50 protein-coding genes and 1 other RNA gene (1 of these 51 cut by a window edge) are annotated in these 42,206 nt (G+C 59.4%); 22 read left to right on the top strand and 29 right to left on the bottom strand.

Annotated features, from left to right (window positions below; genetic code table 11):
- Nucleotides 1-170 precede the first annotated feature (170 nt).
- Nucleotides 171-557, bottom strand: an RNA gene (gene rnpB / locus OKC40_RS04505) — RNase P RNA component class A.
- A 156-nt stretch (nt 558-713) separates the two neighbouring features.
- Nucleotides 714-1,547: a 16S rRNA (cytidine(1402)-2'-O)-methyltransferase gene (rsmI, locus tag OKC40_RS04500; RefSeq protein ID WP_042655669.1), complete on the bottom strand. Its 834-nt coding sequence runs from the start codon at nt 1,545-1,547 to the stop codon at nt 714-716.
- A 199-nt stretch (nt 1,548-1,746) separates the two neighbouring features.
- Between rsmI and OKC40_RS04495 the strand changes: the two genes are divergently transcribed.
- The 4 genes from OKC40_RS04495 to dolP are packed head-to-tail and all read left to right on the top strand — an operon-like array spanning nt 1,747 to nt 5,030.
- Complete coding sequence (locus OKC40_RS04495) at nt 1,747-3,534, top strand: penicillin-binding protein activator (RefSeq protein WP_270794249.1); 1,788 nt, start codon at nt 1,747-1,749, stop codon at nt 3,532-3,534.
- Entirely contained in the window at nt 3,476-3,847 is a 372-nt protein-coding gene (locus tag OKC40_RS04490) for a YraN family protein (RefSeq protein WP_042061509.1), read from the top strand. Before OKC40_RS04495 ends, OKC40_RS04490 begins: the two co-directional genes overlap by 59 nt.
- Nucleotides 3,848-3,856: 9 nt before the next feature.
- Entirely contained in the window at nt 3,857-4,447 is a 591-nt protein-coding gene (locus OKC40_RS04485) for a D-sedoheptulose-7-phosphate isomerase (protein WP_005336275.1), read from the top strand.
- Between the two features lie 4 nt (nt 4,448-4,451).
- Complete coding sequence (gene dolP, locus OKC40_RS04480) at nt 4,452-5,030, top strand: division/outer membrane stress-associated lipid-binding lipoprotein (RefSeq protein ID WP_042655666.1); 579 nt, start codon at nt 4,452-4,454, stop codon at nt 5,028-5,030.
- Nucleotides 5,031-5,072: 42 nt separating this feature from the next.
- On the opposite strand, the gene OKC40_RS04475 is transcribed toward dolP, so the two are convergent.
- From OKC40_RS04475 to zapE, 8 genes are all read right to left on the bottom strand, one after another.
- Nucleotides 5,073-5,498 carry a ClpXP protease specificity-enhancing factor gene (locus OKC40_RS04475; protein WP_005336278.1) on the bottom strand — a complete coding sequence of 142 codons (426 nt, stop codon included), beginning with the start codon at nt 5,496-5,498 and terminating at the stop codon, nt 5,073-5,075.
- Nucleotides 5,495-6,124: a stringent starvation protein SspA gene (gene sspA / locus OKC40_RS04470; RefSeq protein ID WP_042012397.1), complete on the bottom strand. Its 630-nt coding sequence runs from the start codon at nt 6,122-6,124 to the stop codon at nt 5,495-5,497. Before sspA ends, OKC40_RS04475 begins: the two co-directional genes overlap by 4 nt.
- 87 nt (nt 6,125-6,211) lie before the next feature.
- Nucleotides 6,212-6,946 (bottom strand): cytochrome c1, encoded by a 735-nt coding sequence (locus OKC40_RS04465; RefSeq protein ID WP_111806449.1) that lies wholly within the window; start codon nt 6,944-6,946, stop codon nt 6,212-6,214.
- A complete protein-coding gene (locus OKC40_RS04460) occupies nt 6,943-8,160 on the bottom strand; it encodes a cytochrome b (protein ID WP_019444835.1) in 1,218 nt (405 codons plus the stop codon). Before OKC40_RS04460 ends, OKC40_RS04465 begins: the two co-directional genes overlap by 4 nt.
- 2 nt (nt 8,161-8,162) lie before the next feature.
- Nucleotides 8,163-8,753 (bottom strand): ubiquinol-cytochrome c reductase iron-sulfur subunit, encoded by a 591-nt coding sequence (petA, locus tag OKC40_RS04455; protein WP_005336284.1) that lies wholly within the window; start codon nt 8,751-8,753, stop codon nt 8,163-8,165.
- A 295-nt stretch (nt 8,754-9,048) separates the two neighbouring features.
- A complete protein-coding gene (rpsI, locus tag OKC40_RS04450) occupies nt 9,049-9,441 on the bottom strand; it encodes a 30S ribosomal protein S9 (RefSeq protein ID WP_005336286.1) in 393 nt (130 codons plus the stop codon).
- A 15-nt stretch (nt 9,442-9,456) separates the two neighbouring features.
- A complete protein-coding gene (gene rplM, locus OKC40_RS04445) occupies nt 9,457-9,885 on the bottom strand; it encodes a 50S ribosomal protein L13 (RefSeq protein ID WP_005336289.1) in 429 nt (142 codons plus the stop codon).
- A 266-nt stretch (nt 9,886-10,151) separates the two neighbouring features.
- Nucleotides 10,152-11,246 (bottom strand): cell division protein ZapE, encoded by a 1,095-nt coding sequence (gene zapE / locus OKC40_RS04440; RefSeq protein ID WP_182938399.1) that lies wholly within the window; start codon nt 11,244-11,246, stop codon nt 10,152-10,154.
- Nucleotides 11,247-11,386: 140 nt separating this feature from the next.
- On the opposite strand from zapE, the gene OKC40_RS04435 reads away from it, so the two are divergent.
- From OKC40_RS04435 to degS, 3 genes are all read left to right on the top strand, one after another.
- Nucleotides 11,387-11,767, top strand: a complete 381-nt coding sequence (locus tag OKC40_RS04435) for a YhcB family protein (protein WP_128834353.1) — start codon at nt 11,387-11,389, stop codon at nt 11,765-11,767.
- A gap of 81 nt (nt 11,768-11,848) precedes the next feature.
- Nucleotides 11,849-13,210, top strand: coding sequence for a Do family serine endopeptidase (locus tag OKC40_RS04430; RefSeq protein WP_005336295.1), 1,362 nt, complete (start codon nt 11,849-11,851; stop codon nt 13,208-13,210).
- A gap of 109 nt (nt 13,211-13,319) precedes the next feature.
- Nucleotides 13,320-14,444, top strand: coding sequence for an outer membrane-stress sensor serine endopeptidase DegS (gene degS, locus OKC40_RS04425; protein ID WP_042655663.1), 1,125 nt, complete (start codon nt 13,320-13,322; stop codon nt 14,442-14,444).
- Nucleotides 14,445-14,632: 188 nt separating this feature from the next.
- On the opposite strand, the gene npr is transcribed toward degS, so the two are convergent.
- The 10 genes from npr to OKC40_RS04375 form a co-directional block, all read right to left on the bottom strand.
- Complete coding sequence (gene npr, locus OKC40_RS04420; protein ID WP_005336318.1) at nt 14,633-14,905, bottom strand: PTS phosphocarrier protein NPr; 273 nt, start codon at nt 14,903-14,905, stop codon at nt 14,633-14,635.
- A gap of 20 nt (nt 14,906-14,925) precedes the next feature.
- Nucleotides 14,926-15,792, bottom strand: a complete 867-nt coding sequence (rapZ, locus tag OKC40_RS04415) for an RNase adapter RapZ (protein ID WP_182938400.1) — start codon at nt 15,790-15,792, stop codon at nt 14,926-14,928.
- Nucleotides 15,793-15,837: 45 nt separating this feature from the next.
- Nucleotides 15,838-16,284 (bottom strand): PTS IIA-like nitrogen regulatory protein PtsN, encoded by a 447-nt coding sequence (gene ptsN, locus OKC40_RS04410; RefSeq protein WP_042061522.1) that lies wholly within the window; start codon nt 16,282-16,284, stop codon nt 15,838-15,840.
- 2 nt (nt 16,285-16,286) lie between these two features.
- Nucleotides 16,287-16,574 (bottom strand): ribosome hibernation promoting factor, encoded by a 288-nt coding sequence (hpf, locus tag OKC40_RS04405; RefSeq protein WP_005336323.1) that lies wholly within the window; start codon nt 16,572-16,574, stop codon nt 16,287-16,289.
- 21 nt (nt 16,575-16,595) lie between these two features.
- Nucleotides 16,596-18,035: an RNA polymerase factor sigma-54 gene (locus OKC40_RS04400; protein ID WP_042061525.1), complete on the bottom strand. Its 1,440-nt coding sequence runs from the start codon at nt 18,033-18,035 to the stop codon at nt 16,596-16,598.
- Between the two features lie 65 nt (nt 18,036-18,100).
- Nucleotides 18,101-18,826 (bottom strand): LPS export ABC transporter ATP-binding protein, encoded by a 726-nt coding sequence (gene lptB / locus OKC40_RS04395; protein ID WP_005336333.1) that lies wholly within the window; start codon nt 18,824-18,826, stop codon nt 18,101-18,103.
- Between the two features lie 3 nt (nt 18,827-18,829).
- Entirely contained in the window at nt 18,830-19,357 is a 528-nt protein-coding gene (gene lptA / locus OKC40_RS04390; protein ID WP_042061528.1) for a lipopolysaccharide transport periplasmic protein LptA, read from the bottom strand.
- Nucleotides 19,344-19,904: an LPS export ABC transporter periplasmic protein LptC gene (lptC, locus tag OKC40_RS04385; RefSeq protein ID WP_042655661.1), complete on the bottom strand. Its 561-nt coding sequence runs from the start codon at nt 19,902-19,904 to the stop codon at nt 19,344-19,346. Before lptC ends, lptA begins: the two co-directional genes overlap by 14 nt.
- Nucleotides 19,901-20,455, bottom strand: a complete 555-nt coding sequence (kdsC, locus tag OKC40_RS04380; RefSeq protein WP_111806419.1) for a 3-deoxy-manno-octulosonate-8-phosphatase KdsC — start codon at nt 20,453-20,455, stop codon at nt 19,901-19,903. The genes lptC and kdsC overlap by 4 nt, the downstream gene beginning before the upstream one ends.
- Entirely contained in the window at nt 20,455-21,450 is a 996-nt protein-coding gene (locus tag OKC40_RS04375) for a KpsF/GutQ family sugar-phosphate isomerase (RefSeq protein WP_042655659.1), read from the bottom strand. The genes kdsC and OKC40_RS04375 overlap by 1 nt, the downstream gene beginning before the upstream one ends.
- Nucleotides 21,451-21,657: 207 nt before the next feature.
- Between OKC40_RS04375 and mlaF the strand changes: the two genes are divergently transcribed.
- The 7 genes from mlaF to murA are packed head-to-tail and all read left to right on the top strand — an operon-like array spanning nt 21,658 to nt 26,178.
- Complete coding sequence (mlaF, locus tag OKC40_RS04370; RefSeq protein ID WP_270794244.1) at nt 21,658-22,458, top strand: phospholipid ABC transporter ATP-binding protein MlaF; 801 nt, start codon at nt 21,658-21,660, stop codon at nt 22,456-22,458.
- The gene (mlaE, locus tag OKC40_RS04365) at nt 22,458-23,237 is read left to right on the top strand and encodes a lipid asymmetry maintenance ABC transporter permease subunit MlaE (protein ID WP_042655657.1); all 780 of its coding nucleotides are present in this window, start codon (nt 22,458-22,460) and stop codon (nt 23,235-23,237) included. The genes mlaF and mlaE overlap by 1 nt, the downstream gene beginning before the upstream one ends.
- Before the next feature lie 7 nt (nt 23,238-23,244).
- On the top strand, nt 23,245-23,742 hold the full coding sequence (mlaD, locus tag OKC40_RS04360; RefSeq protein ID WP_042655656.1) for an outer membrane lipid asymmetry maintenance protein MlaD: 498 nt from the start codon (nt 23,245-23,247) through the stop codon (nt 23,740-23,742).
- Between the two features lie 2 nt (nt 23,743-23,744).
- A complete protein-coding gene (locus tag OKC40_RS04355) occupies nt 23,745-24,377 on the top strand; it encodes an MlaC/ttg2D family ABC transporter substrate-binding protein (protein WP_270794242.1) in 633 nt (210 codons plus the stop codon).
- Nucleotides 24,374-24,646, top strand: coding sequence for an STAS domain-containing protein (locus tag OKC40_RS04350; protein ID WP_075112948.1), 273 nt, complete (start codon nt 24,374-24,376; stop codon nt 24,644-24,646). The genes OKC40_RS04355 and OKC40_RS04350 overlap by 4 nt, the downstream gene beginning before the upstream one ends.
- Nucleotides 24,646-24,903 (top strand): BolA family iron metabolism protein IbaG, encoded by a 258-nt coding sequence (gene ibaG, locus OKC40_RS04345; RefSeq protein ID WP_005306001.1) that lies wholly within the window; start codon nt 24,646-24,648, stop codon nt 24,901-24,903. Before OKC40_RS04350 ends, ibaG begins: the two co-directional genes overlap by 1 nt.
- 18 nt (nt 24,904-24,921) lie before the next feature.
- Nucleotides 24,922-26,178 carry a UDP-N-acetylglucosamine 1-carboxyvinyltransferase gene (murA, locus tag OKC40_RS04340; RefSeq protein WP_182938404.1) on the top strand — a complete coding sequence of 419 codons (1,257 nt, stop codon included), beginning with the start codon at nt 24,922-24,924 and terminating at the stop codon, nt 26,176-26,178.
- Between the two features lie 87 nt (nt 26,179-26,265).
- Here the strand turns inward: murA and pmbA are convergent, their stop codons facing one another.
- A complete protein-coding gene (gene pmbA / locus OKC40_RS04335; protein WP_270794238.1) occupies nt 26,266-27,609 on the bottom strand; it encodes a metalloprotease PmbA in 1,344 nt (447 codons plus the stop codon).
- A gap of 114 nt (nt 27,610-27,723) precedes the next feature.
- On the opposite strand from pmbA, the gene yjgA reads away from it, so the two are divergent.
- Nucleotides 27,724-28,248, top strand: coding sequence for a ribosome biogenesis factor YjgA (gene yjgA, locus OKC40_RS04330; RefSeq protein ID WP_042061545.1), 525 nt, complete (start codon nt 27,724-27,726; stop codon nt 28,246-28,248).
- Between the two features lie 394 nt (nt 28,249-28,642).
- The gene (locus OKC40_RS04325) at nt 28,643-29,425 is read left to right on the top strand and encodes a gamma-glutamyl-gamma-aminobutyrate hydrolase family protein (protein WP_270794236.1); all 783 of its coding nucleotides are present in this window, start codon (nt 28,643-28,645) and stop codon (nt 29,423-29,425) included.
- 11 nt (nt 29,426-29,436) lie between these two features.
- On the opposite strand, the gene OKC40_RS04320 is transcribed toward OKC40_RS04325, so the two are convergent.
- Nucleotides 29,437-29,820, bottom strand: coding sequence for a hypothetical protein (locus OKC40_RS04320; RefSeq protein WP_042655741.1), 384 nt, complete (start codon nt 29,818-29,820; stop codon nt 29,437-29,439).
- Between the two features lie 144 nt (nt 29,821-29,964).
- On the opposite strand from OKC40_RS04320, the gene OKC40_RS04315 reads away from it, so the two are divergent.
- Both OKC40_RS04315 and OKC40_RS04310 read left to right on the top strand, forming a co-directional pair.
- Nucleotides 29,965-31,491, top strand: coding sequence for a mechanosensitive ion channel family protein (locus tag OKC40_RS04315; protein ID WP_270794234.1), 1,527 nt, complete (start codon nt 29,965-29,967; stop codon nt 31,489-31,491).
- A gap of 45 nt (nt 31,492-31,536) precedes the next feature.
- The gene (locus OKC40_RS04310; protein WP_139440305.1) at nt 31,537-31,935 is read left to right on the top strand and encodes an STY0301 family protein; all 399 of its coding nucleotides are present in this window, start codon (nt 31,537-31,539) and stop codon (nt 31,933-31,935) included.
- 76 nt (nt 31,936-32,011) lie between these two features.
- Here OKC40_RS04310 and OKC40_RS04305 read toward each other — a convergent pair whose 3' ends face one another.
- From OKC40_RS04305 to lptM, 6 genes are all read right to left on the bottom strand, one after another.
- Nucleotides 32,012-32,722, bottom strand: coding sequence for an HAD-IA family hydrolase (locus OKC40_RS04305; protein WP_139440306.1), 711 nt, complete (start codon nt 32,720-32,722; stop codon nt 32,012-32,014).
- 32 nt (nt 32,723-32,754) lie between these two features.
- On the bottom strand, nt 32,755-33,732 hold the full coding sequence (gene xerC, locus OKC40_RS04300) for a tyrosine recombinase XerC (RefSeq protein ID WP_270794231.1): 978 nt from the start codon (nt 33,730-33,732) through the stop codon (nt 32,755-32,757).
- Nucleotides 33,725-34,405 (bottom strand): DUF484 family protein, encoded by a 681-nt coding sequence (locus OKC40_RS04295; protein ID WP_058053479.1) that lies wholly within the window; start codon nt 34,403-34,405, stop codon nt 33,725-33,727. The genes xerC and OKC40_RS04295 overlap by 8 nt, the downstream gene beginning before the upstream one ends.
- Nucleotides 34,406-34,497: 92 nt before the next feature.
- Entirely contained in the window at nt 34,498-35,328 is an 831-nt protein-coding gene (dapF, locus tag OKC40_RS04290; protein WP_182938408.1) for a diaminopimelate epimerase, read from the bottom strand.
- Between the two features lie 87 nt (nt 35,329-35,415).
- On the bottom strand, nt 35,416-36,666 hold the full coding sequence (gene lysA, locus OKC40_RS04285) for a diaminopimelate decarboxylase (protein ID WP_042061562.1): 1,251 nt from the start codon (nt 36,664-36,666) through the stop codon (nt 35,416-35,418).
- 32 nt (nt 36,667-36,698) lie between these two features.
- A complete protein-coding gene (gene lptM / locus OKC40_RS04280) occupies nt 36,699-36,875 on the bottom strand; it encodes an LPS translocon maturation chaperone LptM (protein WP_074045189.1) in 177 nt (58 codons plus the stop codon).
- A 73-nt stretch (nt 36,876-36,948) separates the two neighbouring features.
- Between lptM and cyaY the strand changes: the two genes are divergently transcribed.
- Both cyaY and OKC40_RS04270 read left to right on the top strand, forming a co-directional pair.
- Nucleotides 36,949-37,263, top strand: coding sequence for an iron donor protein CyaY (gene cyaY, locus OKC40_RS04275; protein WP_042655643.1), 315 nt, complete (start codon nt 36,949-36,951; stop codon nt 37,261-37,263).
- Complete coding sequence (locus tag OKC40_RS04270; protein ID WP_182938409.1) at nt 37,260-37,913, top strand: alpha/beta hydrolase; 654 nt, start codon at nt 37,260-37,262, stop codon at nt 37,911-37,913. Before cyaY ends, OKC40_RS04270 begins: the two co-directional genes overlap by 4 nt.
- 66 nt (nt 37,914-37,979) lie before the next feature.
- Here the strand turns inward: OKC40_RS04270 and OKC40_RS04265 are convergent, their stop codons facing one another.
- Nucleotides 37,980-40,499: a class I adenylate cyclase gene (locus OKC40_RS04265; RefSeq protein ID WP_182938410.1), complete on the bottom strand. Its 2,520-nt coding sequence runs from the start codon at nt 40,497-40,499 to the stop codon at nt 37,980-37,982.
- Between the two features lie 323 nt (nt 40,500-40,822).
- On the opposite strand from OKC40_RS04265, the gene hemC reads away from it, so the two are divergent.
- Both hemC and OKC40_RS04255 read left to right on the top strand, forming a co-directional pair.
- The gene (gene hemC / locus OKC40_RS04260) at nt 40,823-41,752 is read left to right on the top strand and encodes a hydroxymethylbilane synthase (protein ID WP_156129256.1); all 930 of its coding nucleotides are present in this window, start codon (nt 40,823-40,825) and stop codon (nt 41,750-41,752) included.
- A protein-coding gene (locus OKC40_RS04255; protein WP_182938411.1) for a uroporphyrinogen-III synthase crosses the window boundary here: on the top strand, nt 41,749-42,206 show its 5' portion. The gene runs 277 nt beyond the window's last position; 458 of the gene's 735 nt are visible here — the first part of the coding sequence; the start codon lies at nt 41,749-41,751; its stop codon lies off the right edge, out of view. Before hemC ends, OKC40_RS04255 begins: the two co-directional genes overlap by 4 nt.

Below are 42,206 nucleotides of genomic sequence, written 5' to 3'. Positions count from 1 at the left end.
GTCAGAAAGCCCCGAGTGTAGCTGTCACCTGGGGCTGGGGAAGTTGTGGCTTGATGGTTGATTTGGGAAACAACGCCCATGGCGAGACAAAAAATATCCGACCAACGAAGCCATATTTTCTCATGCATAAAAAAGAGCCCCGCGATAAATCGCGGGGCTCTTCGGAATGAGGTCGGAGTCGGCCTGTAAGCCGGGTTCTGTACCGGGTTGCCCCGGGTAGCAATCATTCCTCTAGGCCAGCAATCGCTCGCTGGCTCAAGCAACCTACCCGCCCCCAACGCGGGCCGCGCCAATAGGGGCCTATTTGGTCTTGCTTCGGGTGGAGTTTACCGTGCCACGAACTGTTGCCAGTCGCGCGGTGCGCTCTTACCGCACCCTTTCACCCTTACCTGATCCCTTGCGGGCCATCGGCGGTCTGCTCTCTGTTGCACTGGTCGTAGGCTCGCGCCCCCCAGGCGTTACCTGGCACCCTGCCCTATGAAGCCCGGACTTTCCTCCCCTCCGCCCGTCTGTCCCGAGGGACACAACGACGAAGCAGCGATTGCCCAGCCAACTCCGAGCGCGGATTATAGCCTTGCGATACACACGGGGTAAACCGGCAATTCCCGTTTACAGCCATTTATCGCGCTTTGACCCCCGTTGACAGGCTGAATGCTTGCCGGTACGGGGGATTGCACAGGTCAGAAAACAGTCTGCTGGCCTATTTCATCGGCTCAATAGTGCTCGAGACCGTATTTGTAGAGGGCATTTTTCTTCACGCCGTGGATCTCGGCGGTCAGGGCAGCCGCTTTTTTCAGTGGCAGTTCGGCTACCAGCAGCCCCAAAGTGCGGATCGCCTCGGCAGGCAGATCCTCTTCATCTTTCGAGGCGCCAGCCACCACCAGCACGATCTCGCCGCGGCAGCGGTTGTCATCCTCACCGAGCCAGGTCAGCATTTCAGAAGCAGGCAGACCGTGGATCGACTCAAAGGTCTTGGTCAGCTCGCGGCACACCACCACCTGACGCTCGCCGAGAATGCGAGCAATCGCTTCCACCGTATCCTTCACCCGGCGTGGCGATTCGTAGAACACCAGCGAGCGGGTGTCTTCGATGACCGCTTGCAGACGATCGTCGCGTCCCTTGCTCTTGGCGGGCAAAAAGCCTTCGAAGGCAAAGCGATCGGTAGGCAGACCGGCGGCGCTCAAGGCGGTGATGGCGGCACAGGGGCCGGGCAGCGGCACCACCTTGACCCCGGCTTCACGACAGCGGGTGACCAAGTGATAACCGGGGTCGCTGATGAGCGGGGTGCCGGCATCGGAGACCAGCGCAACACTCTTGCCCTCTTTGATCCGGCCGATCAGCACATCGGCCTTCTGCTGCTCGTTGTGATCGTGCAGGGCGAAGGTCGGCACCGAGATTTGGTAGTGGCTGAGCAGGATACCGGTATGACGGGTATCTTCGGCTGCCACCAGATCGACACTGCGTAAAATGTCCAATGCACGCTGGGTGATGTCCGCCAAATTGCCGATCGGAGTGGGGACTATATACAGGGTTGGGATGTCACTCATGGGATCTCCGAGTGCCCCGACAATTGTGTCGCCATATTGGCCCGTTTACACTATGGGGAACTTCAACACTGGTCGGGGAATGAACTTGAACCGGGTTACAAAGCAGCTAAGTGTATCACGACTCTTCGGCATCATACTCGCGGCAGTACTGCTCGCCGCCTGTGCGTCGGAGCCCAATCAACCGTCAGGGCAGTCAGGCATGCCCTCTGCGTTCTCCAATCTGACCAAGAATGCCCAGTGGTATCTTGAGCAGGTGGACCCGGCCAAGCCGGCTGAAGCCTTTACCTGGCAGATGCTGGCGGCACGCAGCTATCTGGCGCTGGGCCAGGCCAAACCGGCCTCGGCACTGTTCCAGCAATTGCAGAAGCAGGCCAAGGAGCCCACCCAGAAGGCGCAGCTGCAACTGCTGCAAGCCCATCTGTTGCTGGCGCAGGGCCACGCCAATCAGGCGCTGATCCTGCTGGAAGGCAAACCCGAGGTGGTGCTGGATGCCGATACCCAGAAGGATTGGTATCGCCAACGCGTGGTGCTGCAGCTCGACATCAACAACAAGTTTGGCGCAGCCAAGTCGTTGATTGCACTGGAGCCCTACCTCAATCAGAGCGAGCAGGCGACCAACCATCAGCAGATCTGGTCGTTGCTCAAAAGCATGACCCCCTCCACCCTGCAAGCGCTGGAAGAGGCGCCGGCCCCTGATGTGACCACCGGCTGGTTGCGACTGGCGGCACTGGTCAACGAGTTTGGTGCCCAGCCAAACCTGCTGGCGCGGCAGCTGGCAGGCTGGAAGCGCGACTTCCCCAACCATCCGGCCCAGAAAGATATGCCGGCAGGATTGGGCGATCTGGCTACCACTGCCAGCACCTCGGTGCAGCAGATCGCCGTGCTGCTGCCCCTCTCCGGTAATCTGGAGCCGCAGGGCGCCGCCATCCGCAACGGTATGCTGATGTCTTATAAGGAGAATCAGGGGCAATTTACCCTGAACTTCTACGACACCCAGAGCAAGTCGACCGGCGATCTTTACAAGCAGGCGATTCAGGAAGGGGCGGACATGATCATCGGCCCGCTGCTGAAAGACCGGGTCGAGGAGCTGCTCAAGGCCAATCCGACCGTGCCGGTGCTGGCGCTCAACGAGCTGGACAAGCCAATCGTCAACGATACCACCTACTACTTCTCCCTCTCTGCCGCCGCAGATGCCGCGCAGGCAGCCCAGTACCTTTACACTCAGGGCTACCGCAAACCGCTGCTGATCGCCGCTCAGGGGCGGATCGGTTACAGCAGTATCAAGGCGTTCGAGCAGAGCTGGGCCACCCTGAGCCAGGATAAGCCGATCGTTGCCACCTTCGGTGCCCGCAACGAAGTACAGGGGATGGTCAAGAATGCCCTGAGCGGCCGCTCTACCGCCCGTGCTGGTGAAGTGGTGCAACTCTCTGATGCCGCACCGCGCAGCATCGATGCGGTTTACGTGGTGGCCAACAGTCTGGAAACCCGGATGATCAAGCCCTACGTGGATGTCTCGGTCAATCCGATGGGCAGCCTGCCCATCTACACCAGCTCCCGTGGCTACGACAGCGCTGCCACCGAGGTCGCCTCCGAGCTCAATGGCATGCATATCGCCGATATGCCGCTGCTGCTTGGCGGCTACGAGAAACAGCGCGAGCAGATCGCCCTGCTCTGGCCGCAGACTCAGGGTGACCTGCTGCGGCTGTTTGCCATGGGTTACGATGCCGTCAGCCTGGCAGAGAACCTGCAGCAGATGCGCAAGGTGGGCGGCATGCAACAGGCCGGCATGAGCGGTCAGCTGAGCGTGGATGCCCAGGGCAATATCGTGCGGATGCTGAGCTGGGGGACTTACCAGAACGGCAAACTGGTCGACGAGAACGCTGTTCAGCAGCTGGAGGAGCCCTCCAATGAAGGAACTATGGAAACGGATGCGCCAGCAGTTGCCGAGCCTGTTCCCCTCACCGACGAGCAAGGGACAGCACTTTGAACAAGTCGCTGAACGCTGGTTGCAGGCCCGGGGCCTGCAACCGGTAGCGCGCAACTACCGCTGTCGTGGCGGCGAAATAGATCTCATCATGCACCAGGGCCAGACCCTGGTGTTTGTTGAGGTGCGCTATCGGGCCACAAGCAGCCATGGCGGGGCCGCCAACTCGGTCACCCGCAGCAAACAGCACAAGATCATGCTGGCAGCGCGCCACTATTTGAAGCAACATGCCATCAACGAGGCCAATCAGGCCTGCCGATTCGATGTGATTGCGTTCGAGGGCGACCAGCCAGCCTGGATCCAGAACGCGTTTTAAGAGGACCCTATGACTGACCGCATCAAAGAGAACTACACCGAAAGCATCCAGACCAAGATAGCCGCCGCCGAGGCGCTGCCGGATGCCATCCATACTGCGGCCCAGATGATCACCATCTGCCTGCTCAATGGCCACAAGGTGCTGGCATGCGGTAACGGTCCTTCTGCCGCACTGGCGCAACTGTTCATCTCCGAGCTGGTCAACTGCTACGAGACCCAGCGCCCCTCCCTGCCCGGCATGGCCCTGACCCCGGACATGGCGACCATCAGCGCCATCGCCACCGATCACGGTTTTGAAGAGGTCTACGCCAAGCAGATCCGCGCACTGGGCCAGCCCGGCGACATTCTGGTGGTCATCACCACTTCCGGCCACAGCCGCAGCCTGATCAAGGCCGCCGAGGCCGCCCTCTCCCGCGACATGACCATAGTGGTGCTGAGCGGGGGGGACGGTGGCGAAATGGCAGGTCTGCTCGGTCCGAACGATGTGGAGATCCGTGTGCCATCCGCCCGTCGCCCTCGCATTCTGGAAGTGAACCTGTTGACCCTGCACTGCCTGTGTGATCTCATCGACCAGACACTTTTCCCGCAACAGGAAGATTGAAACCATGAAAAAGCACACTATCCTGCTCGGTCTGCTGGTGAGCAGCCTGCTGCTGCAAGGCTGCGCAGCCGTGGTTGTTGGCGGCGCCGCAGGGACAGCCAAGGCCTCTGGCGATCGCCGAACGCTGGGCGCACAGTGGGATGACCAGACCATCGAGCTGAAAGCGGCCAATCTGCTGGCCGACAACAAACCGCTCAGCGCAGCCAGCAAGATCAGCGTCTATAGCAACAACGGCCGCGTGCTGCTGGTCGGCCAGACACCTTCTGACGTTTACAAGATTGAGGCAGGCAAAATTGTCAGTCGCATCGAAGGGGTCCGCCACGTCTACAACGAGTTGCGCCTCGGCCAGCCCGCCAGCTTCACTACTCGCAGTAATGATTCCTGGATCACCTCCAAGGTGAAGGCCGACATGTTCGGTACCAAAAACTTCGACAGCACCAAGGTCAAGGTGGTCACCGAGAATAGCGAGGTGTTCCTGATTGGTCTGGTGACGCGTCAGGAGGGGGAACAGGCAGTGCAGATTGCCCGCCACGTTGAGGGCGTGAAGCGCGTGATCAAGGCCTTCGAGTTCGCCCAGAACTAAAACCACGCGGCATAAAAAAACGCAGCCAATCGGCTGCGTTTTTTATTTGATCACTTTCAGGGTCGGACGACCGCTGGGGCGCGGCGGTTCCGGCTCAGGCTCCACCGGCGCTTCGGCCTGTTCCAGCCAGATGTCGTAACCCGGCTCGGGCGGGAACATGGTGCCCACGCCGTTCTCCCGGGCATGGATAGCCAGCACGGCCGCCATCGGGATATAGACCTGCTGGGATACCCCGCCAAAGCGGGCGCTGAAGCTGATGGCCTCATTATCCATATGAAATTGCATCACGGCACGAGGCGCGATGTTCAGCACTATCTGCCCATCCTGGGCAAACTGCATCGGCACCATCACATGGGGAATGTTGACGTTGACCACCAGATGGGGGGTCAGGTCATTGTCCAGCAACCAGTCAAAGAACGCCCGTAACAGGTACGGGCGGCTCGGTGTCATTGTCGGTTCCATGCTCATACGCCAGAACGGATCTCGCGCTCGGCTTCGGTCAGAGAGGCCTGGAAGGATTCACGCTCGAACAGACGAACCATGTAGGCCTTCAGCTCTTTGGCACCACGACCGGTCAGGTCGATGCCAAGGCTCGGCAGACGCCACAGCAGCGGAGCCATGTAGCAATCCACCAGACCGAACTCTTCGCTCATGAAATAGGGCATTTCACCGAAGATCGGCGCGATGGCCAGCAGGTTGTCACGCAGTTCGTTGCGTGCCGCTTCAGCATCGGTACCGGCCATGATCTTGTCGGCCAGGGAGTACCAGTCCAGCTCGATGCGGTGCATCATCAGACGGCTGTTACCACGAGCAACCGGGTAAACAGGCATCAGGGGCGGATGCGGGAAGCGCTCGTCCAGATACTCCATGATGATGCGTGAGGTATAGAGTGCCAGCTCACGATCCACCAGAGTCGGTACAGAGTTGTACGGGTTCAGCTCGGCCAGCTCATCCGGCAGATTGGCTGGGTCAACCTGGCAGATATCCACGCTAACACCCTTCTCCGCCAGGACAATACGCACCTGATGGCTGAACATATCGTTGGCACCGGAAAACAGCGTCATTACCGAACGCTTATTGGCAGCTACAGCCATTGAACCCTCCCGTCATAAAAAAGCAGAAACGGCAATGAAGCATCTTGGTCTTCATTGCCGTGCATTATATTACCCGGATCTGGTCGCTTAGTGAACGTCGCGCCAGAATTCCTTCTTCAACAGCACAGTGAAGATGAAGAAGATCACGATGAAGCCAAGCACCCAGAAGCCCATACGTTCACGCTCCTGTTGTACCGGTTCAGCCGAGTAGACCAAGAAGTTTACCAGATCCAGCACCGTCTGATCATACTCTTCGTTATTCATTTCACCATTGCCATCAGATTTGATGCTGACAACCTGATGGGTTTCCACGCCATCGACCGTGTGAGTGGCAAACTCGGCACGGGGGGTTCCCTGCAACGGCTCCAGTACATGGGGCATGCCCACGGACGGGAATACGGCGTTGTTCACCCCGAACGGACGGGTTTCATCCACATAGAAGGAGCGCAGATAGGTGTAAATCCAGTCAGCACCACGCACCCGGGCAACCAGCGTCAGATCGGGAGGCGGCGCACCAAACCACTTGGCGGCATCCTTCTCCGAGACCGAGTTTTCCATCAGGTCACCAATCTTGGCGCCATTGACGATCAGATTGTCAGCCATCAGATCGGCCGGGATCCCCAGATCCTCTGCCACCCGGTTGTAACGCTGGTACTGGGTGCTGTGGCAACCAAAGCAGTAGTTCATGAAGGTGGCGGCGCCACGCTGCAGAGAAGCCTTGTCGCTCAGGTCATAGTTGGCCTTGTCCAGATGCACGGCCCCGGCATTGGCAAACACCAGTGACGGCAGCAGGGTCAGCACTGCAAATATTATTCTTTTCATTTAAATGTCACCCTCTCCGGCAGCGGCTTGGTGCTTTCGTTCTTGCTATAGAAGAACAGCAGGACGAAGAACCCGAAATAACCCAAGGTACAAATTTGGGCAATCAGCGTCAGAGTCGGCGTCGACGGCAGCACCCCGAGGATCCCCAGAATCACGAAGCACACCACAAACTGGGCAATGTTCAGCTTGTGCAGTTTGCTGCGATAGCGCACCGAGCGCACCTTGCAGCGATCCAGCCACGGCAGCAGGAACAGCACCACAATGGAGAGACCCATCATGATGACGCCAAGCAGCTTGTCCGGCACCGCCCGCAAAATGGCGTAGAACGGCGTGAAGTACCACACAGGCGCGATATGTGCCGGGGTTTTCAGCCCGTTGGCCACTTCAAAGTTCGGCTTCTCGAGGAAGTAACCCCACATATCCGGCTTGAAGAAGATGATGGCGCAGAAGAAGAACAGGAAGCCCGCCACACCGATCATATCCTTGACGGTGAAGTAAGGGTGGAACGCCACAGCATCCAGCGGCCAGCCGTTTTCGTCCTTGTGCTTCTTGATGTCGATGCCATCCGGGTTGTTGGACCCCACCTCATGCAACGCCAGAATGTGCATGGCAACCAGCATCACCAACACCAGCGGCAATGCGATGACATGCAGCGCGAAGAAGCGGTTCAGGGTCGCACCGGAGATGACGTAGTCACCGCGGATCCACAGGGTCAGATCGTCACCGATGACCGGAATGGCGCCAAACAGCGAGATGATGACCTGAGCACCCCAGAATGACATCTGGCCCCAGGGCAGCAAGTAGCCCATGAAGGCTTCCGCCATCAGCACCAAGAAGATCAGCATGCCGAAGATCCACAGCAGTTCACGAGGCTTCTGATAAGAGCCATAGATCATGCCGCGGAACATGTGCATGTAGACCACGATGAAGAATGCAGACGCGCCGGTTGAGTGCATGTAACGCAGCAGCCAGCCGTACTCCACATCGCGCATGATGTACTCCACGGAGGCAAACGCACCTTCCGCAGAGGGGTTGTAGTTCATGGTCAGCCAGATACCGGTGATAATCTGGTTGACCAGCACCAGCATGGCAAGCGAGCCGAAGAAGTACCAGAAGTTCAGGTTCTTCGGTGCCGGATACTTGGCCATATGGTCGTTGTACATGGCCGTGAGCGGGAATCGATAATCGATCCAGCCCATCAGTTTACTCAACATGGTCAGGCCTCCTTGCCATCGGCACCGACCTGAATGGTGGTGTCATTAATGAATTGATAGGGCGGAATGACCAGGTTCAGCGGTGCAGGCACCCCCTGGAACACACGGCCGGCCATGTCGAACTTGGAGCCATGACACGGGCAGAAGAAGCCGGACGTGACGCCCTGCACCTGCTCGCCAAAGCTGTCAGGCAGATAGGAAGGTGAACACCCCAAGTGGGTGCAAATACCGACCGCGACAAAAATTTCGGGCTTGATCGATCTGTACCCGTTATGGGCATAGTCAGGCTGCTGCGGCTCTTCAGATGAGGGATCCCGCAGCTTGTCATCATGGGCAGCCAAGGCATCCAGCGTCTGTTTGGTGCGTTTCACCACCCAGACAGGCTTGCCTCGCCACTCGACACGGATGAGCTGACCCGGTTCCAACTTGCTGATATCGACTTCAACCGGCGCCCCGGCTGCTTTGGCCTTGGCACTCGGATTCCATGACTTTATAAACGGCACTGCGGTAAACGCAGCTCCTACCCCACCAACGGCAACCGTTGACCAGGTAAGAAATCTGCGGCGACCGGTATCAACTGGCGCATTGCTCATCCAAAAACTCTCCCATGTGGACTCCGCACATTCTTATAGTGTCCCTGTTCCCCATTTTTCCCGTGACAACAGCGGCGGAAGCTGGATTTACAATTGCCACAGAAAACAGGGGAAATTTTAAAGAAAAGATAACAACTTGACAAGAAAGAGCGGTGAGCAATGAAAACAATAAAGAAACAATTTTTTGTCTTTTGTGACGCGTGGTTAGCATTGATGTCGGTAATATTACCAATAAAAAAAGCCTGGCGGCTGCCAGGCTTTTTTGACACTCGAAAGAGTGAGTACCAAAAGCGAATTAACGCTTGGAGTACTGCGGACGCTTACGAGCTTTGTGCAGACCGACTTTCTTACGCTCAACCTTACGGGCATCGCGAGTAACAAAGCCAGCTTTACGCAGTTCGGAACGCAGGGTTTCGTCGTACTGCATCAGAGCACGAGTGATACCGTGGCGGATCGCACCAGCTTGACCGGAGATGCCACCACCGTTAACGGTGATGTACAGATCCAGTTTCTCGGTCATCTCAACCAGTTCCAGCGGCTGACGAACTACCATGCGGGCAGTCGGACGGCCGAAGTACTGCTCCAGGGAGCGCTGGTTGATTACGATCTTGCCGCTACCCGCTTTGATAAATACGCGAGCAGTGGAGCTTTTGCGACGGCCGGTACCGTAGTATTGATTTTCTGCCATGTTGCCAGTTCCCGATTAGATATCCAGTACTTGAGGTTGCTGAGCAGCATGAGCATGCTCGGCGCCTGCGTAAACTTTCAGTTTACGGAACATGGCACGGCCCAGAGGACCTTTCGGCAGCATGCCTTTGACGGCTGCTTCGATTACCATTTCCGGTTTACGCTGAATCAGCTTGTCGAAGCTGATTGACTTGATACCACCCGGGAAACCGGAGTGAGCGTGGTACATTTTGTCGGTAAATTTCTTACCGGTTACGTGTACCTTCTCAGCGTTTACAACGATGATGTAATCACCGGTGTCAACGTGCGGAGTGTATTCAGCTTTGTGCTTACCACGCAGACGAGCAGCGATCTCGGTTGCGATACGACCCAGAGTTTTACCTTCTGCGTCCACAATGTACCAGTCACGTTTTACGGTTTCTGGCTTGGCAACGAAAGTTTTCATTAAGTTAAACCCAATTACCTGTTACAGACCCAATTGCTTATGGGGGCTCTCCCACAAACAACAAACGATGGCCTACCTGTACCCCTTCGAATACAAGTAAAGCTTAAAGTGTTGCTGTCTTATCGACAGCTGTAACGTGGGCCGGGCGATTATAAGTGAAGTTGCCTTAAATATCACCTGCTAATTTCACTGCCATGAAGCTAGCAAATGTCGCCCGGCCCTACCTGCCGCAGATGCCCATCCGACTGGCAGGCGCGGTATTGTGACTAAGGAAGGTGCACTCTGGCAAGGTATTCGTGCGATTGCATTTCCTGAAGCCGTGAAAGACAGCGTTTGAATTCGAAATTCAGCAGCCCTTCGCCATAGAGTTCTGCCATGGGAACCGCCGCCGACATGATGAGCTTGACGTGCCGTTCGTAGAACTCATCGACCATGGCGATGAAGCGGCGAGCCGCGTCATCCTTGCCTGCACCCATTGGCTGCACATTGGCCAGCAAGACGGTATGGAACAACCTGGCCAGCTCGATATAGTCGTTCTGGGAACGGGGAGTACAGCAAAGTTGCTCGAATTCCATATAGAGCACCCCTTCCCCCATCCCCAGTGACGTCAGCTGACGATGATTGACCTCGAACGTCCCTTCGCAAGCCGAGTGACCACCGGTTAATTGCTGAAAATAGTGGTCAAGATTGGCTTTTGCCTGCAAATCCAGCGGGCAGTGATAAATCTCGGCTTGTTCCAGCGTACGCAGGCGATAGTCGATACCGCCATCCACGTTAAGTACCTCGCAATGGCGCTCGATAAGCTCGATAGCAGGCAGAAAACGGGCTCGCTGCAGCCCGTTGCGATAAAGATCCTGCGGCGGAATATTTGAAGTAGCGACCAGCACAACGCCGTGACCAAACAGCTCCTGAAACAGCGTGCCCAGCAGCATGGCGTCGGTGATATCGGAGACAAAAAATTCGTCGAAACAGATGATGTCTGTCTCGCTGGCAAGCTTGCTGGCCACCAGCTTGAGCGGATCGGACTGCCCGCTCAGCCCCTGCAGTTCATCGTGAATGCGGTGCATGAAACGGTGGAAATGGCTGCGCATCTTGCGCGTCCCCGGCAGGCTGTCGAAAAAAGTATCCATCAGCCAGGTCTTGCCTCGGCCCACTCCGCCCCACATATAGATACCCAGGACGGGCTCCGGCGGCTTGGGCTTTTGCAGCCAACCCAGCAGCCCTCGAGATCTGGTCGGAGTCGGGCGCCGTAGCAAATCCTGATACAGTCGCTCCAGCCTGCTGATGGCCACCCCCTGCGCGGGGTCGGCCACAAAGCCGGGGCGCAGCAGATCCTGCTGGTATTTTTGCTGCGGTGTCATCCTTGAGCGCCTCTCCAAGTCCCTGAATCGAGGACAAAATGGTATCACGGCCTCAGGACGCACGGTATAGTGCCTTCAAGGCATGGCGGTTATGACGACCGCATAAACCCACTCTGTTTTAGCTGTAACAAGGAGCATCTATGAGTCTGTTAACTGGGATCCTGCTGGCTGTCGCGGCCTTGATTATCGGTATCGTTCTCGGCCGTTTTTCGGTGCGTAGCCGCGATGCTGGCCGTCTGGAACAGGAACTGAAAAAGGCCCACAAGGAGCTCGAAAGTTATCAGGGCCAGATCAACACCCACTTCGCCGACAGTGCCGCGCTGATGGAACAACTGGCCGAGCAGTATCAGACCCTCTATCGCCACATGGCCGAGCAGAGCAAATTCCTGGCCAAAGCGCAGGAGCCCCTGTTCCGCGAGTCCTTGGTAGAAGAAGCCCCTGCCAATGTGGCAGAAGAGCAGGGCGTTCCGCCTCGCGACTATGCGGGTGCCTCTTCCGGACTGCTCAAACAACCAAACTAGTTCCTCGAGGAACTAATTGGCCAGTCCCGTGGTCTGACCTTGACGATTGCAATGCAACTTTTTCTGGGAGCTGTTTTTCATATGCGTAAACCTCTTTCCATGCTCAGTGTGCTAGCCCTCAGTGTCGGTATCGCCATGTCTGCGGCCCCTGCTCAGGCTGCACTGCCTTCCCTGTTAGGCTCAAATCAGGAGATGCCAAGCCTGGCGCCTGTTCTCGAACAGGTCACCCCGGCGGTGGTCAATATCTCGGTTTCTGGCAAAAAAATTACCCGTCAGCGTCTGCCGGAGCAGTTCAAGTTCTTCTTCGGCCCCAACATGCCCGACGAACAGGTGAGCGAGCAGCCGTTCCAGGCGCTCGGCTCCGGTGTCATCGTCGATGCCAAGAAGGGTTACGTGATCACCAACGCCCACGTGGTTCACGAGGCGGACGAGATCAAGGTCAACCTGAAGGATGGTCGTGAGTATGCGGCCAAGAAAATCGGTGAAGACAAACAGTCCGACATCGCCCTGCTGCAAATCAAGGCCGAGGATCTGGTGCAGATCAAGTTCGCCGACTCCGACGAGCTGCGGGTGGGTGACTATGCGCTGGCCATCGGCAACCCGTTTGGTCTGGGTCAGACCGTCACATCAGGTATCGTCAGCGCGCTGGGTCGCAGCGGCCTCAACATCGAGAATCTGGAAAACTTCATCCAGACCGATGCGGCCATCAACTCCGGTAACTCCGGCGGCGCCCTGCTCAACCTGCGTGGCGAGCTGATCGGTATCAACACCGCGATTCTGGGCCCGAACGGCGGCAACATCGGCATCGGCTTTGCCATCCCCTCCAACATGGTGCGGGATCTGACCGAGCAGATCGTCAAGTACGGTGAAGTGCGTCGCGGCCAGCTGGGTATTACCGGCACCGAGCTTACCTCAGACATCGCCAAAACCTTCGGCTACAACAAGAAGGATGGTGCCTTTGTCAATCAGGTCATGCCTGATTCGGCGGCCGACAAGGCGGGCATCAAGGCCGGCGATATCATCGTAAGCATCGATGGCAAACCGGTTCGCTCCTTCGGTGAGCTGCGTGCCAAGATCGCCACCATGGGCGCTGGCAAGCAGGTCGAGCTGGGATTGATCCGCGATGGCAAATCACAAACTGCCAAGGTGACCCTGAAGCAGGCCGATGACAGCGAAGTGCGCGCCAGCGCGCTGCATCCGGCACTGGAAGGGGCCAAGCTGAGCACCACTACCGACCCGGTCTCCGGCGTCGCGGTGGCCGACATTGATCCTCGCTCTCCGGCAGCCGCTTCCGGCCTGCAGAAGGGGGACATCATCATCGGGGTCAACCGCCTGCGCATTAACACCCTGGGCGAGCTGACCAAGGCGCTCAAGAACAAGCCTGACGTGCTGGCGCTCAACATCCAGCGCGGTGACTCCTCGCTCTATCTGGTGATCCGCTAACGCTCAAGTTGTTCGCCACTCCCTCCATCACCCGCGGCCTTCACCGCGGGTGATTTTTATCCATCGATAGTGTTATTCTCTGCGCGCAGCCTGTACGGATGAGAATGACATGAAAATCCCCCCTTTAGTCAGTTACTTGGGCAAGTCTGTCGGTTTTGGTTTGACCGTCGCGGCGCTGCTGTTGCTGCTGTTTCCCCATTTTCGCGGTGGTGCCCAACTGCCCGGCATCATCACCAATGCCCGTGAACTGAGTTTCTCCTATGCCGCCCATCGGGCAGGCCCTGCCGTCGTCAACATCTACACCCGCAGCTTTGCCCCCAATCAGGGCAATCAGGGAGAACTACGCCCGCAAGGGCTGGGTTCCGGCGTCATCATGAACCAGCGCGGCTATGTGCTGACCAACTACCATGTCATCGCCGATGCCGACCAGATCATCGTTGCGTTGCAGGATGGCCGGGTCTTCAGCGCCGAGCTGGTCGGCACCGATCAGCTCACCGACCTCGCCGTGCTCTATATCGAGTCAGACAACCTGCCGGTGATCCCGCAGGATCCGGAGCGACTACCAGAAGTGGGGGATGTGGTGCTCGCCATCGGCAACCCCTACAACGTCGGCCAGACCATCACCCAGGGCATCATCAGTGCCACCGGCCGCACCGGCCTCTCCAGCATGGGGCCCGACAGCAATGGCCGTCAGGATCTGCTGCAGACCGATGCCGCCATCAACGAGGGCAACTCGGGGGGGGCGCTGGTCAACGGCCGTGGCGACCTGGTGGGCATCAACACCGCCACCTACCACCTCAACGGCAACCAGGAGAGCTACGGCATCAGCTTCGCCATCCCCTACCGGCTGGCAAAACGGATCATGGATGAGCTGATCGCTAACGGTCGGGTGATCCGCGGCTACCTCGGGGTCTCCAGCGTCGAGATCAATCCCATCGTCGCGCGGATGATGAACCTCGGCGACCTGCGCGGTCTGGTGGTGGAGAGTCTGGACCCCAACGGCCCGGCGGCCAAAGGCGGTCTGCAGCGAGGGGATGTACTGCTCAAGATCAACGGAGAGGCCATCAGTGGGGTGCGCAGCGCCATGGACAAGATTGTCGAGAGCCGCCCCGGCACCAAGCTGACCATCTCGGTATTCCGTTCCGGCAAGCCGCTGGAAGTGGTGGTCACCATAGAAGAAGATCTGCGCTATCAGCAGAGAATGGCCAGCTCGAGCGCCGCATCGGCCAGCTAAGGCGCAGCTCCGGCTGTGGCGCTGCGCGCTTGTCATGAGGGCGATTATATTACTGACGAGATAATCGACCGCGACTGGGATTCATCGATGCAACAATGAGGTCGACTATCCCCTGCTGCCATACTGCAAACCCTGAATCATTACACAGCCGATCACTGCATTGCGGATCAGAATAAAACGAGGAGTGGCTACTCCTCGTTGAAGCCGGAGGTGAACAGCTCCACCACGGCGGCCAGGGCCTCGACCTCTTCGGGGCCCTCAACCTGTACTTCCACCTGCCGCCCTTGCGCGGAATCCAGCATCAACAGGCCGATGATGCTGTCAGCATCGGCCTCCACACCATCTTCATTGCGCAGCAAGACATGGGCATCGAAACCCTGCACCAGCTCGAACAGCATCATGGCCGGTCTGGCGTGAATACCCAGCTTGTTTTTCACTTCAACCGAGGCGGAAACAGTCATCGGGTCGTCCTATTGATCCATCAGGATTGGGGGGAGCTCTTGTCGAGAGTGCGGTGGCGGATCTGCACGTTCTTGCCAAGCAAGCGGAACGCGCTGGCCAACCGCTCTGCGATAAAGACCGAACGGTGCTGACCGCCGGTGCAACCGATGCCCACCGTGAGGTAGCTGCGATTATTGCGCTCCAGATGGGGTAACCAAGTCACCAGAATGTTTTCGATCTGCTGGGTAAACAACATCACATCGGCCTGCGCCGAGAGGTAGTTGGCGACCGGCGCATCCTTGCCGGTAAACGGCTTGAGCTCGGGGATCCAGTGCGGGTTGGGCAGGAAGCGGGCATCGAACACGAAGTCGGCATCTTTGGGAATGCCGTACTTGAACCCGAACGACTCAAACACCAGCACCAGCTCGTTCTCTTTCTTGCCGAGCACCCGGGTCTTGATGAGCTCGCTCAGGTCGTGAATGCTGAGGTTGGTGGTGTCGATACGCAGATCCGCAGTTGAAGAGAGGGGCGAAAGCAGGTTGGTCTCTTCCCGAATGGCCTCATCCAGCGACAGCTTGTTGCGTGACAAGGGGTGCAAGCGGCGGCTCTCGCCATAACGCTTGAGCAAGGTGCCGTTGTCGGCGTCGAAGAAGAAGCTGGAGAACTTTACCCGCCCTTCATTGCGCACCTGGGCCAGCAGATTTTCCAGTTTCTCCGGATCGCTCGGCAGGTTGCGCACATCGATACTGACCGCCAGTTTGTCATACTGGCTCTCGACCGAGACAATCAACTGCGGCAGCAGATTGACCGGCAGGTTGTCCACACAGTAATAACCCAGATCTTCCAGCACTCGCAGGGCTACCGTTTTACCGGAGCCCGAACGTCCACTTACCACGATTAACTGCATCTTGTTCCCTCACGCCAAAACGGGTGTCTCATCCTTGGCCTGCTGTCAGGCCGAGGTCATGATCTGATAGAGCTCTTCGTCACTGGTTGCCTGACGCAACTGGCGGCAGACCGCCTTGTCGCCGAGCTTGGAAGCCATCAGGGAAAGGGTCTTTAGATGCTGCTTGCACTCGCTTTCCGGCACCAGCAAGGCAAACAGCAGGTCAACCGGTTGATTGTCGATGGCGTCGAAAGGAATAGGGTCGGCAAAGGTCATCAGGATCGCGGTTGGCGGGAATTCATCATCAATGCGACCGTGGGGGATCGCAATACCGGCACCGATCCCGGTACTGCCCATTTTTTCGCGGGCCAGCAAACATTCGAACAGCGCCTGACGGGAAGTGCCAAGGCGTTCGGCGGCCAGCTCGCTGATGATTTCGAGGGCGCGTTTCTTGCTGGTACAAGGGACTGCACTCTTGGTGCAGTCCCGACTCAGTATGTGTTCAAGTTGCATAGTTATTTTTTGTTTAACTTATCTTTGTGCTTGATGATCTGCCTGTCCAGCTTGTCGAGCAAGGTGTCTATCGCAGCATACATATCGGCATGTTCAGAGTTGGCGAAGACTTCACCCCCGCTGACGTGCAATTTGGCTTCCGCTATCTGGTTCAGTTTTTCCACGCTAAGCACCACATGAACATTGTTGATGTGGTCGAAGTGACGCTCGAGTTTGGCAAATTTGTTGTTCACATAATCACGCAGAGCTTCGGTGATCTCGACATGGTGTCCGGTCAGGTTAATTTGCATAACATCATCCTTTTGTTTTGCCTAAACCAGGCGTTTGCGCTGATTGGAAGGTGGGATAAACAAGGATTCGCGATACTTAGCGATCGTGCGTCTCGCCACCATAATACCCTGTTCGGCCAGCAAATCCGCGATCTTGCTATCACTTAACGGCTTGGCAGGGTTCTCTGCCGTGACCAGCTTCTTGATGAGCGCGCGAATTGCGGTCGATGAGCACTCTCCTCCTCCTTCGGTGTTCACATGGCTGGAGAAAAAAAACTTTAATTCGAAGATACCACGGGGGGTATGCATGTACTTCTGGGTCGTCACCCGGGAGATGGTCGACTCATGCATCTCCACCGCTTCGGCGATGTCGTTGAGCACCATGGGCTTCATCGCCTCTTCACCATACTCGAAAAAGCCCTGTTGCTGCTCGACAATACAACTGGCTACTTTCAGCAGGGTGTCATTGCGACTCTCCAGGCTCTTGATGAACCACTTGGCTTCCTGCAAATGGGAGCGGATAAACTGGGTGTCGGTGCTGCTGCGGGCATTGCGGGCCATGGCGGCATAGGTCTCGTTGACCCGGATGCGGGGAGCGGAGTCAGGATTGAGCTCGACCACCCACTTGTTGCCCTTCTTGACCACCGAAACATCGGGGATCACGTACTGGGAGTCGCTCTGGATGATGCCGTTACCGGGGCGTGGCTCCAGCAGCTGGATCAGATCCAGCACCTCCTTGAGGTCGCTCTCCTTGAGTTTGGTCTTGCGGGCGAGGGTACGATAATCGCGGTTGCCGAGCAGCTCCATGTGCTCGAGGATCACCTCCTTGGCCTCATTGAGCCAGGGGGTCTGCGGGTCATACTGCTCCAGCTGGATCAGCAGGCATTCCTGCACCGAACGGGCGGCAATGCCGACCGGATCGAAATGCTGCACCCGCTTGAGCACCGCCTCGACCTCGTCGAGTTCGACCTCCAGCTCGTCGCTACCCACTGCCTGTTGAATGTCTTCCAGCGCAACGGTCAGATAGCCGGATTCGTCGATGGCATCGATGATGGCGAGGGCGATGGCGGCATCCACGTCGCTGAACGGGGTGAGTCGCATCTGCCACAGCAGATAATCCTGCAGGTTTTCGGTGGTCTCCCCCTGATAGACGCTATCTTCCCCATCGTGGATGGGGCCGGCGCTCTGGGCGGTGCCGGCGGAGTAAACCTCATCCCAGGTCGTATCCACCGGCAACTCGTCCGGCATCTGCTCCTGAGCCATGGCATCGCTGGAGTCCATTTGACTGTCATCGACCGGCGCTTCCGGTGCACTCTCCTGCTGCTCGCTCTCTTCCTGCTCCAGCAGAGGGTTGTTTTCGAGCGCTTGCTGAATTTCCTGCTGAAGTTCCAGGGTGGAAAGCTGGAGCAGACGAATCGCTTGTTGTAATTGCGGCGTCATGGTCAGGGACTGACCGAGACGCAACTGTAATGTCGGCTTCATCTACGTCGGGATATCCTTATGTTCAGCGAGGCAGGCGTCAAAGGAAATGAAGGCATGCCCCCTTACTATAGACTGAATTGATCGCCCAAATAGACGCGCTTGACCTGTTCATCGGCGAGGATGTCAGCCGGTGCACCTTCGGCAATCATCTTGCCGTGGCTGACGATATAGGCCTTCTCACATACGTCCAGAGTCTCTCTGACGTTGTGGTCGGTAATCAAGACGCCGAGGCCTCTATCTTTCAGATGCTGAATGATCTTCTTGATGTCTATCACAGAAATCGGGTCAACCCCTGCAAATGGTTCATCCAGCAGAATAAAACGCGGCTCGGCCGCCAGTGCGCGGGCGATCTCGACCCGGCGACGCTCACCACCGGAGAGGCTCTGACCCAGGTTGTCACGAATGTGGGTGATATTGAACTCTTCCAGCAGTTGCTGAACCTTGTCCTCACGCTCCTCGCGGCTCAACCCCTTGCGGGTCTGCATCACCCCCATCAGGTTGTCGAACACCGACAGGCGGCGGAAGATGGAGGCCTCTTGCGGCAGGTAACCGATGCCGTTGCGAGCTCGCACATGCATGGGCTGCAGGCTGATGTCCTGATCGTCGATGGTGATGAGACCGGCATCGCGCTGCACCAGCCCGACGATCATGTAGAAGGAGGTGGTCTTGCCCGCCCCGTTGGGGCCGAGCAGGCCGACAATCTGGCCGGTGCCCACTTCCAGGCTGACGTCACTCACCACCATGCGGCGCTTGTAGCTCTTCTGCAGGCCCACTGCTTTTAACACTGCCATGGTTTATTTTCCCTGCTTCTGCTGATCGGCGGGCTTGTCGAAATTCTCTACCTGATCCGGCAGGAACACGGTCTTGACCCGCTGGTTCGGGCTCTTGCTCTCGGCAATCATCTTCTGTTTGACGATGTCGTAGCGGATCAGATCGCCATTGACCTGACTATCCTCCTGCTTGAGCTGACCGTTGCCGGTGATGGTCACCAGCCGGTTCTTCAGCTCGTAGCGGATGGTGTTGCCATGGGCGTTGACCGGCTTGCCGTTATCCAGGATCTGGAAGAAGGTGGCGGGTTTGCCGTAGGCGGTCATTACCTCGGCCCCTTTCTCGCCGGAACGGGTCACCACCACCTTGTCAGCCTTGATCTTGATGGTGCCCTGATTGATGGTCACATCCTCTTCGAAGGTGATGCGATTGTCCTGCATCTCGGCCACCTGCTTGACGGCATCGACGTAGACCTTCTCGGCAAAGTCGGACTCTTTGGCGGTCACCGCACCACACAACAACAGGGCTGCGAGGGCCAGATTAGCGTTTTTCATTGAAATAGATGGCATGACCTTGATCCAGTAACTCAAAATATTTGCGGTCCAGATGGCCTTTGAGGCCAACCCCTTGGGTCTGGAAATCCCGACCCAGAATATTCACTTCCCGGTTGCTGCGCACATCCTGTGTCACCAGATCCAGCTCCAGATAGGGCGTATCGAGGGTGGAGATGAAGGAGGTGGGCAGCAGACCATCCAGATGCACCTTGTCCCGCAGGATGACGTTGTCGCCGGTGTTGAGCACGCCGGTTTCGGCGGTCACCTTCCACTCGGCGGCCCCCTGCTCGTCATACATGTAGACCACCGGCTTGTCGAAAGTGGCCTGCTCGAGGATCTGATAATACTCGGCGTAGGTCGACTCCAGCCGCTCGGTGCGCTTGCCATTGATATCAAAACGGGTGGTCACCAGATCTTTGGCGACAAAATCCGGCTGATAGTTTTCGATTTTGACGGCGCTCTCCGGCACCAGCTCCACCTTGCCCAACTGCCAGGCGACCAGCGCCACCAGCAGCAACAAGGCGAACAACAGGGTCTGTCTGCTCATACCGAGGCCTCGGGCTGATAGTCGCCGTGACCCTGCGCCTGCAGAATGAGGTCGCACACCTCGCGCACCGCCCCCATGCCGCCGCCGAGACGAGTGACCAGATCGGCACGGCTCAGCACCAGCGGATGGGCATCGGCCACCGCGATACCCAGGCCACAGGCGGTCATCACCGGCAGATCGATGGTGTCATCGCCCATGTAGGCGGCCTGCTCCGGGGTTAACCCCAGCTTGGCCAGCAGCGCTTCGAAGTGCGGCAGCTTTTTATCGGCCCCCTGCACCACGTGGGCCACCCCTAGGCTTTTCATCCGATCGCTGACGATACGGGAGTTGCGCCCGGTGATGATGGCGATCTCGATCCCGGCATTAAGCAGCGCCCGCATGCCCGCACCATCGCGGGTACAGAAGGTTTTCAGCTCTTCGCCGTTGTTTCCCATGTAGATAAGGCCGTTGGAGAGCACCCCGTCCACATCGCACACCAGCAGGCGGATTTGCGCCGCCTTGTCGTACTGGCTGCGCGTCACCGGACCATAGAGGGTCGGTACGTTTTGCATCAAATGACTCCGGCTTTCAGCAGGTCGTGCATATTGAAGGCACCGAGCGGGCGCTTCTCTTCATCCACTACCAGTAATCCGTTGATTTTTCTCGTTTCCATCAGCTTGACGGCTTCTGCAGCCATCATCTCTGGGCCTACGGTAACACAGTTGGCTGTCATCACACGGCTGATGGGGGTGTGATGGATATCGATCTGCTGGTCAAGAATGCGGCGCAAATCGCCATCGGTAAACAGCCCGGCCAACAGGCCATTGCCATCCACCACCGCCGTCATGCCGAGTCCCTTGCGACTCACTTCCAGCAGCGCCTGGCTGATGGTGGCATCGATCCCTACCCGGGGCAACAGCTCGCCGCGGTGCATCAGGTCGCCTACCCGCAGCAGCAGACGCTTGCCAAGGGAACCGCCCGGGTGCGAGAGGGCAAAGTCATCGGCGGTAAAACCGCGCGCTTCCAGCAGGGCGACCGCCAGAGCATCCCCCATCACCAGGGTTGCCGTGGTGCTGGAGGTGGGCGCCAGCCCCAACGGGCAGGCCTCTTTCTCCACCTTGATGCACAGGTGCACGTTGGCCTCTTTGGCCATGGTGGAGGCCGGATTGCCGGTCATGCAGATGAGCGGAATGCCGCGGCGCTTAAGCACCGGCAGCAGGGCCAGGATCTCGTCGCTCTCGCCGGAGTTGGAGATGGCGATGATAAGGTCGCCGCTGGAGATCATCCCCAGATCGCCGTGACTCGCCTCCCCCGGGTGAAGGAAGAAGGCCGGTGTGCCGGTGCTGGCGAGGGTGGCGGCGATCTTGCTGCCGATATGGCCCGATTTGCCCATACCGGTGACCACTATCTTGCCACCGCAGCGCAGCACCATCTCGCACGCCTTGTCGAAGGCGTCGTTCAGATACTGATAGAGTCCATCAATGGCTTGCTTTTCTGTGTCCAGCACCGCGCGGGCACTGCGACGAAAATCGAACAGTTCAGACACTTTCTCAGGCTTTACAGACATAAAGACACAGCTCCGGGCCGAAATTAGCTGCGGGATTATAAAAAAGTCTGCCCGGATAAGCGAATCGGATGGTAAGTCCCGCTCCCGATAACGCTCTTGGTTGCAGAAAACTGTCGTGCAAATGGGCTGGCGGCCTGTTCAATAGTTGTTCCTTGCTGTTGCTTAGACCTAGACTACCCCATAAAATTCGCACCTCATTTACACCGGATGGACAATTGTTTGAACAATGACCTGATCACCATCTCCGATCTGACCTTCAGTCACGGAGATCGGCTGTTGTATGACGGGATCAACCTGACCATTCCTCGTGGCAAGGTGACCGCCGTCATGGGCCCGAGCGGCATCGGTAAAACCACCCTGCTGCGGCTGATCGGTGGCCAGCTCAAACCGGAGTCCGGTCACATTCTGTTTGACGGGGAAGATATCCCCACCCTCTCCCGCAGCCGTCTCTACGAGGTGCGCAAGCGGATGAGCATGCTGTTCCAGAGCGGCGCCCTGTTTACCGGCATGACGGTCTACGACAACGTCGCCTTCCCGCTGCGGGAGCACTCCGGCCTGCCGGAGGAGCTGATCCACACCATCGTCATGATGAAGTTGCAGGCGGTGGGCTTGCGCGGGGCGGCGCAACTGATGCCCTCCGAGCTCTCCGGCGGCATGGCGCGCCGGGCGGCGCTGGCACGGGCGATTGCGCTCGATCCCGACCTCATCATGTATGACGAGCCGTTTGTCGGACAGGACCCCATCACCATGGCGGTGCTGGTCAAGCTAATTAAAGAGCTGAACGATGCCCTCGGCATCACCTCCGTCATCGTCACCCACGATGTGAACGAGGTGCTGACCATCGCCGATTACGCCTACATCATCGCCAATCGCAAGGTGGTGGCGCACGGCACACCGGAACAGCTGCGCGAGGAGCACAATCCCGAAGTCGAGCAGTTCCTCAAAGGATTGCCCGACGGTCCTGTTCCGTTTCATTTTCCGGCAGGCGACCTGCTACAGGATCTGTGATGTTGATAAGTCAAATAAGCAAGCTGGGGCGAGTTGGCGTGCGCGTCATCAGCGCCGTCGGCCGCGCCACCATCATGTTGTTTCATGCGCTGGCGGGCAAACCAGAGCCGCGCAAGCACTTCCCGCTGCTGGTCCAGCAGCTCTATGTGGTGGGCGTGCAGTCGGTGGCCATCATCCTGGTCTCCGGCCTGTTCATCGGCATGGTGCTCTCGCTGCAGGGTTACAACGTATTGAAAGACTTCGGCGCCGAGCAGAGCCTGGGCCCGCTGGTCTCCCTCTCCCTGTTGCGGGAGTTGGGCCCGGTGGTAACCGGCCTGCTATTTGCTGGCCGCGCCGGTTCGGCCCTGACCGCCGAGATTGGCCTGATGAAGGCCACCGAGCAGCTTTCCAGCCTCGAGATGATGGCGGTCGACCCGCTGCGCCGGGTGGTGGCCCCCCGCTTCTGGGCCGGTGTCATCAGCATGCCGCTGCTGGCCTTTATGTTCAGCCTGATCGGTATCTTCGGTGGCAAACTGGTTGGCGTGGATTGGCTGGGGGTGGACGAAGGGGGCTTCTGGTCTGCCATGCAGTCCTCCGTCGACTGGGGTGAAGACATCATGCAGGGCGCCATCAAGAGCCTGATCTTCGCCCTGGTGATCACCTGGATTGCGCTCTTTAACGGCTATGATGCCAAGCCGACCTCGGCCGGGATCAGTCAGGCCACGACCCGTACCGTGGTCCACTCATCCCTCGCCGTGCTCGGCCTGGATTTTATACTCACCGCAGTCATGTTTGGATAAGGTAAAGATGAAGTTCAGCAAAGTAGAATTCCTGGTCGGCACCTTCATGCTGGCTGGCATAGCAGCCATTCTGGCACTGGCCCTGCAAGTGGCCGGTTTGAGCTTCAAACCGGAAGGAGAAACCTATACCCTGCGCGCGCATTTCGATAATATCGGCGGCCTGAAAGTGCGCTCGCCGGTCAAGGTCGGCGGCGTGGTAGTGGGTCGGGTCAGCGACATAACACTGGACCCGAAAACCCAGGTGCCCGAAGTGACCCTGATGATGCAAAAGAGTGCCGGTGAGTTTTCCGAAACCAGCTCGCTCTCCATCCTCACTTCGGGCCTGCTCGGCGAGCAGTACATCGGCCTGATGCCAGGCTTCAGCGATGAGGAGATGGGCACCGCCATGCTCAAAGACGGTGACCTGATTGAAGACACCAAATCCGCCATCGTGCTGGAAGATCTGATTGGCAAGTTCCTCTACAGCCAATCCTCCGACAGCAAATCAGACAGCAAGAAGGAGTAACCATGTTCAAGAAGATCGCCCTGCTGCTGGGTCTGATGACCAGCATGCTCTTTTCCCTGTCTGCCCAGGCCGCAGTCGATGCCACCGACCCCAACGCGCTGGTGGATCAGGCTGCCAAGCAGACCTTCGCCCGCCTGAAGGCCGATCAGGCCCAGGTGAAGAGCAACCCGGATCACCTGCGGGTGATTATCCGTGAAGAGCTGCTGCCCTATGTGGACAACCGCTTCGCCGCCTACAAGGTGCTCGGCAACCAGATTAAAGAGACCACCGAAGCGCAGCGCAATGCCTTCGTCGAAGTGTTCACCGAGTACATGGTGAGCTCCTACGCCGACGCGCTGGCCCATTTTGACAAGCAGACCGTCAAGGTCGAGCCGGGCAAAGCCCCCAGCGGCAACATCACCGCCGTCAACGTCAGCGTGAAAGAGGCCGGCAAGCCGGACATCTTCCTCGAGTTCAAGCTGCGCAAGAACAACAAGACCGGCGAGTGGAAAGCCTTCGACATGGTGGCAGAGGGGATCAGCCTGCTCTCCGCCAAACAGAGCGAGCTCGGCGGTTTGATCCGCCAGAACGGCATCGATGCGGTGATCGCCCAGTTGCGCGAACACAACGCCAAGCCGTTGGTGCTCAAGTCATGACCCTCTGCGGTGATCTGCAGGCGCCACAGGTCAATGACCTGTGGCAACGCCGTGCCGACTGGTGGCAGGACGACCGGCTCGATCTCGGCGGCGTCACCACCCTCGACTCCGCCGGACTGGCCCTGCTGGTCAAATGGGCCAAAGCCGCATTAGCGCGAGGCGCCACACCGCAACTGGTGGGCGCCTCCAGTGATTTCTATACCCTGGCCAACCTGTACGGGGTGGCCGGGCTGTTTCAGTCAACCCCGCTCACAACCGAGGACGCATAATGCAAGTCTCTGAAATTGAAGCGATACTCCTTGAGGCTCTGCCATTGTCCGAAGTCCATGTCAAAGGGGACGGTAGTCACTACCAAGTGATCGCCGTCGGCGACATGTTTGACGGCATGAGCCGGGTCAAGAAGCAGCAGGCCATCTATGCCCCGCTGATGGACAAGATCGCCAGCAACGCCATTCACGCCCTCTCAATCAAGGCGTTCACCGACGCCGAGTGGAAACGCGAACGTAAATTCCTATTGCCCTCCTGATTTGGTAACGAAGTAAAAATGGACAAATTCAAAATCGATGGTCGTTGCACTCTCAACGGCGAAGTGACCATCTCCGGCGCCAAAAACGCCGCCCTGCCGATCCTGTTCGCAACCCTGCTGTGTGATGAAGAGGTACACCTCTCCAACGTGCCGCGTCTGAAAGATGTGGGCACCACCATCAAGCTGCTGGAGATGCTGGGCGCGACCACCAAGGTCAACGGCAACGTCACCGTACTGACCGGTGCGGTGAACAACCACGTCGCCCCCTACGAGCTGGTGAAGACCATGCGCGCCTCCATCCTGGCGCTGGGCCCGCTGGCCGCCCGTTTCGGTGCTGCCGACGTCTCCCTGCCCGGCGGTTGCGCCATCGGTGCCCGTCCGGTCAACCTGCACGTCCACGGCCTGGAGCTGATGGGTGCCAAGATCACCATCGAAGATGGTTACATCAAGGCCCGTGTCGATGGCCGTCTGAAAGGCGCCCACATCCTGATGGACATGGTTTCCGTTACCGGTACCGAAAACCTGATGATGGCCGCGACCCTGGCTGATGGCCGCACCGTGATCGAAAACGCCGCGCGCGAGCCGGAAGTGGTCGATCTGGCCAACTTCCTCAATACCCTGGGCGCCAAGATCCAGGGAGCGGGCACCGACACCCTGACCATCGACGGTGTCGAGCGTCTGCACGGCGGCAGCTACAGCGTCCAGCCCGACCGTATCGAAACCGGTACCTTCCTGGTGGGCGCAGCGGTCACCGGCGGCAAGATCACCTGCCGCAAGACCGACCCGACCCTGCTGGAAGCGGTGCTGGTCAAGCTGGAAGAGGCTGGCGCCCTGATTGAGAAGGGTGAAGACTGGATCACCCTCGACATGACTGGCCGCACCCTCAAGCCGGTCACCATCAAGACCGCCCCCTACCCGGCCTTCCCGACCGACATGCAGGCACAGTTCACCGTGCTGAACGCCGTCGCCAAAGGCACCGGCATGGTCACCGAGACCATCTTCGAGAACCGCTTCATGCACGTTCCCGAGCTGGTCCGGATGGGCGCAGACATCGAACTGCAGGGCAACGTAGCCATCTGCCGTGACACCGAGCAACTCAAGGGTGCCCAAGTGATGGCGACCGACCTGCGCGCCTCTGCCAGTCTGGTGCTGGCCGGCTTCGTGGCCGAAGGCTCCACCATCGTCGACCGTATCTATCACATCGACCGTGGCTACGAAGACATCGAGCACAAACTGCAAGGTCTCGGCGGCCGCATCGAGCGCATCAAGGGCTGATAACCCCCTGATCGCAGGCCGATAAAAAGGCCCCCTCGCGTTGGCGAGGGGGCCTTTTTCATGGTTTCGGTTCTGTTGAAACCGGGATCAGTGACCCGCCAGCTTCATATTTTCCACTAGCACCGAGCCGGTCTTGAGGCTGGAGCGCTCATCTTCGTCACTGCCCACCGCCACGATGTGGCTGAACATCTCGGCCAGATTGCCAGCGATGGTGATCTCCTCGACCGGATAGGCGATCTCGCCATTCTCGACCCAGAAACCGGCGGCGCCGCGGGAGTAATCGCCATTGACGATATTGACCCCCTGCCCCATCAGCTCGGTCACCAGCAGGCCGGTGCCCATCTCTTTCAGCATGCCCTGAAAGTCCTGGCCGGAGTTGGAAACCTGCCAGTTGTGGATGCCACCGGCATGACCGGTGGTGGTCAACCCCAGCTTGCGGGCGGAGTAGGAGGTGAGCAGCCAGCTCATCAGCTCGCCATTGCGGATGATATCCATATCGCGAGTACGCACCCCTTCCCCATCGAACGGAGTACTGGCGAGCCCGCCCAGCAAATGCGGGAACTCCTGAATGGTGAGCCACTCGGGCAGGATCTGCTTGCCCAGCTTGTCGAGCAGGAAGCTCGACTTGCGATAGAGGTTGCCGCCGCTGATCGCCATCACCAGATGGCCCCACAGGCCGGAGGCGGTATCGGGGTGAAACAGCACCGGCGCATGGCGGGTGGAGATCTTGCGGGCGCCGAGGCGGGAGACGGTACGCTCAACGGCTTCGTCGGCAATGCGCTGCGGACTCCAGAGCCCGTCGAGGGTACGGCTGGAGGAATAGCCGTAATCCCGCTGCATATCGCCATCCTGCTCGCCGATCAGCACGCAGCTCAGGGAGTTGCGCGAGGCCGCGTAGCCTTTGACGAAGCCATGGCTGTTGCCATAGACCTTGATGCCGAGATGGCTGGAGAAACCGGCGCCGTCGGAGTGCTTGATGCGGGCATCGCGGCCGAGCGCCAAGCGTTCGCACTCGATGGCCAGCTCGATGCCGCGCTGGGGATCCAGTTCGATTTGGTGACACAGTTGCAGGTCGGGGGCATCCCAGGCCAACAGCTCGGCATCAGCCAGACCGGCGCAATCATCAGCCGAGGTGTGGCGGGCAATCTCGATGGCCGCTTCAACAGCGGCACGAATGGCGGGTTTGCTCAGATCGGTGGTCGAGGAGGATCCCTTGCAACCATCGCGATAGACGGCGATGCCGAGGGCACCATCCTTATTGAATTCAATGCTTTCCAGTTCACAACCCCGGGTATTCACCGACAACCCGGTCTGCTTGCTGATGGATACTTCGGCCAGCGAGGCGCCCAGTCCCGTGGCTATCTCCAGGGCTTCGGCAACCACGGCCTCGAGATGGGCTTGATCCTGGCGGATTTGGTCTTGCTGATCCATAACTCACATCTATATGAAAGAAGGAAAGGGGGGTAAGCATATCAGACCCCTGCGCCCAGCGGGAGAAGCTGGTAACATATCCACCAAACGTGAATGACAGGAATCAAGAGACCGATGAGTCAATATCAAGACGACAACGAGTTCGAAGACTGGGGCCCGAGCAAGAGCCAGCTCAAACGCGACGCCGACGCCCTGCAAAAAATGGGCGATGAGCTGGTCAGCCTTAGCCACAGCGAACTGGAAAAAGTGCCGATGGACGAAGAGCTGGCTGATGCGATCGAGCTGGGGCGCAAGCTCAAGCCGAAGAAAGACGAATCCTATCGTCGCCATCTGCAGTTCATCGGCCGTCTGATGCGCAACCGCGACCCGGAGCCGATCATCGAAGCTCTGTCGATCTTCAAGAATCGTCACTCCACCGTGAATGCCCGTCTGCATCGGCTGGAGCAGTGGCGTGAGCGCCTGATCACCGAAGGTGACAGCGCCCTCAACGAGCTGATGTCCCAGTTCCACGAGCTGGATCGCCAGAAGCTGCGCCAGCTGATCCGTTCCGCCAACAAGGAGCGGGAGCTGAACAAGCCACCGGTCGCCTATCGCGAGATGTACCAGTATCTGCGCGGCGAGATCGAAGATCTGCTGTGATCCCCGACACACGCCTCCCTCGCGGAGGCGTGTTTCTATTGACCCTTTTTCCCCTATCCATCCCCCGCCATCCTACGCGTTTAATATATCCACCATTCAGGCGACACGGCCACGACACCCCATCTGAACAGCCCCGTTAAATCGCCACTTCAGAGCAGGCCAAAACAAACTCGTTAACAATTTGGCATCATTTTGTTTGACATATTGAACGGCCTTGGCAGACTGGAGAGAGGATCCAGGCTGTTGCTGCCCAGGCTGACCGACGATTCTGCCACCCTGCCCGACGCCGGATCCCATGACCATGCCTTGAGGCATGCCCTTGCCCGGTCGGTTTGCAAGGGCCTGCCCAAGGCGCAGGATGAGACTTCAACGCCAAGGATAATCAAGGTGCCCTATGCCAAATCCCCTGCCTCCCGCCACCCGTAAACCGGTCGTGCTGATGACCATGGGCGCCCAGCCCCGCAACGGCCATGCCTATCAGGTGATGACCCACAAATACATCATGCCACTGGTCGACATCAGCGACTGCGTCCCGCTGCTGGTGCCCACCTGTTGCGGCACCGCCGATCTGGAGCAGTATCTGGATCTGGCCGATGGGGTCTATCTGAGCGGCGCCGGTTCCAACATCGACCCGGCCCTCTACGGCCAGGAGAACCTCACCCCGGAGAAACAGCAGGACAGGGATCGCGACCTGTTCGATCTGCCGCTGATCAAAGGAGCGCTGGCCCGTGGTTTGCCGATCCTCGGGATCTGCCGCGGCATGCAGGAGATCAACGTGGCACTGGGGGGGGACATTCATCAGAAGGTCTACAACGAGCCGGGCTATGACGACCATCGGGAGGATGCCGACGATCCGGTCGATGATCAGTATGGGCCGAGCCATCAGATTGAACTGCTGCCGGGCAGCTGGTTTGCCGAGTTGATGGGGGAAGCGCGGATTCCGGTCAACTCCCTGCATGGACAGGGCATCAACCGGTTAGGGAACGGACTGGAGCCACTGGCCCACGCCGAGGATGGGCTGATCGAGGCGCTTCATGCCCCCACCCTGTCACCCTTCTTGCTGGCAGTACAGTGGCATCCGGAGTGGAAGGCCAATGAAAATCCTCACTCCATCAAGATCTTCCAGGCCTTTGGCGATGCCTGCCGTCAGCGCAGTGCATTGATGGCAGGCCGCTAAGCCCCATCGATTCAGTCGCCAAACCCCCGCGCCTTGAGTTTGGGCAGTCCGCCTCGCTCCGGGCGCAGGGTACGGCAGATATCCATCCCCTTGAGCCCACGCTGGATATGGTCAGGGGATTGGCCAAACACCATGCCGTTGCTGCGGTAGAGGTTGTTGTCATCCAGCTCGAACTTCTCGCCCCCGATAAGCAACTGCTCCCGACCATTGACCGTGTCGCCGTGCTTGATGGGCACCTTCATATCGGTCAGCACCTCGCCGGTGGCACACCCCTCGCGCCAGCGCGCTTCACTGGCGAAAGGGGTAATGGCTATTTCGCGCCAGGAACCATCCCTGAACTCGACCCGGTACTTGTCCGTCAGCAGATCGCAGCCAGCCAGTGGCAACAGGGCCATCAAACAGATGATTTTCTTTGAAAATTCCACGTAATCGCACTCCTTTGCCTTGTCCTGCACAGGATAAATAAATTGCTGCCCCAACGCACCATTTCCCCGCACCGCAGCAGCTATGCTGGAGGTAAACCACAATAAGGTGCTGCTATGGCTGGCGATAACTTCACTGCGCTACCGACACTGATCTGGATTGGCGAACACCCGTTCTGGACCCTGCTCACCCTCTCCCTGATGCTGACCCACTTCTGGCGCCGCCCGGGACAGCGACGGGAGCTGCTCTCCGAGCTCGGCTTCGTGATGATAAGCGCGGTGGTCATCCTGCTGATCCAGCTCGAAGGGGGCTGGTTCAAACTGCCGTTGCCCCATCAACTGCTGGTCGAGATCTCCACCCTGCTGGCCGGTTTGATACTGGTCAAGGTGTGGGGGATCCTGCTGTTCGAGTTTCTGCTACCCCTCTGCCATGTGCGGATCCCGCGGATCATCGCCGATATCGTCATCACCATCGGCTATATCGGCTGGGGTCTGTTTCGCCTCTACGCCTCCGGCATGGCGCTCGGGGAGATAGTCACCACCTCGGCGGTGATCACTGCGGTCATCGCCTTCGCCATGCAGGATACCCTTGGCAACCTGCTGGCCGGGGTCTCCATCCAGCTCGACAACTCCATTGCCATCGGTGACTGGCTGCAAGTGGATACCACCCAGGGCCGGGTGGTGGAGATCAACTGGCGTGCCACCACCATCGAGACCCGCAACTGGGAGACAGTCGTCATCCCCAACAGCCACCTGCTCAAGCAGCGCTTCACCGTGCTTGGCCGCCGTCGGGGCGAACCGCTGCAGTGGCGGCGCTGGGTCTGGTTCGATCTGACGCTGGATACCCTGCCGACCCAGATCATCGCGCTGATCGAGAAATCCCTGCGGGAGACCAAGCTCCCCTGCGTCGCCAAGTATCCGCAACCGGACTGTCTGCTGATGAACGTCGAAGGGGGGATTGCCCGCTACGCGGTGCGCTACTGGCTGACCGATCTGGCTCGCGACGATCCGACCGACTCCATGGTGCGCAGCCTGATCGATGCTGCCCTGCGCCGCAACGATCGCCGCCTCACCCCGCCGATCTTCAACGTCTTCATGAGCAAGGAGAAACAACATCAGGATGCGCGCCACAAGCGCCACACTGCCGAGCGTACCGACACCCTGCGCAAACTACCGCTGTTTGCCATGTTGCAGGAGGACGAGCAGCTCCAGCTGGCCGATCAGGTGAAGTTCGCCCCCTTCGTCAGCGGCGACATCATGCTGGAGCAGGGGGATGTCTCCAGCTGGCTGTTCGTGCTGGTCAAAGGGGAGGCCGAGATGGTGGTCAACGTCGAGGGACGGGAGCTTAAACTGGGCACCCTCGGCGCGGGGGACTTCTTTGGCGAGCTGAGCCTGCTCACCGGCGAGCCCAGCTCCTTCACGGTACGGGCGGTGGCCACCGTCGAAACCTATCGCATCAATCAGGCGATGTTTCAGGAGCTGGTGATGCAGCGGGAATCGTTGGTCGAGCCCCTCTACCGGGTGCTGAGCGCCCGCCAGCAGGAGCAGCGGGCGCTGCTGGAGCGGGAGGCGGAAGCCATGAAACAGCCACCACAACAGCTTGATCTGCTTGATAAACTGATGAAGCTGTTCGGTGGAAGATGACGTAACATGGCGCGATAGTGAGGACGTGAAGAGAGAACCGCGGCCATGTTACTGACCACCCTGGCCCTTGCCGCCAGCCTGCAATTTGATTGCCCTGCCACCATCGAGACTCGCCAGCAGTTGCTAACCCCGCAGCAGGGCTGGCAGGCGTTCACCCGCGATGACGATGGCAAACCGGACGAAACCCTCAGCCACCGGCTCGATAATCTGGCCCTGTTCGACGGTGATCCAGCCGAGCTGGCCCAGCTCAAACCGGATAATGGCGACAACGACGAGATCCACTACTGGAGCCAGCTCGATAGCAGCCTGAGCCCCCTCTATCTGGTCTGCCGCTATCAGAACAGCGCCATCACCCTGCAGCAGGCGCTGCCCGTCGGCATCAGTTACTGTCGCGTCAACCAGCGCGACCGCTACACCCTGCTCGGGCTGGTTTGCCGCAAATAGCGGTCGTAACCCCTTGCCATACATCGCTATTCGCTGACAGCCATTGCCGCCTGAGCATAGCCACCCGCCAGCGCCATCAGAGCAGCAGCTCGGCCAGCTCCTCCAGCGCCGTCAGCTCCACGTCCGGCAACAGTTGCAGCTGTTGCCACGGTTGCTGCCGCTCGTTGAGCCAGGCGGCGCGAAAGCCGTGCAAGCGGGCCCCCAGCACATCGGTCTCGGGATGATCCCCCACATGGAGGATCCGCTCCGCTGGCAGCTTGAGGGCGCTACGAGTCTGCTCAAACATATCCGGCGCCGGTTTCATTCTGGCGCCCGCCCCCGCCTTGCAGACCAGAGTGAAATAGGGCTCAAGCCCTGCCTGCGCCAGATCCAGATTGCCGTTGGTGATGACCACCAGCGGGTAGCGCTCGGCCAGTCTGGCCAGCAGCCGATGGGTTGACTCGCTCACCTCGATCTTCGAGCGCTCTGCCAGAAACGCAGCAAACACCTGCTCCGCCTCGCGGCTGGCCTGCTGGTCAGCCATGCCCCCCGCGACCATGGCGGCGCGGATGGTCTGCTGGCGCGCCAGGCTGACATCGTGGCGCAGCTCGGGGGAGCTGTTCAGCACACTGCGCTTGAGTTCCAGCCAGCGCGGCTTGTCGAGCATGGCGGTGGCCAGATATTCGCTGCGCAGATGGCTCAGCATCCACTGCTCGGCGCGCACGATGGCGGGGCCGTTATCATAGAGGGTGTCATCGAGGTCAAACGAGATGGCAGCAACCGGCTGCCAGCGGCGATAGAAGTGCATGGACTCTCCTCTGCAACGGGACTCGGGGCCCGTTATTCATCGTCCTGCGCATCCGGGTCACGCTTGGCCCTTGGGTGGGCGCTGTCGTAAACCTTGGCCAGATGCTGAAAGTCGAGGTGGGTATAGATCTGGGTGGTGGAGAGATCGGCGTGTCCCAGCAGCTCCTGCACCGCCCGCAGATCGCCGGAGGACTCCAGCATATGGGTGGCAAAGCTGTGGCGCAGCTTGTGGGGATGGACGTGGGCGTTGAGCGCCTGCTTGTTGCCCCAGCCATCGAGGCGGGCCTGCACCGAGCGGGCCGACAGCCGCTGCTTGCGGCTGGAGACAAACAGCGCCTCGCTCTCGTCCCCGGCCAGCAGCGGGCGCACCTTGAGCCATTTCTGCAGCCACTCGACCGCCATCCGGCCGATCGGCAGCACCCGCTCCCGCGAGCCCTTGCCGGTCACCTTGAGCTGACGGTCATCGAGCTTCAGATCCACCAGATTGATCCCCACCAGCTCGGCAAGGCGCAGCCCTGAGGAGTACATCAGCTCCATGATGGCGCGATCCCGCACCGCCAGCGGATCCTGCTCGTCGGTGATATTGAGCAGCTGGTACATCTCGTCCACATCGAGGTTTTTCGGCAGCGGTCGTCCCTGTTTTGGAGTGACGATGCCGCGGGCCGGATTGGCGGTCAGCCGCCCCTGCCGCACCTGCCAGTCGCAAAAGCTGCGCAGGGCAGAGAGCTTGGTGGCAAGGGAACGAGGAGCAAGGCCCACCTTGTGCATCCTGGTCACCAGAGTACGCACCTGACTCGCCTCGAGTAGGCCCCAGTCAGCCAGACCCAGCGTCACCAGCTCGGCGGTCATCGCCTCCAGATGGGCTTGATAGTTATTGCGGGTATGAGGGCTGAGCTGACGCTCGACCCTCAGGTATTCGATAAAGGCCGCCAGCTCGTCCGCCAGTGCAGCAGGCAGTGGCGGCGCGACGACGGGAGCTTTGGCGGGTGCCCTGGCCGGTGTTCTAGCCATGAGTCAGCTCGGGCAGACGCAATTGCAGCAGGCGCCCCAGTTGGCCCAGCAGCAAGGTGTCGTTGTGGGGGGTGAAGTGGCTGGGATCCGAGCTGGCAAAGGCCAGCACACCGAGATCGCCGAGCCGCATCAGGGCGACCGAGTTGACCAGCACATCGTGGCCAAACAGCGCTTGCTTCTCGCTCTGGCTCAGACGGCCAAAGTAGTAATCCTGCCCCGGCAGACGCTGACCCAGCAGGGATTCGAGCTGCTTGCCCTGCGCCAGAAAGCGCTGCTCGGGCCCGCTCAGGGCAAACTTCTTGGGATTGAGCCAGAGCCGCAGCCCGGTCAGGCGCAGCCGCTGGACAAAGGCCTTGCCCATCACGGCACTCACCTCGAACAGGGTCTGGCAACCGTACAGCTCGCCGTAGAGATCGGCATATACCCGGAAGATCCGCTCGTTCTCGCTGGCGATCCCCATCAATTCGGTGATCTCCTGCTCCAGCTGTTCGATCCGCTCGCGCTGACGCTCCAGCTGGCGCTCGACCAGCGAAACCGACCCTTTGCGTTCATGGGGAATGCGGATCCGGTCCAGCACGGCGGCATGGCGTTGGAAAAACTCGGGATAACGGGCCAGGTACTCCAGCACAGTGGCTTCATCCACCGATTGCTCCTGCCGTTTGAGTTCGCTCATAAATTGGTTGATCCATCAGAGAAATGGGGCTCGCTGCCCCGACATCATGGGCAAAGGGGGCCAGCGCCCCCCGTACCTGAACCTTTATCCGGCTAAACCTCTATCTGGCCGTCAAACACATGCTCGGCGGGGCCTGTCATATAGACCGGCTGGCCCGGCCCCTTCCAGGCGATGGTCAGCTTGCCGCCCGGCAGACTGACGGTGACCCGCTCCTTGAGCTTGCCCTGGCTGATGCCAATCACCGCCGCCGCACAGGCACCGGTGCCGCAGGCCAGGGTCTCCCCCACCCCGCGTTCGAATACCCGCAGCTTGATCTCGGTGGCGTTGACCATCTCCATAAAGCCGACGTTGACCCGTTCAGGGAAACGCTCATGGCGCTCCATGATGGCGCCCAGCGTCTCGACCGGCGCATCGGCGACCGACGGCACCTCGATGACACAGTGGGGATTGCCCATGGAGACCACGCCACACATCACGGTATGTTCCTGCGCCCGCAGCAGATAGGTTTTCTCTGCCTTCTGAGCCCGGAACGGGATCTTGCCCGGCTCGAACTGGGGCACCCCCATATTGACCGTGACCTGATTCTCCCCCTCCAGCTGCAACACGATGCGACCCCGGGCGGTGCTGACCGCGATGCGATCCCGGTTGATCAGCCCCTTGAGACGCACGAAACGGGCAAAGCAGCGGGCGCCGTTGCCGCACTGTTCCACCTCGCTGCCATCGGCATTGAAAATGCGATAGTGAAAGTCGAGTTCAGGATCATAGGGCGGCTCCACCAGCAGCAGCTGGTCAAAGCCGATCCCGAAGTGGCGATCCGCCATCTTCTTGATGACGTCATTGCTGAAAAATACCTTCTGGGTGACGCCATCCACCACCATGAAGTCGTTGCCCAAGCCATGCATCTTGGAAAAATCTATCAACATCGTGCATTCCTGTGCTGTTAGGGCTGTAAATACTCATCGAACCAAGAGGCGTCACACGCCATGAAGTCATTGTCCCAGACTGCGCCATCAGGGCAGCAGGTGCTCACCGCGCCAGAGATCGGCCAACTGCTCACGCTCGCGGATCAGGTGCGCCTCGGCACCATCCACCAGCACTTCGGCCGCGCGCGGACGGGTGTTGTAGTTGGATGACATGGTAAAGCCGTAGGCACCGGCCGAACGCACTGCCAGCAGCGAACCCTCGGCAATCGCCAGGGTGCGCTCCTTGCCGAGGAAGTCGCCGGTCTCGCACACCGGGCCAACCACGTCATAGAGCGCGGGAGCATGACCGGCGCGGCTATCCACCTCGATGATGTTCATCCAGGCGCCGTAGAGCGAGGGGCGCAGCATGTCGTTCATACCGGCATCGATCAGCGCAAAGTTGCGGGTCTCACCCGGTTTCAGATACTCGACCCGAGTCAGCAGCACGCCTGCATTGGCGACGATGGCGCGGCCCGGCTCGAACAGCAGGGTCAGATCCCGACCCGCCAGCTTCTGCTTGAGCGCTTCGGCATATTCGGTCGGATGGGGTGGCTGCTCGGAACCATAGTTAACCCCGAGACCACCGCCCACATCCAGATGATGGATATGAATCCCTTCTGCAGCCAGACCGTCGATCAGCCGCAGCAGTTTGTCGGCGGCTTCCATGAAGGGATTCAATTCAGTGAGTTGCGAGCCGATATGGCAATCCACCCCGACGATCTCGATGTTCGCCATCGCCGCCGCCTTGCGGTAGATGTCAGGCGCCAGCTCGATGGGAATGCCGAACTTGTTCTGCTTGAGGCCAGTGGAGATATAGGGGTGAGTACCGGCATCAATATCCGGATTGACCCGTACCGAAACGCGAGCTTTCTTGCCCATGCTACCAGCCACCCGATTGAGGCGCTCCAGCTCGGCTTCCGACTCCAGATTGAAACAGAGGATCTCTTTTTCCAGCGCCAGGCGCATCTCCGCTTCGCTCTTGGCCACTCCGGAGAAGACCACTTTGCCCGGATCACCGCCCGCCGCCAGTACCCGCGACAGCTCGCCACCGGAGACGATGTCAAACCCCGAGCCCAGACGGGCCAGCAGGTTGAGCAGCGCCAGGTTGGAGTTGGCCTTCACCGCATAGCAGATCAGATGAGGAATATCGCCAGCGGCCTTGTCGAAGGCGTGCCAGTGGCGCTCGAGGGTCGCACGGGAGTAGACGTAAAGCGGGGTACCGTACTGCTCGGCAAGCTGTTGCAGCGAGGTTTGCTCGGCCTGAAGCTGGCCGTCGGCGTCGTAGTTAAAGTGATCCAAGGGGGCGGTTCCTTCCTAGAATGGGTGCGGCATTAGTGCGGCGCGGCCTCGGTGGCAGCCTCGGAGGTCGCAGGCGGTGCTGCTTGCGGTGTACTCTGGCTCTGTGGCTGCTCGGGGGGCGGCATATAGAGCGGCCCCTTCAGACCGCACGCGGCCAACCCGAGGGACAGAAGAGTGGCAAGCAGACACTTGGTGAACTGGGTGATCATAATGGTTCGCTGCGAAAAAATTTTTGGCCCTCTATAATCGCACTCACATTGTTAAAAGCAACAGGATAAACCGATGAAGGATCACGAGTATCACGCCCTGACCGACGCCTTTTTCCAATATGTGGAAGACACCCTCGACGAGGGGTATCCGGATATCGACTGCGAACGCAACGGCGGCGTATTGACCCTCTCTTTCGAGAACAAGACCAAGGTCATCATCAACAAGCAGGAGCCACTGCACCAGATTTGGGTCGCCACACGCGAGAACGGCTTCCACTTCGACCTGCAGGGTGACACCTGGATCGACAACCGCTTCGGCCACGAGCTCAAGGCGCTGTTGAGCAAGTCCTGCACCGCCCAGGCTGGCGAAACCGTGGTGTTCCCATGATTGACCTGCACCCGCAGGGCGCCCGTCACGCGGTGATCTGGCTGCACGGGCTGGGTGATTCCGGCGCCGGTCTCGCCCCGCTGGTGGACGCGCTGGACCTGCCCGCCGATCTGCCGGTGCGTCACCTGCTGCCGGATGCCCCCGAGCGCCCGATCACCATCAACATGGGCTACAAGATGCGCGGCTGGTACGACATCAAGAGCTTCGAGGATCCCGCCGAGCGGGCCGTGGAGTCCCATGTCCGTGACTCGGCCGACCAGATTGCCGCCCTGCTCGATCAGCTGGTGGCCGACGGGTTTGCCCCCGAGCGCATCGTGCTGGCGGGCTTCTCCCAGGGCGGGGTGATTGCCTCCTTCACCGCGCTGCGCTATCAGGCAACGCTGGCGGGCCTGCTCTGCATGTCCACCTATCTGGCAGCTCCCGACAAATTGCTCGGCGAGATGAGCAAGGCCGCTCGCACCCTGCCCATCTGCTACATGCACGGCATCTATGACGATGTGGTGAGCCTGTCGCTCGGTTGGGATGCCAAGAACCGGCTGGAAAGCGCCGGGCTCGCCCCCGAGTGGCACGAGTACCCGATGCGCCACGAGATCTGCCGTCCGCAGCTCGGCGACATTCGCAGCTGGCTGCTGGCCCGCCTCGGTGCCTGAGCCCCTCCGATAAAGCAAACGGCCTGCATCTGCAGGCCGTTTTTTATGGCGATTACCACTGGCGGGTCAGCCCACTTCCCGAGTGGGCGGCACCTGTTCGCGCAGAGTGCCCTGACTGCGATAGGGGATCACATCCAGCTCGCCATTCACTTGTACTATCTCGTAGTACTGAGGCAGGTTGAAGTTAATGAACTGGCCGTCATCGCTGAACCGCTCGTGATTGGAGGTGTAGAAGCGGTTGACCCCCGCCACCAGCTCATCCTTGTTGCCGGCGAAGTGCTGGTAGATCTCCACCCGGTTCGCCTCATCGAGGATATAGATGTTGGTACCCGCATCCCGGGTATCGAAGAAGAACTGCACCAGGCCTTCGCTGGCGTAAGCATCGACGATGCTCGGCAGATGCTGGCTGTGGGTCTTGTCGAGCCGCAGCGGCAGGTGATCCAGCTTGTTGTGGGAGATGTGACGGTAAAAATCGATGGCGTTTTCCAGCTTCTTGACCGACACACCGCGCCGCTCGAAGAAGATGCCGTACTTCTCGCGACCGAGGGCCATGGTCTTGACCAGCTGCTGCTTGTCGCGGGCAAGGCGCAGATCGATACACTCTGCCACCAGAGTCTGGAAGCGGGAGCACACCAGAGAGCGGAAGTGCTGGCTGTAGCAGAACACTTCAATCATCTCGGGGGCGGCAGCATCCTGATGCATCTTGCCGAGGATGGTGGTGAGGGCATCGACCACAGCTTCATCCCCCTGGAAGTGCAGGGTACGGATCTCGCTCCAGGAGTTGCGATAGACCAGATCCACCGAACCGACCAGACACTCCTGATTGCGACCGAACGAGAAGACATCCACGGTGTTGGCGTCAAATTCGATCACCTGACCGACCCAGTGGCTGGTCGGGTCCATCTCCAGATTGAGGAAGATGGAGAGCTGGCGGATCTCGCACGGACGGCTGAGCGCCAGGTTGGTGGCCAGCGGGTACTTCTCGGGGAAGCAGCCGGAGAGATCGCGACAGAACTGGTGCAGATTGTCGATGTGCAAATCCGAACCCTGATTGAACAGGTGCACCCGCGACTGGGGCGTCAGCAGATCGTTGAAGTAGGCCCAGGAGACCAGCTTGCTGATGTAACCGTTGAACTCCAGCGGCGCGCGGCCAATGATGTCCACCGGCTCCAGCGAATGTTTGTAGAGATACCAGCCGGCGCGGTTGAGGCGACCATGGGGCACCTGCACGAAGCTGAGATCCGGCTCGCTGAGATCCGGCGCGATCTTGAGGTTGATGCGCTGCACCTTGCCCGGCAGGCTCTCGAACGCGGCGTAGAGCTTGCGCGACAAAATGCCGATATCTTCCGGGTTGATCGACTCGCTGATGTTGTTGCGGCGGGCGAACTGGATCAGGTTGCGGTAGCTCTGCATCAGGGCTTCCAGCAGCTCGGCGTGGGCGATCTTCACCTCTTCGATCTTCCACTCATGGCGGTGATCGAGTTGATAGAGTTTGTCCTGACTCCAGCCCCAGTAGGAGACCAGCTGGCTCATCTGCTCGCGGCGCCACTCGGGGGAGTGATCATCCTTGGGATGGCTGAGACCGTCGCACACCTTGAGGTAGAAGCAGCGACGCACCAGATCGAGCCGCGCCATGTCGCCGATGGACTTGAGGTAGTTGGTCACCTTGTCCAGCATCAGACAGTAGTTGTCGAGCCGGTAGTGCATCCCCTCGTTGTGCTGGAACCAGTCGCGGCCAGTCATCGACAGCAGACGGGTGTTGGGGTACTCGTGGGAGTAGGCTTCCATCAGCACCGACTTGAGCACCGCCTTGTAGGGGGAGTCGATCCCCTTGTAGAGCTGCCACAGGGCGGAGCCGAAATACTCTTCGGCCGGAATACGGTCAAAACTGCCCAGATCGAGCCAGTCGTCCTGCTTGAGCTTGCCGCTCTCGAACAGCTCGTTCACATACTCATCGTAGTGTTCGTCACACTCAATGGGCACCAGATACCAGATCAAGCGCTTGCCCGCGATATGCATGGCACTGCGGTAGAACTCGTCGAGCAGCAGCAGGTGCTGGGCACTGCCGCAGCTCTCACCCTGCATCTGGGCATCATTGGTCTGGCGGAACTTGTCTTCCGGGATCAGGAAGAAGTTGAGATCGACGCCGCGCTGTTCGGCCCACTTGGAGAGTTGCTGGCACTTCAGCTCCAGCAGATCGAGCCGCTCCTGCGACAAACCGGCCACGTGGCAGACCCAGATATCGAGATCGGAGTGACAGCATTGCCCGATGGACGAGGTGCTGCCCATGGAGTAGAGCCCCTGAATGGCCCGATCATGGGTGGCAAGACCGTTCTGACAGTTGGCGTTGCGACAGAGGTCATCGATAAAGGCTTGCTGCTCGGCGGTGGCGCTGAAGCTCCAGATGCCATGAGGAACATCACCGGAGACATAACCGGGCAGCAGGGGGTGATTGAAGTGCAGCATGACAGGCAGCAGTTGGAATACCTGCTGCCCATAGCGACTCATGAGGCCTAACGCCCGTTGCGTCTTGAGACGGGTAATGTCGTCATAACGCGCAACCAGCGTATCGATGTGTTCCTGCAATGCCCTGCCTATCACCTAAGTGAAAATGACGCACCAAAAGGGGGATACGTCAAAAAAGTGTGATCATGTTAACAATGCAAACAGCAGTGGTAAACAAGCCTTCCGCTAATCGTCAGATTATTTCTGGTATGACCACAAAAAGTATCAGGAGAAATCGTTAAATCTCAATCTATTCAATGAATTAATCATCTAGCATGACTTAATGAAAATCATTTTCAGCATGCATTTTTGAGCTTGGCCCCGCTTTTGCCGGCTCCGCCATGAAAGCCCGGGCAAAGGGTGGTAATATCGATTTCCTTCTAAAAATGAAACAACTGATTGATATGGCAGCCCGAACCCTGAAAATTGCCACTCGCAAGAGCCCGCTGGCCCTGTGGCAGGCCAACTTTGTCAAAGACCGGCTCGAAGCCCTGCACCCGCAGTTGCAGGTCGAACTGGTGCCCATGAGCACTCAGGGTGACAAGATCCTCGATACCCCGCTGGCCAAGGTCGGTGGCAAAGGGTTGTTCGTCAAGGAGCTGGAGACCGCCATGCTGGAAGGACGGGCCGATATCGCCGTTCACTCCATGAAAGATGTGCCGGTGGAGTTCCCCGAGGGGCTCGGTCTGCACACCATCTGCGAGCGGGAAGATCCCCGCGATGCCTTCGTTTCCAACCGTTTCAAGGCCATTGCCGAGCTGCCGCAAGGGGCCGTGGTCGGCACCTCCAGCCTGCGCCGCCAGTGCCAGTTGCGCGCCGCCCGCCCGGATCTGGTGATCCGCGACCTGCGTGGCAACGTCAACACTCGCCTCGCCAAACTGGATGCCGGTGAGTACGACGCCATCATCCTCGCCGCCGCCGGTCTGAAACGACTGGAGATGGCGCAACGCATCACCGCCTTTATCGAGCCGGAGCAGAGCCTGCCCGCCAACGGTCAGGGCGCCGTCGGCATCGAATGCCGCCTCGACGATGTTGAGCTGCACGCCCTGCTGGCGCCGCTGGAGCACGCCGAGACCCGCGCCAGAGTGCTGACCGAGCGCGCCATGAACCGTGCCCTGCAAGGGGGATGTCAGGTCCCTATCGGTGCCTATGCACTGGTCGAAGGCGAGCAGATCTGGCTGCGCGGTCTGGTGGGTAGCCCGGATGGCAGTCAGGTGATCCGTGACGAGATCCGCGGCCCGCTGGCCGATGGCGAGGCGCTCGGCGAGCAACTGGCCCAGCGCCTGCTGGCCGCCGGTGCCGACGAGATCCTGGCCGAGGTCTACCGCGCATGACCCCGCTGGTGGTGCGTCCGGCCGCTCAGGCCGCCGAGCTGGTGCAGTTGCTGCGCCAGCACGGTCATGCACCGCTCTGCTGCCCGCTGCTGGAAACCGTGGCGGGCAGTGAACTCCCTCGCTTACCCGACCTGCTGCGCCGCGCCGACATCGTTATCGCGGTCAGCATCCATGCCGTTCATTTTGCACACGATTTTCTGTTGCAAACTGGTCAGACCTGGCCACATATTGAGTACTTTGCGGTGGGTCAGGCCAGCGCCGATGCCTTTGCCGCCGTCGGCATAACCGCGACCTGCCCGGATGACCCGCGCAGCGAGGGGCTGCTGGCCCTGCCCGCTCTGCAGCAGGTGACAAGCAAACGGGTGCTGATCCTGCGCGGCAATGGCGGGCGGGATCTCATCGCCAGCACACTGGCCTCACGCGGTGCTCTGGTGCACTATTGTGCGGCCTATGA

Source organism: Aeromonas sp. QDB11, from assembly GCF_027705265.1.
Lineage (GTDB): Bacteria > Pseudomonadota > Gammaproteobacteria > Enterobacterales > Aeromonadaceae > Aeromonas > Aeromonas allosaccharophila.
This window is presented reverse-complemented; position numbering and strand designations above follow the sequence as displayed.

Bases quoted from the DNA above. Each gene is read 5' to 3' on its own strand.
- rsmI (WP_042655669.1), bottom strand. From the start codon at position 1,547: ATGAGTGACATCCCAACCCTGTATATAGTCCCCACTCCGATCGGCAAT.
- OKC40_RS04495 (WP_270794249.1), top strand. From the start codon at position 1,747: ATGCCCTCTGCGTTCTCCAATCTGACCAAGAATGCCCAGTGGTATCTT.
- OKC40_RS04490 (WP_042061509.1), top strand. From the start codon at position 3,476: ATGCGCCAGCAGTTGCCGAGCCTGTTCCCCTCACCGACGAGCAAGGGA.
- OKC40_RS04485 (WP_005336275.1), top strand. From the start codon at position 3,857: ATGACTGACCGCATCAAAGAGAACTACACCGAAAGCATCCAGACCAAG.
- dolP (WP_042655666.1), top strand. From the start codon at position 4,452: ATGAAAAAGCACACTATCCTGCTCGGTCTGCTGGTGAGCAGCCTGCTG.
- OKC40_RS04475 (WP_005336278.1), bottom strand. From the start codon at position 5,498: ATGAGCATGGAACCGACAATGACACCGAGCCGCCCGTACCTGTTACGG.
- sspA (WP_042012397.1), bottom strand. From the start codon at position 6,124: ATGGCTGTAGCTGCCAATAAGCGTTCGGTAATGACGCTGTTTTCCGGT.
- OKC40_RS04465 (WP_111806449.1), bottom strand. From the start codon at position 6,946: ATGAAAAGAATAATATTTGCAGTGCTGACCCTGCTGCCGTCACTGGTG.
- OKC40_RS04460 (WP_019444835.1), bottom strand. From the start codon at position 8,160: ATGTTGAGTAAACTGATGGGCTGGATCGATTATCGATTCCCGCTCACG.
- petA (WP_005336284.1), bottom strand. From the start codon at position 8,753: ATGAGCAATGCGCCAGTTGATACCGGTCGCCGCAGATTTCTTACCTGG.
- rpsI (WP_005336286.1), bottom strand. From the start codon at position 9,441: ATGGCAGAAAATCAATACTACGGTACCGGCCGTCGCAAAAGCTCCACT.
- rplM (WP_005336289.1), bottom strand. From the start codon at position 9,885: ATGAAAACTTTCGTTGCCAAGCCAGAAACCGTAAAACGTGACTGGTAC.
- zapE (WP_182938399.1), bottom strand. From the start codon at position 11,246: ATGACACCGCAGCAAAAATACCAGCAGGATCTGCTGCGCCCCGGCTTT.
- OKC40_RS04435 (WP_128834353.1), top strand. From the start codon at position 11,387: ATGAGTCTGTTAACTGGGATCCTGCTGGCTGTCGCGGCCTTGATTATC.
- OKC40_RS04430 (WP_005336295.1), top strand. From the start codon at position 11,849: ATGCGTAAACCTCTTTCCATGCTCAGTGTGCTAGCCCTCAGTGTCGGT.
- degS (WP_042655663.1), top strand. From the start codon at position 13,320: ATGAAAATCCCCCCTTTAGTCAGTTACTTGGGCAAGTCTGTCGGTTTT.
- npr (WP_005336318.1), bottom strand. From the start codon at position 14,905: ATGACTGTTTCCGCCTCGGTTGAAGTGAAAAACAAGCTGGGTATTCAC.
- rapZ (WP_182938400.1), bottom strand. From the start codon at position 15,792: ATGCAGTTAATCGTGGTAAGTGGACGTTCGGGCTCCGGTAAAACGGTA.
- ptsN (WP_042061522.1), bottom strand. From the start codon at position 16,284: ATGCAACTTGAACACATACTGAGTCGGGACTGCACCAAGAGTGCAGTC.
- hpf (WP_005336323.1), bottom strand. From the start codon at position 16,574: ATGCAAATTAACCTGACCGGACACCATGTCGAGATCACCGAAGCTCTG.
- OKC40_RS04400 (WP_042061525.1), bottom strand. From the start codon at position 18,035: ATGAAGCCGACATTACAGTTGCGTCTCGGTCAGTCCCTGACCATGACG.
- lptB (WP_005336333.1), bottom strand. From the start codon at position 18,826: ATGGCAGTGTTAAAAGCAGTGGGCCTGCAGAAGAGCTACAAGCGCCGC.
- lptA (WP_042061528.1), bottom strand. From the start codon at position 19,357: ATGAAAAACGCTAATCTGGCCCTCGCAGCCCTGTTGTTGTGTGGTGCG.
- lptC (WP_042655661.1), bottom strand. From the start codon at position 19,904: ATGAGCAGACAGACCCTGTTGTTCGCCTTGTTGCTGCTGGTGGCGCTG.
- kdsC (WP_111806419.1), bottom strand. From the start codon at position 20,455: ATGCAAAACGTACCGACCCTCTATGGTCCGGTGACGCGCAGCCAGTAC.
- OKC40_RS04375 (WP_042655659.1), bottom strand. From the start codon at position 21,450: ATGTCTGTAAAGCCTGAGAAAGTGTCTGAACTGTTCGATTTTCGTCGC.
- mlaF (WP_270794244.1), top strand. From the start codon at position 21,658: ATGGACAATTGTTTGAACAATGACCTGATCACCATCTCCGATCTGACC.
- mlaE (WP_042655657.1), top strand. From the start codon at position 22,458: ATGTTGATAAGTCAAATAAGCAAGCTGGGGCGAGTTGGCGTGCGCGTC.
- mlaD (WP_042655656.1), top strand. From the start codon at position 23,245: ATGAAGTTCAGCAAAGTAGAATTCCTGGTCGGCACCTTCATGCTGGCT.
- OKC40_RS04355 (WP_270794242.1), top strand. From the start codon at position 23,745: ATGTTCAAGAAGATCGCCCTGCTGCTGGGTCTGATGACCAGCATGCTC.
- OKC40_RS04350 (WP_075112948.1), top strand. From the start codon at position 24,374: ATGACCCTCTGCGGTGATCTGCAGGCGCCACAGGTCAATGACCTGTGG.
- ibaG (WP_005306001.1), top strand. From the start codon at position 24,646: ATGCAAGTCTCTGAAATTGAAGCGATACTCCTTGAGGCTCTGCCATTG.
- murA (WP_182938404.1), top strand. From the start codon at position 24,922: ATGGACAAATTCAAAATCGATGGTCGTTGCACTCTCAACGGCGAAGTG.
- pmbA (WP_270794238.1), bottom strand. From the start codon at position 27,609: ATGGATCAGCAAGACCAAATCCGCCAGGATCAAGCCCATCTCGAGGCC.
- yjgA (WP_042061545.1), top strand. From the start codon at position 27,724: ATGAGTCAATATCAAGACGACAACGAGTTCGAAGACTGGGGCCCGAGC.
- OKC40_RS04325 (WP_270794236.1), top strand. From the start codon at position 28,643: ATGCCAAATCCCCTGCCTCCCGCCACCCGTAAACCGGTCGTGCTGATG.
- OKC40_RS04320 (WP_042655741.1), bottom strand. From the start codon at position 29,820: ATGGCCCTGTTGCCACTGGCTGGCTGCGATCTGCTGACGGACAAGTAC.
- OKC40_RS04315 (WP_270794234.1), top strand. From the start codon at position 29,965: ATGGCTGGCGATAACTTCACTGCGCTACCGACACTGATCTGGATTGGC.
- OKC40_RS04310 (WP_139440305.1), top strand. From the start codon at position 31,537: ATGTTACTGACCACCCTGGCCCTTGCCGCCAGCCTGCAATTTGATTGC.
- OKC40_RS04305 (WP_139440306.1), bottom strand. From the start codon at position 32,722: ATGCACTTCTATCGCCGCTGGCAGCCGGTTGCTGCCATCTCGTTTGAC.
- xerC (WP_270794231.1), bottom strand. From the start codon at position 33,732: ATGGCTAGAACACCGGCCAGGGCACCCGCCAAAGCTCCCGTCGTCGCG.
- OKC40_RS04295 (WP_058053479.1), bottom strand. From the start codon at position 34,405: ATGAGCGAACTCAAACGGCAGGAGCAATCGGTGGATGAAGCCACTGTG.
- dapF (WP_182938408.1), bottom strand. From the start codon at position 35,328: ATGTTGATAGATTTTTCCAAGATGCATGGCTTGGGCAACGACTTCATG.
- lptM (WP_074045189.1), bottom strand. From the start codon at position 36,875: ATGATCACCCAGTTCACCAAGTGTCTGCTTGCCACTCTTCTGTCCCTC.
- cyaY (WP_042655643.1), top strand. From the start codon at position 36,949: ATGAAGGATCACGAGTATCACGCCCTGACCGACGCCTTTTTCCAATAT.
- OKC40_RS04270 (WP_182938409.1), top strand. From the start codon at position 37,260: ATGATTGACCTGCACCCGCAGGGCGCCCGTCACGCGGTGATCTGGCTG.
- hemC (WP_156129256.1), top strand. From the start codon at position 40,823: ATGGCAGCCCGAACCCTGAAAATTGCCACTCGCAAGAGCCCGCTGGCC.